The sequence below is a fragment of the Chitinimonas sp. genome (assembly GCF_036568685.1).
GTDB lineage: Bacteria > Pseudomonadota > Gammaproteobacteria > Burkholderiales > Chitinimonadaceae > Chitinimonas.
In genome coordinates this window covers 1-56295 of the sequence record NZ_DATCSC010000034.1, presented here as the reverse complement: position 1 = coordinate 56295, position 56295 = coordinate 1, and the positions used below count along the sequence as shown (strand labels likewise).

Here is a 56295-nt window from a genome sequence, read left to right as displayed (position 1 = left end):
TCATCTCCAGCGTGAATGGCCGTGGCTATACCTTCCACAACACCAACCCGCTGGTGAAGAACGTGGCCTGGGAGATTGGCGTCTCCAAGACCGGCTATATCTCCGAGGCCGGCAAGTGCCTGGTGATGCAGGCCACGATCAACGAAACCCCGGTGGTAATCGTATTGCTGGATTCGGCCGGCAAGCTGACCCGGATCGGTGACGCCCAACGCATCAAGAAGTGGCTGGAGACCAGCCCCGGTGCCATGTTGCACGCTGGCTGAACCCTACCCCGCCACAAGCAAGGCCCACCCTATGGTGGGCCTTTGTTTTTGCGCCTATCGAACCATCTCGAGACGACAGACGGCAGTTGCTTCAAAAAATGAGAATCCCTATCATTCCGATTAGGTTTTCAATGAATCGACTGCCATGTACGTCTGCATCTGCAACGCCGTTACCGACAAGCAAATTCGCCGCGCCGTGCACAACGGCTGTGACAGCATGCGTGATCTGCGCATGGAGCTTGGTGTGGCTGGCTGCTGCGGCAAATGCGCACCCGATGCCCGCGCCCTGCTGCTGGACAGCAAGCGCGAACAGGCCGGCAACGGCCACGGAGTCTCGATTACGCTGGTACCCGTCTGACCGATTTTTCGGCTTTCTGCTTGCCGCTCCTTCGCTATCTGGCTACGCTGGATAGCTGAACGAGCGGCTGTGCCGCTTTCCGGGAGCGCCTATGCTGCGCCAGCTCCCCGCCTGCATACACAATGCAAGGAGGCCAAAAAATGAAAGGCGACAAGAAGGTCATCAGCTATCTCAACGCGGCGCTCAAAAACGAGCTCACCGCGATCAACCAGTACTTCCTGCATGCCCGCATGTTCAAGAACTGGGGCTTCAAGGAACTGGACGAGCACGAGTACCACGAGTCCATCGACGAGATGAAGCACGCCGACATGCTGATCGAGCGCATCCTCTTCCTGGAAGGCCTGCCCAATCTGCAGGAGCTGGGCAAGATCTATATCGGCGAGGACGTGAAAGAAGCGCTGGAGTGCGACCTCAAACTGGAGATGGAGGCCTGCCCCGTACTCAAGGAAGCGATCGGCTACTGCGAGAAGGTGCACGACTACGTCAGCCGCGACCTGTTCAAGCACATCCTCGAGAACGAGGAAGAACACATAGACTGGCTGGAAACCAACCTCGGCCTGATCGAGAGCGTGGGCTACCAGAACTACCTGCAGTCGCAGATGGGATCTTGAGCGTTACCACTCAATAAAAAAGCCGCAGCGGTGCTGCGGCTTTTTGTTAATTTTCCCAGATTGGCTTAGCAACTAAGTAAGTCCACTTCTCTGGAATATTCCCATGTTTATCTTATCGGCTATTTCTTTCGGGAAAGTCTCAACAACATACACCATCCCTGCATTTGGATCTTCAACTTTCTCAACAAGCGTAAATGCCCTCAGGCTAGGGGTTCCAACCTTACCATCCCCATGCGAAGACACTACCTCCAAATGAGAAATAGCTCCTTCAGAGACGTTATGAACACCTGAAATTTTCTCCATTTCCAGATCGCACCTCTCGCCATCAGTCTCAATGGAAATTTTCGAAACACTCAATCGTCCATGCCTCACACCTTCAGGAAGACCACGATTCTCCAACTCCGTCTCCCATCCCCAGTAAGTTATATTATGAGGCCTCAACTGATTAACGCCCAGCAGATGCCCTCTGACTGCCAGCAATATCTCAAAAACATTGTCAGCAGTTGGATCATGTTGAAGTACCTTACCAAGGCCAATAGCAATCTCATCAGGCAACCACAGCGCAGCCTCAAACGAAAGCTTGTTTATTCTTCTTCTTTGTTCCATTGGAATTGGCTTTTCTGGTTGAACCGCCATCCATTCGGCAAGTAAATCGGCAACCAGCTGCGCACGTTCCCTTTTTCGCAGTTCGCCCTCATAATCAGCCTTCAGCTTATCGTACTGATATTTTATAGAACCCTCATAGTCAGCCTTCAACTTGTCATACTGATGCTTAACAGCAGCTTCATAATCAACTTTAAATTTATCGTATTGAAGCTTAATGGACGAATCAATTCGCCCACCAACCCATCTCACCGCAAGCCACGTCACTAGACCAGCCGCACCACCAGAAAGACTAAATTCCTTCCAGTTACTGAGAAGCCACTCAAGCATATTCCCCTCCCGCTAGAGGCACAGTCACAATACAAGCCAATTCCAGCCTGATGGCTAGCAAACTAGCGTCTCGGTAGACATTTATGCAAACGCAATCACGTGATCGATCTCCAGCCGTATGCCGATGGCCTCGCCAATGGCGTGGTCATGGTGGCTGGGCACCAGGCTCAGCACGGTGGCACCGGAAGGCAGCGCCAAGGTGTAGAGGAACTGCGCACCGCGGAAGGCCTTCTTGACTACGCGGGCCTTGAGGCTACTGGCATCGTCGTGCAGCACATCGTCCGGACGCAAGAGCACATCCACTCGCTGGCCCGCCGCAAAAGCGTGGCCGGCATGCAGGGCACGGCGGCCCAGTTCGAAGTCCAGCAGATCACCCGCCAGCACCTCACCGGGCAGGAAGGTGCCCTCGCCTACGAAGTCGGCGACAAAGCGGTCGTTGGGCTCATGGTAGAGCGCATAGGCACTGTCCCACTGCTTGAGCCTGCCCTGCGCCATCACGCCGATACGGTCGGCCAGCGCGAAGGCTTCGTGCTGGTCGTGGGTGACCAGCAGCGCGGTCGTGCCGCGTGCCTTGAGGATGTCGCGTACCTCGCCGGAGAGCCGCTCGCGCAGCTCCACGTCGAGGTTGGAGAAGGGTTCGTCCAGCAGCAAGAGGCGTGGCGCCGGTGCCAGGGCGCGGGCCAGGGCCACGCGTTGCTGCTGGCCGCCGGAGAGCGCATGGGTGTAGTCGTCCGCATGACCGGCGAGGCCCACCACCTCCAGCAGCTCCATGGTGCGCGCATGTGCCTCGCTGCGGCTGAGCGAGCCCAGGCCAAAGGCGACATTGCCGGCCACGGTCAGGTGCGGGAACAAGGCGTAATCCTGGAACACCATGCCGATGCCGCGCTGCTGCGGAGGCCATTGTTCATCTGCCGTGGCGATCACGTCGCCGTTGAGGCGGATGCGACCGGCGCGTATAGGTTCGAAACCGGCAATGGCGCGCAGCGCCGTGGTCTTACCACAGCCAGAAGGCCCCAGGAGGCAGCCGATCTCGCCTTCGGCGAGGGTAAAGGAGAGCTGCTCCAGCACCGGCTTGTCACCGTAGGCCACGCCTACCTGGTCCAGCGTCAGCAAGGTTTCCGTCACGATTGTTTCTCCGTCTCGCGCGCCAGCAATATCACCGGGATCAAGCCGGCCAGCACGATGGCGACCGAAGGCAGGGCAGCGATCTCCCACTGCCCTTCGCTGGTCATCTCGAATACCCGTACCGACAGCGTGTCCCAGCCAAAAGGGCGGGTCATCAGCGTGATCGGCATCTCTTTCATTACATCCACAAATACCATCAGCGCCGCCGTCAGCAGCCCACCACGCAAGAGCGGCAGGTGGATGCGACGCAGCACGGCACGCCGGCCCAGCCCCATGGAGGCAGCCGCCTCCTCCTGGCTCTGGGTGATGCGCTCCATGGCCGCTTGCGTGGGCTCATAGGCCACGGCCAGGAAGCGGGCAGCAAAGGCCAGCAGCATGACCACCAAGGTGCCTTGCAAGATTTGAGTGGGCTGGCCCAGGCCCAGCGCCTTGATGCTGTTGATCAGGCCGTTCTCCAGCCAGGAGATGGGCAGGAAGATGCCCACCGCCAGCACCGTGCCGGGCACGGCGTAACCCAAGGTAGCGAGGCGCGCCGCGAGGCGGCTGGAAAGATCGTGCCGACGGCGCACCGCATAGGCCAGCACCAGCGCGAGCACCACCACACCCACGGCAGAGCCGGCCGCCAGCAAGAGTGAACGGCCGACAAAGCCGAAGTAGCGCAGGTCCAGCTGCTCGGCCGCGACCGAGGCCGCCCAGCGCAGCAGCTGCACCATGGGCACCAGGAAGGCGATGCCCAGCACCAGCAGACAGTAAGCCACCGCCGCCCAACCACGCCAGCCGGGCAAGCGCTCGGGCCTTGCCGCGCCAGCGCGGCCGGCACTGGTATAGCGCCGATCGCCGCGCACCTTTTGCTCCAGCAACACCAGCACCAGCACCGCAAACACCAGCAAGGAGGCCAGCTGCGAAGCGGCGTTGAGGTTGAAGAGGGCGAACCAGGCCTTGTAGATGGCCGTGGTAAAGGTGTCGTAGTTGAAGGTGGCGACTGTTCCAAAGTCAGCCAGGCACTCCATCAGCGCCAGCGTCAGCCCGCCGATGATCCAGGGCCGGGCCATGGGCAGTGCCACCCGCCAGAAGCCCTGCCGGCGGCTCAGGCCCAGCGAGGCGGCCACCTCCAGCGCACGCCGGCCCTGGGTGAGGAAGGCGTTACGTGCCAGCAGGTAGACGTAGGGATAGAGCGCCAGGGTGAGCGTGAGGATGACACCCCAACGCGAGCGGATGCTTGGCATCCAGCGCGTGTCTTCCATGTACTCGCGCAACAGCCCCTGCAGGGGGCCGGCGTAGTCGTATAGACCGATCTGCACAAAGGCCAGCACATAGCCCGGCATGGCCAGTGGCAGCGCCAGCGCCCAGGCCAGGTGCTTGCGCCAGGGGAAGTCGTAGACCGCAGTGAGCCAGGCCAGCGAGACACCCAACAGCAGGCTGCCTACGCCCACTCCCAGCACCAGCCAGAAGGTATTGGCCAGAAGCTGCGGCAGGACAAATTCGCCCAGATGCGACCACACCTCGCCCTGCGGCTTGAGCAGACTGGCGACCACGACGGCCAGCGGCAGCAGAGTGATCAGGGAGATCAGCCAGGCCAGCAGCCGCTCATCCAGCCAACGCCGTTTGACTTTGGCGGCCAAGGGAAGCGATCGGGAAGCGGTCTCGATGGGAAGGTCCATGATGTTGGAAAGCCGACGGTTGCGCGTGCAGCCGTCGGCTCGATAGTTGCTCAGGATAGCCTAGCGGGCGAATTCCAACCCGACAGCTTGTGCGACAGGCTTACCGGTATCCGGCGCGGTCCATCAGTTTGACCGCAGTAGCCTGCAGTTCACCGGCCTTGGCCACGTTGACATAGTCATGCTTGAAGTCCCCCCAGGCCGCCACGCGTGCGTCTGGCTTGACCTTGGGGTTGACCGGGAATTCCATGTTCTGGTCGGCGTAGAGGTTTTGCGCCTTCTCGCTCGACAACCATTCCATCAGACGCAAGGCACCCTTCTCGTTCTTGGCATAGCGGGTGACGCCCACACCGGAGATATTCACGTGCGTGCCGCTGCTTTGCTGGTTGGCCCAGAAGATGCCAATAGGCAGCTTGGGGTCGCGCTGCATGACGCGGCCGTAGTAGTAGGTGTTGGCGATGCCCACATCGCACAGCCCGGCGCCGATGGCCTTGAGCATGCTCTCGTCGTCGGAGAAGGGGTCGGCCGCCAGGTTGTTGACCCAGCCACGGACGATGCTTTCAGTCTTCTGCTCACCCAGGCGCACGATCATGGTACCGACCAGGGACTGGTTGTAGACCTTCTTGGCGGTGCGCAGGCAAAGACGGTTCTTCCACTTGGGACTGGCCAGGTCTTCGTAGCTCGAAAGGTCCGAAGGCTTCACCTTCTTGGTGTTGTAGAAGATGGTGCGGGCGCGGATGGACATGCCGTACCAGTAACCACCCGGGTCACGCAGGTGGGCGGGGACGTTGGCGTCCAGCACTGCCGATTTCACCGGCTTGAGCAGGCCTTGTTGTTCCGCCTGCCAGAGGTTGCCGGCATCCACTGTCAGCAGCATGTCGGCCGGGGTGTTGGCGCCTTCGGCCTTGAGCCGCTCCATCAGCGGGCCTTCCTGGCCGGTCACAAAGCGCACCTGCACACCGGTTTCCTTGGTGAAGGCATCGAACAGCGGCTTGATGAGCGCTTCGATACGGGCGGAATAGACTGTCACTTCTTCGGCAAAGGCAGGCGCAGCGGCTGTGAGAGCGGCGGCGATCAGCAGAGGGCGGAACTTCATGCAGGGGACTCCAGCTGGGTGCGACAAAGACAGGAGTTGAATTGTCGCATGAATGAGAATGCGTATCAAAACCTCGACGTGGACTACGCAACAAGACCAAACGTTCCCGCGCCGATTTTTCCCCGGAATGCACTACAATCCATCCCCGTTTTACTGCCGTTGGAATTCCCACCATGTGGTTCAAGAATCTGCAGCTCTATCGGATCACCGATCTGAGCAAACTCAATCCCGAACAACTGGATGCCGAGCTCAAGAAGCGCGCCTTCGTGCCGGTGGGCAGTACCGACAAGCTGGCTGCCGGCTGGATCGCTCCGGCCCGCCACGCGCCTGACGTGTTTGCCTACCCGCAGGCCAACGCCATGCTGATCGCCCTCAAGACCGAGGAGAAGCTGCTGCCCTCTTCCGTGGTCAAGGATGCTGCCGAGGAGCGCATCGAGGACATCGAGGCCAAGGAGCTGCGCAAGGTCGGCAAGAAGGAAGCCAAGGAGATCCGCGAGCGTATCGCCGAGGAACTGCTGCCACGCGCCTTCAGCCGTTCGCGCGTGCTGCGTGCGCTGATCGACTTCCAGGACGGCTGGATCTGGGTGGATACCGCAACGCCGGCCAAGGCCGAACTCCTGATCCAGCTGCTGCGCGAGAGCCTGGGCACGCTGCCGACCAAGCTGCCGCAGACCCAGCTCGACCCGGTTACCGCCATGAGCACCTGGCTGGACCACGATGCCCCCAGCAACTTCACGCTCGACGCCGACTGCGTGCTGAAGGCCCCGGGCGAAGGTGGTGCGCAGGTTACCTGTCGCCGGCACGACCTCAACTCGGACGAGGTGAAGCAACACCTCAAGACCGGCAAGCTGGTGACCCAGCTGGCGCTGAGCTGGGATGAGCGTATTGCCTTCGTGCTGACCGAGAAGCTGCAGATCAAGCGGCTGACCTTCCTGGACCTGCTCGAAGACAAGCTCAAGGAAGCGGATGCCGAAGACGCCGCCGCCATGTTCGACACCTCCTTGACCCTGATGGCCGAGGAAGGCCGTGGCCTGGTCGCAGCTGTGATCGAAGCGTTGGGCGACGAGCTGATGGAAATGTCGTCGGGCCCTGTGGCCGCCCCCGCACCGGCTCCGCAGCCAGCTGTCGCTGCCGCACCCGCCACGTCTGAAGGCAAGGTAGACGTACCCTGGTAAGGAACTGAAACGCACACCGGCCAGCCACGTGCAAGCGTGGTTCGGCCCCGGTGTTGCGCCATCCCCGACCGCCTAGGGCTGGGGATCGAATATAAAGCGCAAGCGCGCCAGCGCTCGCTACACTCGCGCGGTTCCTGCTCTGGAGACCGCACCGTGCCCTTCCCCATCCTGCGCCCCACCCTGCTGGCCTTGGCGATGTTCAGCCTTGGCCAAGCTGCCGACCGCATTACCGACGCCCCCTTCGCCACCCGCTCGGAAGTGATCGCCCCGCACGCGATCGCCGCCACCAGCCAACCGCTGGCGACGCAGATTGCGCTCGATGTGATGAAACAAGGCGGCAACGCCATCGACGCGGCCATTGCGGCCGACGCAGCGCTGGGTCTGATGGAGCCGACCGGCGCCGGTGTAGGTGGCGATCTCTTCGCCATAGTCTGGGACGCCAAGAGCAAGAAGCTCTATGGCCTGAACGCAAGCGGCCGCTCGCCGCGCTCGCTCAGCTACGACAAGCTCAAGGCAGAGCTCGACAAGCAGGGCCTGAAGGAGCTGCCGCCGCTGGGCCCGCTGCCGGTCAGCGTACCGGGTGCGGTGGATGGCTGGTTCGAGCTGCATAAGAAGTTCGGCAAGCTCGCCATGCCGGCCATCCTCTCGCCCGCCATCCGCTACGCGCGCGAGGGCTTTCCGGTCAGCGACGTGATCAGCTACTACTGGAAACGCAACGTCCAGTCCTTGATCAAGTACCCCGGCATACGCGAACAGTTCACCAAGGATGGCGTCGGTCCATCCAAGGGCCAGCTGTGGACCAACCCGAATCTGGCCAATACCTACGAGAAGATCGCCAAGGGTGGCCGCGATGCATTCTACAAGGGCGATATCGCGCGGCAGATCGGCGCCTACTTCGCCCGCAACGGCGGCTACCTGAGCTACGAGGACCTGGCCAGCCACAAGAGCGAATGGGTAGAGCCGGTCTCCACCAACTATCGCGGTTACGATGTATGGGAGCTGCCGCCCAACAGCCAGGGCATCGCCGCCCTGCAGGCGCTCAACATACTGGAAGGCTACGACCTCAAGGCGGCCGGCTTTGGCAGCGTGCAGCATGTGCACTGGTTTGTAGAGGCCACAAAGCTGGCCTTTGCCGATCGCGCCAAGTACTACGCCGACCCGGACTTTGTGAAGGTGCCGGTGCAGCAGCTGATCAGCAAGCCCTACGCCGCCGAGCGCCGCAAACTGATCGGCGAGGAGCGGGCGCTGCAGAAGGTGGAGGCTGGCAATGTGGCGCTCAAGACCAGCGACACCATCTACCTGACCACGGCCGATGCCGAGGGCAATATGGTCTCGCTGATCCAGAGCAACTACCGCGGCATGGGCAGCGGCATGGCGCCGGAAGGCCTGGGCTTCATCTTCCAGGACCGTGGCCAGCTATTTGCCATGGAACCTGGCCACAACAACGTCTACGCCCCGGGCAAGCGCCCCTTCCAGACCATCATCCCCGGCTTTATCAGCAAGAACGGCCAACCCTGGGTGAGCTTTGGCGTGATGGGCGGCGATATGCAGCCGCAGGGCCACACCCAGATCGTGATGAACCTGGTGGACTTTGGCATGAACCTGCAGGAGGCCGGCGACGCACCACGCATCTATTGGGACACGCCGCAGCAACCCACCGGCGGCACCATGACCGACGGCGGCATGGTGAGCCTGGAGACGGGCTATCCCTACGCCACCATCCAGCAGTTGCTGCAGAAGCGCCACAAGATCACCTACGACCTGGGTGGCTACGGTGGCTACCAGGCCATCATGCGACTGCCCAATGGCGCCTGGGCCGGAGCGAGCGAGTCGCGCAAGGATGGCCAGGCAGCGGGTTACTGAGCACCGTGACGGTACTGCTGGCCGGGCTGCTGTTCGTAGCCGCATTGCTGGACCTGCTGTTGCGCCACAGCCCCTGGCAGAGCCTGGCCGGCCTCTATGCCGGCCAGAGCCTCTTGGCGCTGGCCGCCTACGGCTGGGACAAGCTGGCGGCCGTGCGGCAGCGCGCACGCCTGCCTGAGCGCAGCCTCTTGCTGATCGGTCTATTGGGCGGCTGGCCAGGCGCCTTGCTGGCGCAGCGCCTGTTCCGCCACAAGACCGCCAAGGCCAGCTTTCTGTGGCGCTTCTGGCTGAGCGTGGTCATCAACCTGGCCGCCTTGCTGCTGGCGCTGTATGACGGCCGGCTGCTCAGCTAGATTGCCAACGCGGTATGGCCAAAACTGGCCACCTCGCAACGGTTCTCGGACCGGAAGGCGCGTACACTTGGCTGCCGGTGCCGCGACCAGCTACCGTATCGGTAGCGACATCACATCCCTCCCTCCATGCCTTCTACCTCTTCCCGCTACGGTGTTCCACCCAGCGTCGGCATGATCCGCCAGTGGATCAATACCCTGCCCGAAAAAACCGGGCGCAGCCTTGATCAATGGTTGAGCTTGATCCGCGCAGAAGGCCCGAACGACGAGGCAGCGCGGCGCGAATGGCTCAAGACCGACCACAAGCTGGGCAGCCGTGCCGCCATCTGGCTGGCGGAACGGGCCGAGGGGCGCGGTACCGAAGAAGACTCGCCCGAGGCCTATTTGCACCATGCCGAGCTGTACGTCGCCAACATGTTCGCCGGTGACAAGGCGGGGCTGCTCCCTGTCTATGAGGCGCTACTGGATGTCGGCCTGGGCCTCGGGGCGGATGTCATGGCCTGCCCGGCCAAGACCATCGTGCCCTTCTATCGCAACCATGTCTTTGCCCAACTCAAGCCCAGCACCCGTACGCGGCTGGACTTGGGCCTGGCGCTGGGCAATATGGCCGTACCGGCGCGGCTGATCGACACCGGCGGCTACGCCAAGAAGGACAGGATCACCTACCGCATCCCCATCACGTCCGTCGCCGAGATCGACGACGAGGTTCGCCATTGGCTCAAACTGGCTTATACGCTGGACGAGAAATAGCCCAACAGGGAACACCGCCATGCGGCTGCCTGCTCTACCGAAGTACGCGCCTCTGCTCGCCCTGCTGCTGGGCTTGACCGCCTGCGGTGGTGGTGACGGCGCAACGGGGGGTGGCAACCCCACACCACCCGGTAACGGCGATGTGGCGCTGAATGATCCGGTCAGCTATTCCGGCGCGGCAGGCGCCTCGCTCGCCTCGGCGCAGGAACGCGCAGCGACTACCCACCACACCCTGCAGCTTGGCGGACAAACGCTGACCTATACCGCCACTGCCGGCCACCTCACTGCCAGCCAGCCGCAGAGCGGTGCGGCTGAGGCATCCTTCTTCTACGTGGCCTATACGCTGGATGGCCAGGCGGCATCACAGCGGCCGGTGACTTTCTTCTACAACGGTGGTCCGGGTTCGGCCAGCCTCTGGCTGCACCTGGGGTCTTATGGGCCGCACCGGCTGGTGACCGGCTTTCCCGCCACGACGCAAAACGCCCCCTTCCCGCTGGTCGACAATGCGGAGAGCCTCTTGGACGTGAGCGATCTGGTCTTTGTCGACGCGATCGGCACGGGCTACTCGGAGGCCATCGCCCCCTATACCAACCAACAGTTCTGGGGGGTGGATGCCGACGCTGCGGCCTTCCGCGACTTCATCCTGCGCTATCTGGCTGTGAACCAGCGCACTACCTCGCCCAAATACCTGTTTGGCGAATCCTACGGCACGCTGCGCAGCGGTGTGCTGGCAGACCTGCTGGAGTCGGCCGGGGTGCGGCTCGGTGGGGTGATCCTGCAATCCTCCATCCTCAACTACAACAGCAACTGCGCCGTGTTCGACCCCGGCCAGGTGAACTGCGCCGGCTTTTTGCCCAGCTATGGCCTCACCGGCGCCTACTACAAGCTGACCCAGCCAGCCCAGGGCGACCCGGTGAGCTATGCCGCCACGCTGCGCAGCTTCAGCAGCGTGAGTTACGGGCCTGCCGCAGACGCCTGGATCACCGCGCGTACCCCGCCCAGCGCCGGCTTGGTGAGCCAGTTGGTGAACTACACCGGTTTGGCGGCGAGTTTGTGGCAGGCCAATGTGGACCTCGACCCGACCACCTTCCAGTACGGTCTGTTGCCCGCCAGCCTGATCGGCCGCTACGATGCCCGCGTCAGTGCAATCAAGGGGACGGCCCTGGCCAGCGAAGGCGACCCGTCCTCGACCTTTATCACGCCCTCATTCAGCAGCACCCTACGCAGCTATCTGCCCGGCACGCTCAAGTACAGCAACAGCTCGACCTACACCGTTGCCAGCAATGCCATCAACAGCTGGATCTGGCAGCACGACGGCCAGGCGCTGCCGGACGTGCTGCCAGACCTCGCCGCCGCGCTGCTCCAGAACCCACGGCTGCGCCTGCTCTCGCTCAATGGCTACCACGATCTGGCCACGCCCTTCTACCAGACCGAGCTGGACCTGGCGCGGCTGGGAGCCGCCGCCAATGTGCAGATCCGCCATTACGCCAGCGGGCATATGAGCTACCTGGACGACACCGCCCGGCAGCAAGGCAAGGCCGATCTGGCCAACTTCTACCGCACGGCCCCGAGCCCCTGAAACCGGGAGGGATGATAATGGCCAAACTTTTGACAACCCTCTGCCTGCTGCTGGCCGGCGTGGTCTGCGCCGCCGCACCGGACATTGCGGATACCCGCGCCGGGCTCGCGCAACTGGGTGACCCTTATCTGCCCCCCGCCGCCCGCCAGCGCAGCACCCTACCGCCGGCAGAAGGCTCGGTGCTGCGTACTCTGGCGGTGGAAAAATTGCGCCGCCGCTTTGATGCTGCCGATGTAGGGCACACCGGCACACTGACCCAGGCACAGGCGCGCCAAGCCGGGCTGGGCTTTGTGGCCGACCACTTTGAGCAGATTGATCAGCGCCGCCAGGGCAGGATCAATTTTGACGATCTGCGCCTCTATATGCGTGAACGCGGCGCCAACCTCTGAACCCGAAAGATCGCATGATCAACTTGCTGCGCTACCTGCTGATCTGCCTCTGCCCCCTCTGGCTCATGGCCGCCAGCCGCTTCGAGCTGGTGAAGCTGGCTGACGGTGTCTATGCCACGGTGCGGACCGAACCGCCGGGTTTCGGGGTCGAATCCAACAGCGTCTTCATCATCAACGAGCAGGACGTGGTGGTGGTCGACGCGCAGTCCAATCTGGCTGCCACCCGCGAGGTCGTGAGGGCACTGCGCAGCCTGACCGACAAGCCGGTGCGCTATGTGGTCAACACCCACTGGCATGACGATCATATCGTCGGCAACCAGGTCTACCGCGAGGCCTACCCCGGCGTAAGCTTTATCGGCCACACCAAGGCACGCGACTATCTGCAGGATGCCGGCCTGAGAGCCCGGGAACGCTTCCATCGCGACGACGTGCCGCAATTCGCCGCCATGCTGCGCAAGGCGCTGGCAGATGGCAAATCGCTGGCTGGCAAGCCGCTGACTGACGAGGAAAGGCAGAGCTACCAGAGCGACCTTGTCCTGGCCGAAGGTTACGCGACCGTACCGCCGGACTTTCGCCCGCCCCTGCCCGACCTGACCGTGGACAACAGCCTGACACTCTGGCGCGGCGAGCGCAGTATCGAAATCCGCTATCTGGGGCGCGGCCATACCTCGGGCGACCTGGTGGTCTATCTGCCAAGCGAGGGCATTGTCTGCGCTGGCGACCTCATCGTCTGGCCCATCCCCTTGATCGGCGGCGACCAGTCGCACGTGGCCGACTGGTCGGCCACCCTGGGGCGCCTGGCGGCACTCAAGCCCAGCCTGATTGTGCCTGGGCACGGGCCCTTGCTGCGTGACGACCGCTATCTGCTGCAGATGCAGAACCTGATGCGGGTCGTGACCGAGCGTACCCACAGCGCCATGGCCGGCGGCACCACGCTGGAGCAGGTACAAAAGACGGTCAAGCTGGACGATCTGCGGCGCAGCTTTGCCGGTGACAGCCCGGTGCGCAATCTGCTGTTCTCCAGCTATGTGGCCGGCCCGGCCGTGACCAGTGCCTATCACGACCTGCAAGGCGGCTGAGCGCGATAGCATGCACTTAGCGGGTAGAATGCGGCTTTTGCCCTCCCTGCCGGCGCCTATGCACGCCCGGTGCCATTGCCATGAATCTCAGTGTCATCCTGCTGCTCTTCGTCACCTTGGTATGGGGGACGACCTTCCCGCTGCTCAAGTCCGCCTCCAGCAGCCTTTCCGGGATCGAGATCTCGGCGGCACGCTTTCTGATCGCCTCGGTCTGCATGCTGCCGTTCGCCATCAAGGCACCGGCGCGGGCCTGGCGCGACGGTGCGGTGCTGGGCGCGCTGGCACTGACCTCCTATGTGGCGCAGGCCTATGGCCTGGAGCATATCTCCTCCAACCGCAGCGCCTTCCTCACCAGTCTCAACGTTCTGATGGTGCCTTTTCTGGGTCTCTGCTTCGGTGGCCGGCTGAGCTGGCCGGTACTGCTGGCCTCCACCATGGCCTGCGTGGGCATAGGGTTGATGTCCTGGGAAGGGGGCGGCAATTGGCAAGGCGACGGCGCTACCCTGATCTGCGCCCTCGCCTATGCGCTCTACACCATCTTGCTCTCGCAGCGTAGCGGTCGGCACGAGGCTCGGCACCTGGCGGCCACGCAGATCATCTTTATGGCCGTATTCGCCTCGCTGTGGGTCGGGCTCACCGGCATCAATGAACCCCGCTTTGCCACTCTGCCCTCGCGCCTGCAGGAACATGCTCCCAACCTGATCTACCTGGGCCTGATCGCCACCGCCGGCATGCTGATGCTGCAGGCGCAGGCGCAGCGCAATGTCAGCGCCGACAAGGCCGCCGTGATCTATGCCATGGAGCCCGTCTTCGCTGCCCTGTTTGGCTGGCTGTTGCTGAGCGAATCCCTGACCGTGCAGGCCGGCATCGGCGGCGGCATGGTGGTGGTGGCGGTAATCCTCAGTGAGCTCAAGCCGGCGCCAAAGCCTGGATCCAGTCCGAAGGCCGCCTAATCTAAAGCTACAACCCTGGCGCCCGGAAGACCCGGGCGCTAGTCATCTTCGAAAACTGCACCAGCGGCTTCCCTGATTTATTCCCGACCCGCCCGCCGGCGGGGAACCTCGCTACGCTCGTCGGCACATTACCCAAAGACGTGCACACCGGAACGATGTGGGCAGGACTCGTAATCACATCGAGAACAAAAAGGCCGGCAATTGCCGGCCTTTTGCGTTACTCCGCAGCAGGGTGATCAGCCCTTGCGCAGCGGCGAGAAGTCCAGCGGCACGGCGGTCTTCTCGGCGATCTCGGCCTCGGTCACACCCGGGGCCAGCTCGTGCACCGAGACGCCCTTGGGGCCGACGTGCATGACGCCCAGGTCGGTGATGATCATATTGACCACACCCACGCCGGTCAGCGGCAGGTTGCACTTGGGCAGGATCTTGGCTTCTTCGGTGCCGTCCTTCTTCTTGGCCACGTGCTCCATCAGCACGATCACCCGGCCTACACCGGCTACCAGGTCCATGGCGCCACCCATGCCCTTGACCATCTTGCCCGGGATCATCCAGTTGGCCAGGTCGCCATGTTCGCTGACCTGCATGGCCCCCAGGATGGCGAGGTTGATCTTGCCGCCACGGATCATGCCGAAGCTGTCGCTGGAGCTGAAGATTGCCGAGCCGGGCAGAGTGGTAATGGTCTGCTTGCCGGCGTTGATCACATCGGCGTCGACTTCGGCTTCCGAGGGGAAGGGGCCGATGCCCAGGAGGCCGTTCTCGGATTGCAACCAGACTTCCATGCCGGTGGGCACATGGTTGGCCACCATGGTGGGCAGACCGATACCGAGGTTCACATAAAACCCGTCCTGCAGTTCCTTCGCAGCGCGGGCGGCCATTTCATCGCGGTTCCATGCCATTTGGCCTCTCCTTAACCGTTCGGGTTTTCGCGGGTGGTACGCTTTTCGATACGCTTTTCCGGCTTGGCATTGAGCACGATGCGGTGCACGAAGATGCCAGGCGTGTGGATGGCGTCCGGATCGAAGGTACCGGTCTCGACGATCTCCTCGACTTCGACCACGGTGATCTTGCCGGCCATGGCGACATTGGGGTTGAAGTTGCGGGCGGTGCGGCGGTAGATCAGGTTGCCGGCCTTGTCGGCCTTCCAGGCCTTGACCAGCGAGATGTCGGCGGTCAGCGCATGCTCCAGCACATACATCTTGCCGTTGATCTCACGCGTTTCCTTGCCCTCGGCCACCAGGGTGCCGTAGCCAGTTGCGGTATAGAAGGCGGGAATGCCGCTACCACCAGCGCGCAGCTTTTCCGCCAGGGTGCCCTGGGGCGTGAACTCGAGCTCGAGTTCGCCGGCCAGGTACTGGCGTTCAAATTCCTTGTTCTCACCCACGTAGGACGAGACCATCTTGCGGATCTGCCGGGTCTCCAGCAGTTGGCCAAGGCCGAAGCCATCGACGCCGGCATTGTTGGAAATGGCGGTCAGGTTGCGTGCGCCACTGTCACGCAGGGCGGCGATCAGGGCCTCGGGGATGCCGCACAGGCCGAAGCCGCCGACGGCGATGGTCTGGCCATCCTGCACCAGTCCGGCAAGCGCTGCTTCTGCGCTGGGGTAGATTTTGTTCATGGATGTTTCCTACTGCGGTTAGTAGATCGGTGGACGGATACGGTGCGCAGCGGCTCGCCGCCGTCCCGGTCCGGCAAGGGGTGGCTGCAGGACAGGCAGCACTCTACAGGGAACTTCCAGAAACCTCACTTCGTCGCCATGTGGCGCCGCACCTGGAAGCCCTCATACAAACTGGGGCGCCACATTCAAACCAGGCGCCCTTCAACATAGCTACTGAGCAACCCAGCCGCCATCCACATTCCAGGCCGCGCCGCGGATCTGGGATGCTGCAGGGCTACAGAGAAAGACCGCCAGTTGGCCCAATTGTTCGGGCGTGACGAAGTCGCGCGAGGGCTGCTTTTCCGACAGCAGGTCGACCTGCGCCTGTGCCAGGCTCAGGCCACCGGCCTGGGCGCGGGCCTCGATCTGCTTTTCAACCAGCGGGGTACGCACCCAACCGGGGCAGATGGCATTGCAGGTGACGCCGGTTTGCGCCAGCTCCAGCGCCACCACCTTGGTCAGGCCCACAAGACCATGCTTGGCCGCCACATAGGCAGACTTCTGTACCGAACCGACCAGGCCATGAACCGAGGCGATATTGATGATGCGGCCCCAGTTACGCGCCCGCATGTCGGGCACGGCCAGGCGGATGGTATGAAAAGAGGCGCTGAGGTTGATCGCGATCACCGCATCCCAGCGCTCCGGCGGGAAGTCCTCGACGCTCGCCACGTGCTGGATACCGGCGTTGTTGACCAATACGTCCACACCACCAGCCTCACGTGCCGCGTAGGCCATCAGGTCGGCGATCTCACCAGGCTTGCTCATGTCGGCCGGGTGGTAGTGGGCGGCCACACCCAGTTCGGCGATCTGACGTCGGGCCGGTTCCGCGTCACCAAAGCCGTTGAGCACGATATTGGCTCCCTGCTTGGCTAGCTCCAGCGCCATGCCAAGACCTATGCCGCTGGTGGAGCCGGTGACCAGCGCCGTTTTGCCTTTGAGCGATTGCATCGAAATACTCCATCCGCCGCCTGGGCAGCGAAAGCAGGATGTTTGCAGCCGGTGCCAGGCACCAGGGATGCGCCGCCTACATCCGGGATCATAGTCAATGGGGATCAACTCGCCGGCCGGAGCCGACTGTATGAAATATCGCTTGTCTCCATTACGTCTTATCGGCGGTCCTGGCTGATAGCCTGCGGGCTGCCGTACCGCTGTCTGCACCTTGCGGGTGCTGCACCGGCGCTGAGCTACAGCAGCATCCGTGCCACGCCTACACAAAATTGAGCTTTTACTTTAAAAACAATCATTTGCCGGCAACGAACCCACACCAAGCCGGCCTGAGCTGACAACTCTGGCAGACCATCTGTCCAGCCCGGCAGACAGAGCACGCACCCTGCTGGTACTGCGGCCGTCCAAACTGCCGGAAAACCTGGGACAACTGCCCGGCTTGGCGAGCACCAGCCCACCTGCCAAGCACTGGGCAAGCGCAGCGGCGCCGGCTTGGTTATGCTTGGCGCTTTCGACCTATGCATACCCAGACGCCATGGCCAAAGCCGACAAGCCGTCCTCCCTCCTGCCGCCCGTGGCGGCCAAGCAGCCCAAGGCGCTGAGCCGCCACGGCGAAACCCGCATCGATGACTACTTCTGGCTGCGTGACAAGGACGACCCAGCCACGTTGGCCTATCTGCAGGCTGAAAATGCCTATGCCGAGGCGTTCACCCAGCCGACCAAGGCCTTTGAGGACAAGCTCTTTGAGGAAATGAAGGCGCGGATCAAGGAAGACGACAGCTCAGTTCCCTACCGGCTGGGCGGCTACTACTACTATTCGCGCTTTGAGAAGGGCTCGCAGTACCCCTTGCTATGCCGCAAGGCCATCGCCGCCGACGGCCGCTGGCAGGAGAGCGCCGAACAGTTACTGCTGGACATCAACCAACTCGCCAAGGGCAAGCCCTTTATGGCGGTAGGTGAGTTCGAGGTGAGCCCGGATGGCCAACTGCTGGCTTACTCCACCGATTCCACCGGCTTTCGGCAATACCGTTTGCAGATCAAGAACCTGCAGACCGGTAAGCTCTTGCCCTTCAAACGCGAGCGCGTCACCTCGGCCGCCTGGGCCATGGATGGCCGGACCCTGTTCTACACCACCGAAGACAAGCAGACCAAGCGCTCCAACCAGCTCTGGCGGCACCGGTTGGGACAGGTGGAGGACAGGCTGATCCACGAAGAGCGGGACGAGCGCTTCGGCATGGACGTGTTCCTGACCCGTAGCGAAGGCTATCTGGTGCAGCAGATCAGCAGCCATGTCACCTCCGAGATCCGCTACCTCAAGGCCGACCGACCCAATGGCCGCTGGAAGGTGCTGGCCCGCCGCAAGGCCGAGGTACAGTACAACCTCGACCACCACGGTGAGGACTTCTACATCCGCATCAATGACACCGGCCGCAACTATCGGCTGGTGAAGGCGCCGGTGGCCGACCCGGCCCGCGCCAACTGGCAGGAGCTACTGCCCGAGCGCGCCGATGTGATGTTGGAGGGCCTGGACCTGTTCAAGCACTTCCTGGTGGTACACGAGCGGGTCAAGGGCCTCAACCAGTTGGTGATCACCGACCTGCGCAGCCAGCAAAGCCATGCCGTGGCCTTTGATGAGCCGGCCTATAGCCTGGGTACCGAGGCCAACGCCGAATGGGACAGTACGGTCTATCGCTACAGCTATGAATCGATGACCACGCCGGACACGGTCTACGACTACGACATGGTGGCGCGCAGCCAGGTGCTGATGAAGCGCCGGCCGGTGCTGGGTGACTTCGACCCGTCCCGCTACCAGACCGAGCGTATCTGGATCACCGCCCGTGACGGTGTGTCGGTACCGATCTCGCTGGTCTACCGCAAGGGCAGCCGGCTCAAGGACGGTGCGCCGCTGTGGCTGGAGGGTTATGGCGCCTATGGCATCCCCAATGACGTGTACTTCTCCGGTAACCGCCTGAGCCTCCTGGACCGCGGCATGATCTACGCCGTGGCGCATATCCGCGGCGGGGGCGATCTGGGTGAGAAATGGCATGACGCAGGCAAGATGGCGGAGAAGATCCACACCTTCCACGACTTCATCGACTGCGCCGAAGGGCTGATCAAGCAGGGTTATACCCGTAGCGACAGGCTGGTGATCGAGGGCGGCAGCGCAGGTGGCCTATTGATGGGTGCGGTAAGCAATATGCGCCCGGATCTCTTCCGCCTGGTGGTTTCGGAAGTACCTTTCCTTGATGTGCTCACCACCATGCTGGACGCCAGCCTGCCGCTGACGGTGGGCGAATACGAGGAATGGGGCAACCCCAACAAGAAGGCGGAGTACGGCTGGATGCGCGCCTATTCGCCCTACGACAACCTCGCAGCCCAGCCCTACCCCACCATTCTGGTGAAGACCTCGCTCAACGACAGCCAGGTCATGTACTGGGAGCCGGCCAAGTATGTGGCCAAGCTACGTACGCTCAAGACCGACACCAACCCGCTCCTCCTGGTGACCAATATGGGCGCCGGCCATGGCGGCGCCAGTGGCCGCTTTGACCGGATCAAGGAGATCGCCTTCGACTACGCCTTTGTGCTGGGCCAACTGGGCCTGGCTGACAAGGCATAAACAAAAGGCCGGCATCTGCCGGCCTTTTTCATTTCATGACACTCACGCGGGGATGGCAGTCAGGCCACCCACCGGCAGGGTCTTGCGGTACGCGTTGATGCGCAGCCAGTACATGATCCACAGCACGAAGCCGACCAGTGCAGCCAGCATGCCGATCAAGGGGATGACCGACGCGACCGAGCAAACTGCGATCCCGATCGCCATGGGCAAGGCACCGTCGTTCTGCTGACCCGCTGCCTGGTAGTCCTTCTGGATGGCGCTCGACAGCATGCAGATGTAGACCAGGTGCCAAATACCACCCAGGATGGGAATGAAGGACAACCAGATCAAGGCGCCTTCAAACGGCTTATTGGCCGGGCTGAGCTTGTTCATGGTCCCCTGTAGGGCGATGCAGTAAAAAATCGCGGCAATCAGGAAGGGAATGATCAGCAGGACAAAGAAAATGCCCATTCCTGCCAGTACTCCCATTGCGTGTGCGTCCGACATGTTTGCTTCCTCTGGTTTTGTTGGCGTATGGCGCGGCAACAGCCGCGTGCAGGCACTATAAGCCAGCTGCGGCGCGGTGGCTGCCGCCGCACGTGCATACCGGTATCAAATCGTCATTAATGCCAATACCGGCACTACAATCGCCGGCCTATGGCCGATACCCCGCTCTACCGTCACCGCCCCTTCCTCATGCTCTGGCTGGGCAGCGTCGCTTCCAGCTTTGGCCTGGCGATCGCCCTGCTGGCCGAGACCTGGTATGCGGTCAACGTGCTCCAGCTCAAAGCCGAGCTCGGCTACATCATGCTGGCCGGCACCTTGCCGCGCATCGCACTGATGGCGCTGGGAGGGGTACTGGCAGACCGGCTGCCGCGTGGCCGCATCATGGCGGCGAGCTTTGTCTGCCGCGCGGTGCTGATGGGTGCGGTTGCCTGGGCGATCCAGGCCGGGCAGATGAACCTGCCGCTGTTGATCGGCATGGCCGCCCTCTATGGCGCGCTGGACGCCCTCTTCTGGCCAGCGCGTGATGCCATCCTGCCGGCGCTGCTCGGTGGCAGCCTGCTGACCCGCGCCAATGCCTGGCTGCTGGCCACCAACCAGCTGGGGCTGGTGTTCGGCCCGGTGCTGGGCGGCATCCTGCTGGCGGCCCTACCCTTCCAGGCCGTGTTCGGACTCACGGCCGTGGTCATGCTGCTTGGTGCCATCGCCTGTGCAGTCATTGCCGAGCCCCGCCACGAATTAGGCCGGCATGCTCCCCTGTGGGTCTCGCTCAAGCAAGGTTTCGCCAGCGTGCGCGACACACCGGTGCTGCGCACGCTGCTACTGGTCTATGCGGTCGCCAATCTGCTGTTCATGGGCCCAATGGGCTTCGCCCCACCGCTCCTGGCTGCCAGCCTGCCTGGTGCCAGCGCTGGCCTCTTGGCCCAATTGCAGAGCGCCTTTGCCGGCGGCATGCTGGCCGGAGGCGTATTGCTGGCCCTACGGCCGCCCCAGCACAAGCGTTTGGCACTCATCTGCTGGGTGATCGCCATCGAGGGAGGCCTCTTGGCCATACTGCCGCAACTGGGTGCGGTGGCCGCCACCGTGGTGCAGTTCGCCATCGGCTTCTGCATAGCCTGCAACAACGTGCCCATGCTGGCGCTGCTGCAGCAATACACCCCGGCCGACCGCATAGGCCGGGTCATGAGCCTCAATAGCACCGCTTCGCTGGGCCTCACGCCTCTTTCCTACGCCCTCTCCTCGGGGCTGCTATCGGCCGGCCTATCGCTGGGCAACCTCACCGCCGTGGGTGGGCTGGGCCTGACGCTATGCTGTCTGGCCCTGCTGGCTGCTTCCCCCACCGTCCGCCAAGCCGACCACCCGGCCCGGACCTGAAGCCCTACTTCGGCACCAACTCCTGCATGGTCTTGTCGCCAACGATCTCCCGCATGTCGGAGCGCTTGATCATCATCTGCACCTGCCGCTCCTCGCTGCCTACGACCTTGGCGGCGATGGCGTCGAACTTATCGTTCAGGCCATCAAAGGCGGCCCAGCTCTTGTATTCCACCATCAGGAGCAGGTCCCAATCCTCACGGTTGGACGCCTCGCCGACCAGGATCTTGTGCGACAGCACCAAGCCCTGCTTCTGGGCCTCCTCCATGGTCCTTTTACGGACTGGCAATACCTCGCGCAGATAGGCATCGAACATGCCGGGCTTGACCTTGATAAAGGTCAAGCCCCAGACCGAACCTTCCTTGTAGGGCTTGGGCTCATCGGCCTGGGCCGGCCAAGCGAGGAGGAAGATAAGACTGAGCAGCAGGCTTACACGCAGCAGCATGACGGTTCTCCCGAACAAAGGTGCCCGAGGCGGGCACTCACATGACTAGCACGCTAGGACAGCCAGGACGGAGCGCCAGCCGCGGCGACATTTTTCTGACAGGAGGCAAAAAAAAAGCGCCTCCCGAGGGAGGCGCAAGTGCGTGCCACTATGCAGGCTGGCTGGCGCCGATGACGCCATGGTCCCTACGACACGACGCAAACTACCGCGGAACGCGCGGGTATCTTGAAGCTACCGGTATTGCCACAGGCGGTGGCTGCAGCTGCCCTCACCCGGCTATCGGCCGCAGCAGCAGCTGATTGCACCGGGTGCAAGACATAGGCCTTGCCCGCCTCGGCCGGCAGGCTGAGGGTCTGGTCCACCTTGTCCACGTTCACGAAGTACAGCAGCTCGCTGTAGCCGGCCCCGGCATAGCCATGGCCATCAAGATGGGCGGCGATCAGGCTGGGTAGCTGGCTGGAGCCGGTGTTGTAGAAGGTCAGTCTCTGCTTTACGTCGTCGGCCGTGCGCAAGCGGAAAAGGCTGCTGCTCTTGCGTATGGCCAACAGGTCACGGAATGCATCGCGCGCGTAGGCGATCTCGCTACTGCCGGGCTTGATGGCTGCATTGACCAATAGCGGCTTGATCACGCCGTAGTTATCACCGTTGTCCGCCTTGTTGGGCGCGCCTACACCGAAGTTGTTGTCGGTGTAGCTCCAGTCCAGCCGATTGAACCAGTCACCCGAGTTGTAGCTGTTGCGATCCATGGACTTGGAACGCAGGGTGTCGATACCGGCATGGAAGTAGGCCACGCCCTGGCTGAAGCTGTTGAGCGCCGCACCCAGCATCTGTACCCGCGCCCTATCGCTCTTGCTGATCGCCAACGGCAACTTGTAGGCGTCAATATCGAACAGGGTCTGGTTGTCGTGGTTCTCGACGTAGTTGACCACCTCCTGCGGGTCGGACACATAGCCGGCAGGCTGGCCGCCATAGTCGATCTCGGAGAGCTTGCGTACCGTGTCCTGGTAGGTATTGAGCGGATAGTCGCGTAGCGAGCCGGCCAGTCCGACCTTGACCATATCGCCGGCGGCCAGCAGGTCGTTGCGCGTCTTATTGGCGCCCGAGCCGTTGTCATCGTAGAACAGGCCGCTGATATAGCCCTGGTTACGCACCAGGTCATTGCCACCGTCGAAGGGTCCGCCGCCACGGATCGCATCGCGCGCCCTGTCGCTGAAGGTGGCAATGCCCGAGCCATTGAGCGAGAGCTGCGAAGCCTGCACAAAGCGCGCCCCGTTGGCGACCTCACCAAAGTTCCAGCCTTCGCCCACCAACTGTACCTCGCGGTTGGCGGCGGCATTGACCGCGGCCTTGAGCGTCTCCATCACCCTGCGGGGCTGGTGCGCCATCAGGTCGAAGCGGAAGGAATCGATCTTGTACTGGGTGGCCCAGGTCTTGACCGAGTCGATCATCAGCTTGCCCATCATCAGGTTCTCGGTCGCGGTATTGGCACAGCAGGTCGAGCTCTCCACTCCGCCGGTCGCATTGAGCCGCTGGTAGTAGCCCGGTACGATGCGGTCCAGCACAGACTTGGCATCCTGCCCCGCCGCGCTGGTGTGGTTGTAGACCACGTCCATGCCGACCCGCAGCCCCGCCTTGTGCAAGGCCATGACCATCTGCCGGAACTCCAGCACCCGCTTGGCACCATCGGCTGCATCCGAAGCGTAGCTGCCCTCCGGCGCGGTGTAGTGGTAAGGGTCGTACCCCCAGTTGAAGCAGTCCTCGTCCTTCACGGCAGCCACGGCGGCCTGCTGGTCTTCCGCATCGGCTGCGGCGCTTGGCACGGCCGGGTTCTTGCAGCCCGCTTCCGGCACGGTGGCGATATCGAATACCGGCAGCAGGTGCACATCGGTCAGGCCGGCGGAGGCCAGCGCCTTGAGGTGCTTCATGCCATTGCTGCCCTCCTCGGTAAAGGCCAGGTATTTGCCACGGTTGGCGCTGCTGACCGTGCTGTCGTTGACCGAGAAGTCACGGACATGCAGCTCGTAGATGGTCATGTCTTCCTGCGCCGGCAACGATATGCCGCTGCTGGCATCCCAACCGGCTGGCTTGAGGTTGGCGGCGTCGAGGCTAGCGAGGTAGCTGCGCGCCGAGTTGGTGGTCAGGCTGATCGAGTACGGGTCGGTCACTCGGTTGCGCACCACGCCGGTACCGCGGACAAATACGTCCACGAGGTAGGTGTAGTACTTGCCGCTGAGGTCACCGGGCTTGCTCAGGCGCCACACGCCAGTTACTGCGTCGCGCGTCATGGCTTCAATGCTCGTGGCTTTGCCGCTGCCACTGTCGTAGATGCAGGCCTGCACATTTTGCGCAGTAGGGGCCCAGAGTTTGAGGTTGCTGTTGCCGCCAGCCACCGTAGCGCCCAGATCAGTGACTGACTGGGCAGTGGCGAACTGCTCATCCAAGGCACCAGCCAATTGCGCAGTGGTGGCGTTCTGGGTCTTGCCGTCGCCGTTCTCCTGCACCAGCACCAGCTGGTTGGTATGCAGGTCGGCAAGGCGCGCAAGGTCAGCATCCTTGACCTTGAGCACCACGCCGGGGGCAACAAAGGCAAAGCGCGTCGCCGCATCGGCCGGCACGGCGGCGCCCGTCTCCAGCGCAAGTGCGCCGTCGGCTCCGCTTACGGCCGTGTCCTTGGCTACCTTGATCTGGCCATTGAGACTGTAATAGAGCTTGAACACCCCGCCGGTATCGACCTTGGGCCACTGCAACAGCTGCTTGCTGAGCCAGTAGGCCTGCGCGTCGACACTGGACGCCGAGCGTGTATCGGGCGCGGCGGCATAGACCGTGGCGTCCTGCTGCAGCAGCCAGATCTCGGCCACTTGGTTGGCAACCTTGAGAGCGGCGTAGTTGACCTTGATATTGTCGCTGCGGCCGTCCTTGTCATCATTGCTGGGCTGCCCAGCACCACCCAGGCCATGGATGATGAATTCCAGGCCCTTGCGGCTGGCATCCTGCTTGGGGTTGAGCACGGGGATATCGAATACCACCTCGGCGCTGCCCTGGCTGTAGTTCGCCAGTTGGGCAAAGGGCACCGGCTTGTTCCAGTTCTCGATCACTGTGCCGGCCGGCAGGCGGCTGGCATCGAGCCCGCTGCCGTTCCACAGGTGCAGGCCCCAGCCGCCGTATTGGGCATCGAAGCGCTTGTAGTGCACCCGCAATGTCGCAAGGTCCGGCGCCGCGCCCGCCAGCGGGTTGCTGGTGTAGTTGACCTTGTCGCCAGCGATCTTCCAGATCTCCTTGCCATCGGCCACCTTCCAATACTGCTGCTCATCGGTCCCGGTCTTGCCGCTCCAGCCGGAGGGTTCGCGGTTGCTGTCGCCATTGTGGAGGATGAAATTGAAGGCCTCGGCCGTGACCGGCACGTCCCAGTAGGCGCCGTAGTTGTCGCTACCGGTCGGGCTCTTGCCGGGCCAACCACCCAGCGCCTCGCCGGGGGCGTTGTAGACGTAGGTCTGCCAGCCGCTGTAGTTGCCGTCCGGCCGGTTGTAGTGAATGCGTACGCTGCCTGCGATCGGGGTGCTGCCGCCACTGCCTGCAGCCGGCACGGCGAAGAGCACCTTCTGGAAATCGGTGCTGTCGCAAGAGGCAATATCGCTATTGGCTGGCGGGGTAGTCCCACCATTGCCGGGGTTGCCGTCACCGCCGCCACAGGCGGCGAGCAGCAGGCTGGCAGCCAGGCCGGCGCAGAAAACGCGCAGCCGGGCCCAGCACACTGGGTCGCGTGGGAATTGCATGGGTCATCACTCCGTTTATGTCGCCCTCAAGGGGCAGGTTTATTGTGCGATGCAGCGAGCCATTCCGTAGTAAGGCATTGAAGTTACGGAATTTTGTACTGCACCAGTCTCTTTGTGACGGAGTGGCGCACGGCGGTCAAGTCAACCAGCAATACCGGTCTGGTCATCCCTGATAAATCACCGCTGACCAGCGATTGAACCAGCAATACCCAATGAAAACGCCACCGGCAAAGCGGTGGCGTAGTGTGTAATTGGCTTATCCGCAGTTACTTATTTCATGCGGGGTCGCAGCATTTACAGTGGCTGCAGATCAAGCTTCTCGAACAGGCGGCGGTCTCCATCCGCTTCCGGGTTGCCGGTGGTCAAAAGCTTGTCACCATAGAAGATGGAATTGGCACCGGCCAGGAAACAGAGCGCCTGGACCGATTCGGGCATCTGCTGCCGGCCAGCCGAGAGGCGCACAAAGCTCTTGGGCACCACGATGCGGGCCACGGCAATGGTGCGCACGAACTCGCTCCAGTCTATGCCTTCCTGGTCGGCCAGGGGCGTGCCCTCGACCTTGACGAGGTTGTTGATGGGCACCGACTCCGGCTGCGGATCGAGGTTGGCCAGCTGGGTCAGCAGGCCAGCGCGCTCCTCGCGACTTTCACCCATGCCCACGATGCCGCCGCAGCAGACACTCATGCCCGATTCGCGCACCTGGCGCAGGGTGTCGAGACGGTCGTCATAGCCGCGGGTACCGATGATGTCGCCGTACTTCTCGGGCGCGGTATCGAGGTTGTGGTTGTAGTAGTCGAGGCCGGCATCCTTGAGCTCCCCGGCCATGCCTTCCTTGAGCATCCCTAGCGTGGCGCAGGTCTCAAGGCCTAGCGCCTTGACGCCTGCGATCATCTGCTTCACTTCATCCAGGTCACGCTGCTTGGGGCCACGCCAGGCGGCACCCATGCAAAAGCGCGATGCGCCGGCGTTCTTGGCGGCCTGGGCGGCGGCGAGTACCTCATCCAGCGGCAGCAAGTCCTGACTGGTCACGCCGGTATCGTAGCGGACCGATTGCGGGCAGTAGCCGCAGTCTTCCGGGCAGCCGCCGGTCTTGATCGACAGGAGGGTGGAAAGCTGCACCTTGTTCGGGTCGAAGTGTTCGCGGTGCACAGTCTGGGCGCGGAACAGCAGGTCGTTGAACGGCAGCGCGAACAGGGCCGCCACCTCCTCCACAGTCCAATTGCGGATTTCGGCATGCGGTACCGGTTTCTTGTGGAAGGCCAAGGCTTGCGGGGCAACAGCTTGATTCATGGCTTGGGGAAGCAGTCTTGTTGGTCTAGGCCGCGATTCTTGGGGTCTACGGCGACCTTGTCAAATCCGGCGATCCAGAATTTTGACTGCTGCGCAAAATTTATACAGCAAGCAAGCGCTTGGGTGCTGCCTTCCTACTATCGGGCTCATCGATGCGACATGAATTGCCAGTTGCGGCAGCCATTTTTCTGTTGATTGGCCGTAGCCGACACTTGCCGCAGCGGCCTAATGCAATTAGCTCGTACCAGGTCAAATCAATTATCACTATTTTCAAATGCGCGAATTATTACGAACCATGCAAATTCATAGAGAAGTACCACCCACCTATCATGACTGCTTCTGCACCACCTGGTATTTAACGACAACATAGACAGCGGGGCCCATTTAACGCCAACCCTATACTCAAGCTCTACCCGGCCTGCCTCACAAGCAGCCTAAAACGCATCACCTGGCTCACTATCTTGTCCCGTCAAACTGCTATAGCGCGATGCTACCTTTAGCCGGTCAATTGGCTGTTTACATGTCAATTTACACGCAAATATAACCCCCGAGTCCAATGTCGATATTGCTTACAGATCAGGATTCCATCCTCTACGTTTATTCATGCTCAATCAGCACCAATAAGCTTTTTCAGACAATGGCATAAAACCTGCTGAATAGTGCGCCGCGGAAATTTCGCGCATATAAACACTCCAGGAGGTTAATACCATGCAGACGATGAAAGCCCTCAGGGCTGGCTTGTTTACACTATTGGGCGGCTATGCCTTGGCCGCCACGGTCGGTGCACCGGTCGTGATCAGCGAAGGCGGCATACCCGATGCCATGAACTCGACCCGCCCGGTCGATCAGCTCAGCGGGCAGTATGACGAAGTCTTTACTGCCACCAGTGCCAGTAACTTTGTCACCGAGGCGATCTTCAAGGCCGGTAGCTGGTTCCGCAACGGCAGCCCAACACCGACTCAGCTCAATGCCCCCACCCAGCTTGGTAACAACACGTTTACCAATGGCTATGGCCTGTATGTCAAGTTCTCCTCGGTCGGCACCTACAAGGCCGACCCCAAGGGCTTTACCTTTACCGGTGGCAATGGCTACCTTGAGCTGTGGCTCGATACCAAGCAGGATACCGACTACCGGGTAAAAACCAGCGGCATAGGCAGCATCGGCAATCTGGACCTCGCTTCCGGTGCCGGGAGTATTACTGACGACATTCTGCTTGGTAGCGCCAGTTCGGTTCTGGCGGGCGAAGGCGCGGGCGTAGCCGGCCTGGCAAACGGCAACTTCGAGCTGATCTTCAACAACTGGTCGTTGACCAAGGCGGGGACCGGATACTTCGTTTCTCCCAACCCCTTCTATCTGCTCCTCGACCTGAATGGCAATTTCCAGAACTTCCAGCCGGTCAGTGGCTCCAGCATCCAACTGATGAACAACTCGGCCAATGCTTTCTTCGTGCCTGAGCCGGGTCTTTTGCTGCTGAGCGGTATCGGCCTCTTCGGTGTGGCGATCACGCGCCGCCGCCGGGCCTATACGCCGGCTTGAGCCGATAGCTAGCCTGCGCATGGCGTGCCCGGCCTGCTCAACCGATCAGGCCGGGTACGACCTCGCGCATGGCATCCACAAAGCGGCGCAGGCGCGCCGGATAGAAGCTGGCATAGGGGTAGACCAGATACATGGGCAGGGGTTTGGCGTACCAGCCCGGTACCAGGTGTACGAGCCTCCCCTGCTCAATCTCGTCGGTAAACAGCCAGGATGAACCTACGCAGACCCCCAGCCCCAGTACCGCGGCGGTACGGATGGCATACAGGCTGTCGGTACTGAGCCGAGGCTGGAAGCGCAAGTGGCAGGTATCACCGCTCTGGCGGTGGGTGAGCACGATATCGTTACGGTAGAAGGTTCGCATGGCCAACCAGGGCAACTCGGCCAGCCGCTCCGGCGCCTCGACCGTCAGACCCGCGCCGATCAGCGCGGGCGCGGCCACCACGGTGCGCGGTACCTCGGCCAGCTTGATCGCTACGAGGTTGGGGTCGCGCACCTCTCCCACATGGATGGCGCAATCAATGCCCTCGGCAATGAAGTCCGGCTGGCGATCATGCAGCAACCACTCCACCGCCACTTTGTCGTGCTCGTTGAGAAAGTCCGCCAGCGGGCCGACCAGCATCTGCTGACCAAAGGCATGCGGCACAACGACGCGCAACAAACCCTCAGGCTCTTCCCTTACTCCCTTGAGGCCGGACTCGAAAGCCGCCCAGTTGGCCAACAATTCCTTGGCGCCGGCAAAGCAGCGTACGCCATCCTCGGTCAGCCGCATGCTGTGGGTGGAGCGCTGCAGCAGGCGCACGCCCAGGGAGCGCTCTAACAATTGCAGCCGGCGGCTTACCGTGGGCTGGGTCGTACCCAGCTGCGCTGCGGCCGCAGAGAGACTGCCCGCTTCCACGATGCGGACAAAGGTCTGCATCAGCTCGATCCGGTCCATACCGGCCGACAGGGGCCCAGGAAGGGAGGTGATTTCATCGTTCATACGCAATACGTATAGCAATTCTTCGCGCCAGTCGTCTACCGAATAATGGTCACAGCGACGACACTGGCGCCACTTCCGCTCACCCAATGACCTGCAATGTCCACCCTCGCCCAAGCCAGTCCGCTGCCGCACAGCGTCGCAGCTTCCCATCCGCTCACCTCTCGCCTGGTACTGCTGCTTGCCAGTGGTACCGGCTTTTCAGTCGCCTCGCTCTACTACAGCCAGCCCATGCTGGGCATCATGGCCGCCGGCCTAGGCGTGCCCGATACCGAGATCGGGCTCGTACCTACCTTGACCCAGCTTGGCTACGCCCTGGGCATCCTGCTGTTCATTCCGCTGGGTGACCGTTTCGACCGCAAACGCATCATCCTCATGAAGGCCGCCGTGCTGACCCTGGCCCTGCTGGTCGCCGCCATGGCCCCAGGCTTGGGCTTGCTGCTGGGCGCCAGCCTGGTGATTGGCCTCTCCGCCACCCTGGCGCAGGACATCGTACCCGCCGCGGCCAGCCTGGCGCCTGATGCGAGCCGCGGCAAGATCGTCGGTACGGTCATGACCGGGCTCTTGTTGGGCATCCTCCTGTCACGAGTGGCCAGCGGCTTTGTGGCCGAGCACTTCGGTTGGCGAGCCATGTTTGTGGTCGCCAGCGCCAGCATCGCCACCTTCGGCTTGATCGCCGCACGTGGCCTGCCCAACTTTGTACCGACCACCAACCTCTCCTACCATGCGCTGCTGGGCTCGCTCTCCGCACTCTGGCGCAAGCATGCCGCCCTGCGCCGTGCTGCACTGGCGCAAGGTTTACTGTCGGTGGGATTCAGCGCCTTCTGGTCCACCCTGGCAGTCATGCTGCATGGCGCGCCCTTCCACTTTGGCAGTGCCGCCGCCGGCGCCTTCGGCCTGGCGGGTGCCGCCGGTGCATTAGGTGCCCCCATTGCCGGCCGCATTGCCGACAAGCATGGCCCCGAACTGGTCACTCGCTTGGGCGCGGTTCTGACCGCCGTGTCCTTCGCCGCCATGTTGGCCTCACCGTTGTTGTCGCCCAGCGCGCAGCTATGGTTGATCGGCCTGAGCGCCATCGGTTTCGACCTGGGTGTACAGGTCAGCCTGGTGGCCCACCAGACCATCATCTTCGGCATCGAACCTGCTGCCCGCAGCCGGCTCAACACGGTGCTGTTCGTGGCGATGTTTACCGGCATGGCCAGTGGGGCCGCGCTGGGTAGCCAGGCGCTCGCGCACTGGGGCTGGGTAGCAGTCGCCGCGCTGGCCACCACCGCTTCGCTGGCTGCACTGGTGGTACGGTTATGGCCGGGGCCACGCCCGGAATAGGCCAAGGCGTGTAATCGTTTTGTAATTGTTGGGTCATGGTTCGGTTAGCGGCGGGTGCTTATTCTGCCCGCCATGGCCCGGGAGCAAGCCGCTCCCGGGGCCGCTAACCAAAGGAACCCTGACCATGCTGAAACGTACCCGTACCCTCTCCCTGATCGCCGCCGGCATTGCCGCCACCCTGTCGCTGGGCGCCTTTGCCGCCCCGACGCCTCATACCCCGGCCTACTATGGCCGGTCGGTTGCCAGCCAAGGCATCGACCAGAAGGTCGAGGTCCAGCCCCAGACCCGCTGGGTCAACGTCACCAACGGCGACACCGTGACCTTCAGCAACGGTGGCCAGACCTTCAGCTGGCACTTCGACACCCTGCATCATGATGACAACTTCGATCTGGCCGAGATCGCCCCGCAGGGCTTCCAGGCTGGCAAGGTCCGCGTCTATGTGGCCCCGAATGCTGCCGAACTGGGTTGAGTCCCTGGCCTTCCGGGCTTGGCTGCAGTTCGCCCAGCCCGGTCGCCTGGCTGTCTTGCCAGTCGATGGGTCCGCGGTCATGCTTGCACTGAGCGTGACCGCAGCAGCAGCCGTGGCACGCCGTCTACAAGTTGATTCAAAGGCCCCTGGGAGTTGAGCAGTGCGCATCCTGATCGTGGAAGACGAGCCCAAGACCGGCGACTATCTCTACAAGGGATTGAAGGAATCCGGGTATGTACCCGACCTGGCACGCAATGGCCATGACGGCCTGCACCTGGCTTCCGAGCAGCACTACGACCTGATCATCCTGGATGTGATGATGCCGGGTCTGGACGGCTGGCAGGTACTGACCGAGCTGCGCCGCAAGCTCTCCACGCCCGTGCTCTTTCTGACCGCGCGTGACGACCTTGCCGACCGCATCAAGGGCCTGGACCTCGGCGCCGACGACTACCTCGTCAAGCCCTTCTCCTTTGCCGAATTGCTGGCGCGCATCCGCACCCTGCTACGGCGCGGCCCGCCGCGCGAGAAGGAACTGCTGCAACTGGCCGACCTGCAGATCGATGTACTCAAGCACAAGGTGACCCGCGCCGGCGTGCGCATCCAGCTCACCAGCAAGGAGTTCGCCCTGCTGCACCTGCTGGTCGCCCACGAGGGTGAGGCGCTATCCCGCGCGCAGATCGCCTCCCAGGTCTGGGACATGAATTTCGACAGCGATACCAATGTGGTGGACGTGGCCATCCGCCGCTTGCGCGCCAAGGTGGACGAGCCCTTCGAGTCCCGCTTGATCCACAGCGTACGCGGCATAGGCTACCGTTGCGAGGTCGAGTCGTGAGGTCTGTCTCACCAGCCGGCAGCGGCCGCTACTCGCTGACGAAACGACTGGCGCTGCTGTTCGCCGTGCTGTCGTTCGCCGTGATCGCCGTCATCGGTACCACGCTGTACCAGATGTTGGCCGGCCAGCTGGCGCGGCGGGATGACATTGCGCTGATCGCCCGCATCGACCAGCTGCGTACCCTGCTCAAGGATGGCGATGCCATGGCGCTGATCCGCGAGAAGCCGCAGATCTTCGCCAATATGATGAACAACCGTGAAGCCAGCCTGCTGCTGCGCTATCCCGGCCAGGCACCGCTGATCGAAGTCAACCCGGCCCACCACCCCTATGCCGATCTGCAACCGGTGCCGGTAGACCAGGCCATCAACCTGAACCATGTGCGGCATTACCAGGACAACGGCGTACCGGTCAGTGCCGTCTCGGCACTGGCCCACACCAGTGACTCAAGCCAGGTGCTGGAGATCATCTCGGCGCGTCATATGTACGAGCGCACCGCCATGCTGCAGCTCTACCAGCAGCGCATCTGGGCGGTAGCACTGCTGGGGGCCCTGCTGTTGGCCGGGCTGGGCTACCTGTTGGTACGCCGTGGCCTGGTGCCGCTGCACCAGCTTGCCCGCCAAGCCGATGCGATCAATGTGACCAACCTCGGTGAACGCCTGGATAGCCAGCATGCCCCCAGCGAGCTGATGCCGCTGGTCCTGGCCCTCAACAATATGCTGGGCCGGCTGGCCGAAGGCTTTGCCCAGCTCAAGCAGGTCTCGGCCGACCTCGCGCACGACCTGCGCACTCCCATCAACAATCTGCTGGGCCAGACCCAGGTGACGCTGGCGCGCAAACGCAGTGTGGAAGAGTACGAGCTGTTGCTCGCCTCCAATGTGGAGGAGTTCGAGCGGCTGATGCGCATGGCCGACAATATGCTGTTCCTGGCCCGTACCGAACACGCCCAGACCATGCTGGAGCTGCAGGAGGTACAGCTGGCAACCGAGCTGCAGCGCCTTGCCGACTACTTTGAAGGCCCGGCAGAAGAGCGCGGCCTGCGCATCGAAGTCAGCGCCAAGGGCCAGGTGCTGGCCGATCCCATCCTGCTGCGGCGAGCGCTTGGCAACCTGCTGGCCAATGCAGTCCGCCATGCCGACGCAGACAGCACCATAGCCCTGCAGACCGGCCAGGACGACACCGGCACCTGGCTGGCGGTAGAGAACACCGGTTCCACCATCCCGGCGGAACACCTGGAGCGCTTGTTCGATCGCTTCTATCGTGTTGACGCAGCCCGCAGCGATTCGACCCAGTCGAGCGGATTGGGGCTCTCCATCGTGCGCAGCATCATGCAGTTGCACCACGGCCGCTATGCGGTCAGCAGCCAGGATGGGCGGACCCGCTTCACCCTCCTCTTTCCTCGCACCGTACCGGCAGCTAACAGCGCCGACTGACGCTGGCAACCCCCGATCAGGGTTGTCGCAACAACCCCTATCTGGTCCGTTCTGCCAACCCCGATCCGGGCGGCCATGGCAGCCCCGATCTGGGTTGCACCGATAAACCCTATCTGGGCTGTTAAAGCAGCCCTATCTTCAGTAGAACGATAACGTCCGGTCTCGCTCCAAGGTGGTCGGACCGGTCGCATCCGCAAAAGCGACTGCCATACTTCCATAACAGCAGGAGCCCAAGCATGCAGATCGATCTCTCAGACAAGACCGCGCTCGTCACCGGTTCTACCGCCGGCATCGGCTTTGCCACCGCCCGAGGCCTCGCCAAGGCCGGCGCGCGCGTCGTCCTTAACGGTCGTAACACGGACAAGGTCAGCACGGCCATCGAGCAGCTGCGCGCCGAAGTACCCGGCAGCACCATCCTGGGCTATGTCGGCGACCTGGCCACCGCCGCAGGCTGCGATGCCCTGCTTGCCCAATATCCGTCAGTCGACATCCTGGTCAACAATATGGGCATCTTTGCCCTGCAGGATTTTTTCGAGACGCCTGACAGCGAATGGCAGCGCTTCTTCGACACCAACGTGATGTCCGGTGTCCGCCTCTCGCGCGCCTATGCCCAGGGCATGGCCAAGCAGGGCTGGGGGCGCATCGTCTTTCTCTCTTCAGAGTCTGGCGTCAACATCCCGGTCGACATGATCCACTACGGCTTCAGCAAGACCGCGCAATTGGCAGTCTCGCGCGGCTTGGCCAAGCGGCTGGCCGGCACCGGCGTGACGGTCAATGCTGTGTTGCCAGGCCCCACCCTTTCCGACGGTGTGGCAGAGCTATTGCAGGAGGAGATCAAGCGGACGGGCAAGTCGCTGGCCGAGGTCGGGGCCGATTTCGTCAAGGCCCACCGCCCCACCTCCATCATCCAGCGCGCAGCCAGCGTGGACGAAGTAGCCAATATGATCGTCTACGTCTGCTCCAAGCAGGCTTCGGCAACCACCGGTGCCGCCTTGCGGGTGGATGGCGGGGTAGTGGATACCATCGTCTGAGCGCTGGTCTCAGGCGGAGCGGCTGGCCTGCGCCTCGGCCAGCATGGCCGGGGTGTCGATGTCGAGTACGCAGCCGGCGTCGTCACAAGACAGTTGCAGCGCCTGGGACCAATCCAGCACGGCCGCTGCGCCACGCTCGCCGCCAAGCGTGGCGAGCGCCGCAAAGGCGGTGCACGGAATGCCGCGCGGGTGGCCAGGTCGCCCCTGATAGACCGGCATGACCAACCGCGCCGCGGTGGTCAACCTATCGGCAACGGCAGCCAGCGTGTCGGGCCGTACAAAGGGCATATCCGCCAATCCCATCACCACGCCCACCAGGTCCTGCGCCTGGGCCCAGCGTATGCCACAGGCGACTGAGCTGCCCAAGCCTTGCCGGGCGGACGGGTTCACCAAGGCATGAACGCCAAAGCGGGCACACTGGGCAAGGCCGAAATCGTCATCCGGCCCTACCACCACCGCCAGCTTCGGAAAGACCATGGCGTAGCACTGCAAGACGGTAGCCAGCAGGCTTTCTCCTTCGTGGGTCAACGCCTGGCGCTTGTCGCTGCCAAAGCGCGTAGCACTGCCGGCTGCAAGCAAAATGGCTGCGATCATGGTTTGGACTCGTTGTGTGGCTGCGGCACCGGCAACGGCCGGTAGCAGGCAGCATACCGTTGCCGCGGTTGCACAAGGTAGTATCGGCGCAGAGCAAACTACTCAAGCCATGGCATGCTCAAGCAGCGCAAACCCGCCAAACTGTTCACTCGTCTCGCCGGCGCCCTGTTGCCACAAAGCTGCGTGCTGTGCCTGGCCGACAGCGGCGAGGCCAGCGTATGCCAAGGCTGCGCAGCGGAATTGCCTTGGGCCACCGCACCACGTTGCCCTGTCTGCGCCATCCCCACGCCGCAGGGCCTGCATTGCGGCGCCTGCCTCAAGCAGGCACCGGCCTTCGACCATACCGTGGCGGCCTGGTGGTACCAATGGCCGCTGGACCGCTTGATTCCTGCCTACAAATACGCAGGCCAGCTCGGTCTGACATCCAGCCTGGCCGATGGCCTGCTGGCGCAGGCCCGGCAAGCCGATCGGCCACAAGCCTTGTTGGCCATGCCGCTGCACCCGGACCGGCTGCGCGAACGTGGCTTCAACCAGTCGTACGAACTTGCCAAGCAGTTGGCCAGCGCACTGGACCTGCCCTTGCTGCAGAACAACGTTGTCCGCACCCGCCTTACCCCGCCACAAGCCAGCCTGCCGCTAGAGGAGCGACACAAGGCCATACGCGGTGTCTTCCAGGCGGCAGGCGACGTAACCGGCCAGCATATTGCGCTGGTCGACGACGTGATGACCAGCGGCGCCAGCCTGCACGAGCTGGCCAAGACCCTCAAAGCGGCCGGTGCAAGCCGCGTGGATTGCTGGATACTGGCCCGTACTATCTAGAAGAGGAGCAAGACCCGATGACACGCCCCGATTGCATACGCCACTACCAGGATATCCAGGAAGCCGACGATAGCCACTACCCTGGCAGCGCCGAACTGATGTCCATAGGCTCACCGTTTGGCCGGACCTTCGGCTTCAAGCGCCTGGGCATACACCATGAGCTGCTGCCCCCCGGCAGGCGCACCTCCTGGCCGCACGCAGAAAGCACCGAGGAGGAATTCGTCTACGTGATCGAGGGTACGCCCGATGTCTGGCTGGATGGTACGCTGTACCGGCTGCAACCGGGTGACGGCGTGGGCTTCAAACCCGGCGATGGGCTGGCCCATAGCTTCATCAACAATACCGATACCCCAGTGCGCCTGCTGGTGGTAGGCGACACCAACCGCGCGGACAATCGGATCCACTACCCCCTGCACCCCAAGCGCAATGCCGAGATCGGCGCGCTGCACTGGACGGATGTACCCGAACGGTCACTGGCCGGGCACGATGGCTTGCCGGATGCACAACGGGAAGCGTGAGGCCCGCTGCTGCCCTAAAATAGCGTTTTGCCTTACGGCGGCCGCGAGCGGCCGCCCCCTGCCGAGTTGCCCGCACCATGTTCGCCGTTATCCTGTTCCAGCCAGAAATTCCCCCCAATACCGGCAATGTGATCCGCCTTTGCGCCAATGCCGGTTGCGAGCTGCATCTGGTCAAGCCGCTGGGCTTCCCGCTCGACGACGCCAAGATGCGTCGCGCTGGCCTTGATTACCACGAGTACGCCAAGATGCAGGTACACGAAGACTGGGCAGCCTGCGCAGCCCATTTCGCCGGCCGGCGTATCTTTGCCATGACCACTCGGGGCTCAACGCGCTACGACCGGATTGCCTACCAGCCGGGCGATGCCTTCCTGTTCGGGCGTGAATCGGCCGGCTTGCCGCCCGAGCTGCGCGACAGCTTTGCGCCGGATCGCCGCATCAAGCTGCCCATGCGGCCGGACAACCGCAGCCTCAACCTCTCCAATGCGGTTGCGGTCACGGTGTTCGAAGCGTGGCGGCAGCACGACTTTGAAGGCGGCCTGATTTAGGAACGACAAAGGCCGCATGAAGCGGCCTTTGCTATCTGCTCGGGTATGTCTTACTGCGGCTCCGCCACGATCACCTGGTTCTTGCCGGACTTCTTGGCCTCGTACATGGCCTGGTCGGCACGCTCGGTCGCCGCTTCCTGGTGCTCACCCTGGATATAACGGGTCACACCAGCCGAGAAGGTGATCAACACCCGTTCGTTGTTGTGCAGGAAGAAGCGCCGTGTCAGCTCCCGCTGTACCCGCCGCATGATATTGGCTGATTCGCTCAGCACCGTCTCCGGCATCAGCACCACGAACTCCTCGCCGCCGTAGCGGGCCACCACATCGGTGGGCCTGAGCACATCCTTGACCACGGTCACAAGGTGCACTAGCGCGTCGTCGCCCGCCTGGTGGCCCCGCTGGTCGTTGAGCTTCTTGAAGTTGTCGATATCGAGCAGCGCCAGGCATAGCGGCTTGCCGCTACGGGCCACGCGGGCGATCTCGGTGGAGAAGGCCTCCTCAAAACCGCGCCGGTTGAGCGCGCCGGTCAGTTGGTCCTCGCGCACCTTTTCGCTGACTTCGCGCAGCTCGGCCTCCAACTGCTTGACCTTGCTGTCGGCTTCCTCGGCCGCGGAGCGGGCCACGACCAACTCCTCGCGCGAACGGGCCATGTCGAGCTGCATGGTGCGGGTGTCCTGCATCAGCTCGTCCAGGAGATGCTTGAGGTCGACGATGTTTTGCGAACCTTCGATGCGCTGGGCGTAGGCGGTGATCTTGTCATGGTAGCCGGTGGTGGTGTCGGTCATGCTGCCCAGCCGGTCGATAAACAGCGAGATCATGCCCTTGAGCGTCTGCTGGGTCTCTTCCAGGCTATGGTGCAGCATGCCCTGCTTGTAGACCACCTCCTTGAAGCCGACTTCGGCGTCATAGAGCCGGCTCATGCTGAGCGGCTTGGAGAGGATGTCGCGCACCACCGCAAGCTGGCCTTGCACCCAGCTGTCCTCGCCCGACAGGGCCACGAGGTTGTCGCTCAACAGCATCAGGAGATTGACGAGGCCATTGACGATGCGGCCCTCGCGCTCGCTCTTGAGCTCGAGCTGGATCCAGAATTTCTTGAGCCGCTGCGCCAGGAAGTTGAGCCCCTGCTCGCTGGACACGCTGTCGGCGGCGAGGGCCAGGCTGGTGGCTTCCTCGGCAAGGTCGGGATGGTCCGGCAAGCGTTCGGCCAGGCCGATGCGCAACGTGGCAGCCAGCAACTCGCGCCACTGCTGCCAGTCCCCCACGCTGCCACCCTGGGTCGGGACCGCGGCGGCCACCTGGGCGGCCTGCGGTGCCGCCTCGGCGGCGGCATCGGCGGCATCCACGGTCTCGATCACGTCGATGTCGCCACTTACCCCCGAACCTTCGGCCCAGCTGCGCACCAGGGCAGCCAGCTTTTCGTTCAGGAGCGAGGGATAGTTGCCGAAGTTGAGCAGGACCTTGGCCAGCGACTCCTGCTTGCGTGTATGGCTGAAGTGCGGGCTGCGCAGATCCCACTGGGTGATCAGTTCGCGGATCAGCTCGGACCATGCGCGCGTCAGCGACGCCTGGCCGTTCTGGGACTCCACCGCCTGCAAGAGGATAGGCGGGATATTGCCCCATTCAGCCTTGTTGGCCGCCTTCTCCAGCAGCACAATGTCGCGCTGCAGCTCGGGTGTCTGCTTGGGAAAATGCTTGAGTACGCCAACCATCTCAGCCACGAGCGGGTGCGGCCCATTGCCGTTGCCGTTCCCTCGCGCACGGGGCTTGCCACCCGAGATCTCGCAGTAGATCTCCTCGTAGTGCTCGGGCGTCGGCACGATGCGCCGCAAAGCCAGTTGCCTGAGGGTCTCGCGGGCGATATCGGTCGGATTGGTCAGCGGGTTGCTCATGTAAGTGCTGGGTAAAGCTGTTGACAAACTGTCCGTACAAGCAGGGATCACCCCCCAAAGGGCGTCAAGACGGCCTGCAGCCTATGCCTGCGGAATTATGGAGCATGTACGGCACATCCGATAGACAACACAAAACAAAAAGGGGTCCTGGCGAACCAGGACCCCTCTTGTCAGGCAGACGCAGTGGCTTAGGCGCCGACGACGACAACCTTCACGTTCACGACCACGTCGTGGTGCAGCGCCAGGGCAACTTCGTACTCGCCGATGGCCTTGAACGGACCTTCCGGCAGACGAACTTCCATCTTGGCCACGGGCACGCCAGCAGCGGTAACGGCTTCGGCGATGTCGTGGTTGGTGACGGAGCCGAACAGACGGCCGTCAACGCCAGCCTTCTGGGCGACGGTAACGGTGAAGTCGGCCAGCTTCTCGGCGCGGGCCTGGGCAGCAACCAGGATCTCGGCCTGTTGCTTTTCCAGATCGGCGCGGCGGGCTTCGAAGGCCTTCAGGTTGGCTTCGGTAGCGCGCTTGGCCTTGCCTTGCGGGATCAGGAAGTTACGGGCGTAGCCATCCTTGACCTTGACGATATCGCCCAGGGTGCCGAGGTTAGCGACTTTTTCCAGCAGAATGATTTGCATGTTGGCAGCTCCGGCTTAGTGCTTGTCGGTGTAAGGCATCAGCGCCAGGAAACGAGCGCGCTTGATGGCGTCGGACAGCTGACGCTGGTAACGGGCCTTGGTACCGGTGATACGAGCCGGGATGATCTTGCCGTTCTCGTTGATGAAATCCTTCAGCAAGTTGACGTCTTTGTAATCAACTTCCTTGATGCCTTCGGCGGTGAAGCGGCAAAACTTGCGACGCTTGAACAGATGACGGGACATGATGACCTCTTGAATTCAGAAAACTGTGGGAGCCGTGCTCAGACGCGCTTCCAGTCGGTAATGTGCAAAACCAGGTTGTGCTTGTAGCGTTGGCTTCGTCCGGCCAAGAAACCCTTGATCAGGATCTCTGTGCCCTCCGCCAAGCTCGCCAGCGCCTTTGCCTTATCACCCAGGCAGATACAGGGCATTTCGCACTGCACCTTGCGGTCGGACCCGGCTTCCGTCTGGGTCGATTCATGCATCAGCCTGAATTCGACTGCCGGAATGCCGGCCGGGGTGTAACGCAGGGGCTGGAGCTCAAGTACCTGGCCGTTTGCCACGACCTGGTTGCGCGCGCTCAAGCCACGAGCCTAATCAGGCTGCAGCCGCTTCCTTGGCTTCAGGAGCCGTGGACAGCGACTTGGACTTCTCTTCCTTCATCATCGGCGACGGCTCGGTGATGGCGCGCTCGGTCTTCAGGGTGAGGTGGCGCAGCACGGCGTCGTTGAACTTGAAGGCGTGCTCGAGTTCGTCCAGGGTGCCTTGACCGATCTCGATGTTCATCAGCACGTAGTGTGCCTTGTGCATCTTCTGGATCGGGTAAGCCATCTGGCGACGGCCCCAGTCTTCGAGGCGATGGATCTTGCCGCCGTCGTTGGTAATCATCGTCTTGTAGCGCTCGATCATGGCGGGCACTTGCTCGCTTTGATCGGGATGCACGATGAACACGATTTCGTAGTGTCGCATGTGATCTCCTTGCGGATTAATCAGCCTGCCGTCATGCGGTAACGGTCAGGCAAGGGTGGAAAGCCGGGCATTCTAGCCTTGAACGGCAAGACATGGCAAGGAAATCAGGCATTTACCCCGGCAAGCTGCAATGGCGCCTGAAATTCCCTGTGGCTGGGGCTGGGCCAGCCCGTGCGGCCCTGCCCCGCCGCCGCGCTAATGCAGCTTGATCTTAGGTCTGTGGACCTTGTCCAACCATTCCGACAAGGTGATCAGGATGGTGCGCATCCAGCCCGACAGCGCCAGTTGGTGCTGCTTATGCAGGCCCCAGTACATGAGCTTGGCCAGTTGCCCTTCCACAAACAGGCTGCCCCGGGCCAGACTGCCCATCAAGGAGCCGACCGAGGAGTAGTTGGCCAGCGAGACCAGGGAGCCGTGGTCCTGGAAGCTGAAGGGCTGCAGTGACTTGCCGGCGATGGCCCGCTCGATATTACGGCGCAACAGGTCGGCTTGCTGGTGGGCCGCCTGGGCCCGCGCCGGCACCCAACCGCCGTGGCCATTGGGGCAGGCGGCGCAGTCGCCAAAGGCAAAGATGCGCTCATCGCGCGTGGTTTGCAGCGTGGGCTCGACCACCAACTGATTGATACGGTTGCTCTCCAGGCCATCGAGGTCCTGCAGCAGGTCCGCCGCCTTGATGCCGGCCGCCCAGACCGTGAGCGTGCTGGGCACGAAGGCGCCGCTGGCCATGCGCACGCCCTGCTCGCTCACCTCCACCACCCGCTCATTGCTGTGGATCTCGACCGACAGCTTGCGCAGCTCGGACGCGGCCGCCACCGAGAGGCGTTCAGGCAAGGCCGCCAGGATGCGCTGGCTGGCTTCCACCAGCACAATCTTGAGGTCACGTTCCGGGTCTACATGATCCAGCCCAAAACTCATCAGCACCTGGGCGGTGGCATGCAGCTCGGCCGCCAGCTCCACCCCGGTCGCACCGGCACCGATGATGGCCACGGTCATGCGGCCACGGCCGGCCTCCTGCGGCAGGTTGTGGGCACGCAGACAGGCGTCGATCAGGCGTTCATGGAAATGCCGCGCAGCGGCGGGGCTGTCGAGGCAGATGGCATGTTCGGCCACGCCCGGCGTGCCAAAGTCATTGGTATGGCTGCCGATGGACAGTACGAGGTAGTCGTAGGCGAGGCGCTGGGCGGGGATGATTTCGCGGCCGGCAGCATCAAGCAGCGGCGCGATCAATACCTCGCGCTGGGCTCTATCGAGGCCGGTCAGGCGGCCCTGGCGGAAGTGGAAATGGTGCCAGCGGGCCTGGGCGAGGTATTCGATCTCCTCGGCGTGGCTGTCGTAGCTACCGGCGGCCAATTGGTGCAGGAGCGGCTTCCAGATATGGGTCCGCTGGCTATCCACCAACACGACCTCAGCCTTTTTACGCCTGCCCAGCCGGTCACCCAATCGGGTTGCCAGTTCCAGGCCGCCGGCCCCGCCGCCGACGATGACGATGCGGGGAACACGTTTGTCGTCGTTCATGCACCACCTCGTTGATTATATTCATCGCCATTCTAGCGGATTGTGCAGTGCAGCACATCGCCTCGGCAGCTATGTACCATCCTCCGCCATAGCAGCTGCCACCGCTTCGTGCAGCCGCGGCAGTACCTCGCTGGCGAACCAGGGGTGTTGGCGCAGCCAGAGCGTGCTGCGCCAGCTTGGGTGAGGCAGGGGGAAAAAACGCGGCAGATAACGCTCGAAGCCACGCACGGTCTCGGTCATGGTGGGCGGTGCATCCATCAGGTAGTGACGCTGGGCGTACTGCCCTACCAGCAACACCAGCCGCACATCCGGCAGCTGCAGCAGCAGGCGCTGATGCCAGAGCGGGGCGCACTCCTTGCGTGGCGGCTTGTCGCCGCCACGTGGCTGCACACCGGGGTAGCAAAAGCCCATGGGCATGATGGCAACCCGGCGCTCGTCGTAGAAGACGGCGTCCTCCATCTGCAGCCACTGCCGCAGATGTCGGCCACTGGCATCGTTCCAGGGGATGCCGGTCTCGTGCACCTTGGTGCCAGGCGCCTGGCCTATGATCAGGAGGCGGGCCGACGCCGCCATGCGCACGACCGGTCGTGGACCGAGCGGCAGATGGGCCGCACAGACCGTACAGGCCCGCGCGGCGGCCAATACGTCGGCCAGGCCTTCCTCGCGCGGACCGGGCATGCCGGCCTTACTCCACCGTCAGCCGCATGCCGTCGTAACCGACCTCGATGCCAGCCGGCATACGGGCAGAGAGCGCGTGGTATTCGAGCTCATGGGTCATATGGATCAGCACGGTCCGCTTGGCACCAATGCGTTTGGCGGCGGCCAGCGACTGCTCGACCCCAAAGTGGGTGTGATGCGGCTGCTCGCGCAGGCAGTCGAGCAGCAAAAGATCCAGCCCGTCCAGCAAGGCGTAGCTGGACTCGGGGATCTCGGACACATCGGTCAGATAGGCAACCTTGCCGATGCGGTAGCCGTAGACCGGCCAACGGCCATGTAGCAGCGGAATGGGGGTGATCTCAATCCCTCGATGGCAGAAGGCGGCATGTACCGGTGTGGTCTGCAAGGACGGCAGCTCCCACCAGGGACCGGGCGGCAAGGTCGTGTAGTGGAAACGCGCATGGATGTCGGCCATGGTGTAGTCGCTACCGAACACCGGCAGTGGCGCCTTGTTCACGTAGCAGAAGGCGCGCAGGTCATCGATGCCGTTCATATGATCGGCATGCTGGTGCGTGTAGAGCACCGCATCGACCTTGACCAGCTTCTCACGTAGCGCCTGGGTGCGCAGGTCGGGGCCGGTATCGATCAGAAAACTCAAACCCTGGGTGGTGACCACGCTGGAGGCGCGGGTACGCCGGTTGCGCGGGTCGTCCGAGCTGCAGGTCGGGCAAGTACAGCCTATGGCTGGCGTACCGGCGCTGGAACCACAACCCAGGATCAGGAGTTCGGTGCTCACGCGAGCTTTCCTTCCAGCTTGAACAGGCGGGCGAAGTTGGCCGTGGTGGCGGCCGCGACTTCGGCCACAGAGATGCCGCGCAAATCGGCGATATGCTCGGCCACGTGCCGCACCAGTGCCGGGTGGTTCTGCTTGCCGCGGAAAGGCACCGGCGCCAGATAGGGCGAATCGGTCTCGATCAACATGCGTTCCAGCGGGATGGTACGGGCCACCTCCTTCAGCTCTTCGGCCTTCTTGAAGGTAACGATGCCGGAGAAGGAGATATAAAAATTCTGCGCAATGGCGGCGTCGGCCACGGCTTGCGATTCGGTAAAGCAGTGCATCACACCGCTGGCCTCGCTGGCCTTTTCCTCGGCCATGATGCGCAAGGTATCTTCCGAGGCGCTACGGGTATGGATGATCAGCGGTTTACCGGTCGCCCGTGCGGCACGAATATGCACCCGAAAGCGCTCGCGCTGCCACTCCAGATCGCCCTGCAGACGATAATAGTCGAGGCCGGTCTCGCCGATGGCGATCACTTTGGGATGCTGCGCCAGCTCAACCAGTTGCTCGACGGTCGGCTCGATCTCGTCCTCATAGTCCGGATGCACTCCGACCGAGGCATAGACATGCGGATAGCGCTCGGCCATGGCGATGACGTTGGGCCAGTGCGGCAGGTTGACCGACACGCACAAAGCATGGCTGACCTGGTTATCGCGCATGGCAGACATCAGCTCGTCAGCACGTTCGGCAAGCTCGGGAAAGTCGATATGGCAGTGGGAATCGATAAACATCTTGTTCGGGGCGCTACGGAAGAATGGAGGTGCAGGCCTGCCTGTACCCCGCTAAGTTTATCGCGTTCGCATCTGGCCGCACTACCTGGCGGGAACGATGCGCAGTGTGTGCTCAGCCGGCCCAGGCAGGAAGGGGGTCGGATCTCCGCGCACCCAGGCCTCATGACCAGCCAGGAAATAGGCGCTGAGCGGGTGACCGCTCTGCCCGCCCGGCATATTGAAGATGCCCAGCGCCTCCTTGCCGGGCGCTACCACCATGCGCTCGGACTGACCAAAGTTCGGCGCGGCCACGCGCGGCATGTCCTCATCACCGGGCAGTTCATCCGCCGGAGCCGATAACCAGGACTTGAGCGCCGGCATGAAGCGGGCGAAGGGATGGCTGATAGCGGCCGTGTTGCGGGCGCCCCAACGCGCCTCCGCCAACTGCCTGCCACCCTGGGTCAGCTCACCGATTACCCGATCGATGGCTGCCAGCTGCAATGCCTGCCAGCTGCGGCCCTCGCTCAGCCAACCCTTGGGGCGCTCGTCTACCAGTCGCGCTGCCACCGCACTCCAGCGTGGATTGGCGAGGGCGTAGTCGGCTCCCTCGAATTCAGCCGCCATCTGCTCATCCGCTGCGGCAAAGAGCTCATCGTAGAGCGCATGCATAAAACCACGGGTCAAACGGTAACCAACCGAATCCACACTGGCGCGTCCGCTCCAGCCCTCGATCAAGAGACGGCGGAACTCGGCCCGCTGCGGCCGGGTGGCGACGGCACTATCGGTCAACACCTTGAGGGCGCGCTCGCGCCAGGGCTCCAGAAAGAGTGCGCGGTCATCCAGGCCCACGCCATAAACCCCTTGCTCGGTAGTCTTGCCCAAGGCGCTCAGATCGTCGCGGACCTGCTGGGCGCGGGCGCCGATGTCGGCACCACCATCGCCTATCTTGCGGTAGTCGGCACCGGCCAACTGGCGGTTGTTGGCAGTCCAGAGCTGGCCCGCAGCCGGATCGTTGACGCGCGGATAGTCGGCCGGTGCACGCAGACCCTGCCAGCCAAGCTGGCTTGCTTCGGCCGGGTAGGGAAAGCTGGCCGCGAACTCGGCATCCCGCGCCGGCAACGGGCCCGCTATGGTCCAACCTATATGACCGGCACTATCGCCGGCAGTCATATTCTGTGCCGGCATGCCGGCACGGTTGGCCACCGCCTGCGCCTGCGCCAGATCAGTGGCCGCTTCCATGCCACGCAGGGCCAGGTTGACCGCGCCGGGTTCGTGCGCCACCCAGTGCACCGCGTAGTAACGGCCACCCAGTTCACGGATCGGCCCCAAGGAGCTTTCCAGCACGGTCAGCGTCTCGCTCGCCTGGCCCTTGACCAGCAAGGATTCGACGCGTGGGCGCACCGTCTCCCAGCCCCCCGGCAGCTTGAAGCGCAAGGGGTTGGCCGGGTCGCGCTGCAGCTCCACCAGATCCAGATAGTCGCCGTAGCTGTTGGTAAAGCCCCAGGCCACATGGCCGTTGCTGCCGGCCACTACCAGCGGCGCGCCAGGCAGGGTCACACCGGCCACCTGGCGCTGACCGCCCTGCCCGTCCGGGTACTGCAGCACAGCGCGGTACCAGATGTGCGGCAGGCGGATGCCCAGATGCATGTCGTTGGCAACAATGGCAACACCATGTTCACTGCGGCTGCCGGCCACCGCCCAGTTGTTGCTACCCACACTGCTACGGAAAGGCTGCGAGGCTGCGCTGGGCTTGCTGGGCCGGGCAAACCAGTCCGGCGCGCTGGCAGGCGCCAACGGCAGGTTGAGCGTCAGCACATCAAGCGGTGCGTCGTGCAGGGTGCTTTCCGGCAGCAGGAAGGCCAGCTGTTCGGGCGTGCTATGCGCCTTGAGCCAGCCGCGGGCCAGTTCACGTCGCTCCAGATTGCCCTGCAACTCGAAATACATGGCCCACACCACCAGCGGGGTATCGGCAGGTTGCCAGGCGCGCGGCTGGAGACGCAGCAGGCCATACTCGAACGGGCGGGACCGCAACGCAGCCAGACCATCGTTCACGCCGGCCGTATAGCGGTCCAGCAGTTGCCTGTCCTGGGCTGAAAGCGCAGCCAACGCAGCCTCGGCACGAGCCCTGAAGCGGTGGAAACGGTGCGATCTATCGATATCCAGTGCGGCCGGGCCGATCAGTTCGGCCAGCTCACCGGCCGCCACTCGGCGCATCAGGTCCATCTGAAAAAAACGGTCCTGGGCGTGCAGGTAACCCGTGGCGTAGGCCAGGTCATCACGATCCTGCCCTGCTACGGTGGGGACGCCGAGCGCATCACGATTGACGATCACCTCGGCATGCAGGCCCTGCCCAGCCACGTCACCATCCAGTGTTGCAAGGCTGCCACGCAGAAACAGCCATAGGCCCAGCACCGCCATGAGGCAGAGGCCCAAAAGACCCAGCATGAAACGCAGCGCCCAGCGCCGCACTCTGTTGTCCGTCATGTTGCACCCTGTTTTTTTGAGCCTGGCCACCTGGCTTGCGCATCAACGCTGCCACGAGCGGCGCATAAACAAGCTCTTATATGTCCGCTCCAAGAAAAGGCCCGGTCGGTGCCGGGCCTCTGTCAGGTGCGCTGTTGCAAAGGGTATCACATGGTGTGGGTAGTGCGATTGGACTGCAGGGCACCGCCCAACAGCCCCTCTATCTTTGCCCGAGCCTGCTGGCCCGCCTCATTCTCGGAAAACTGCACACCCACCCCCTGAGTACGGTTGCCGTGCGCGCCAGCCGGGGTGATCCAGGCCACCTTGCCGGATACGGCGATCCGCGCCGGGTCTTCCATCAGCTGCAGTAGCATGAAGACTTCGTCGCCGATGTTGTAGGCCTTGGCGGTAGGAATAAAGATGCCGCCGCCCTTCACAAAAGGCATGTAGGCAGCAAACAGACCGGCCTTTTCCTTGATGCTCAGAGACAGCACACCGCCGGTACGGGGGGCTGCTGGTGCGGCGGGTTTCGGCGCTTCGGACATATCGGGTTGTTATCCTTTGTTCACGGCTCTGACGGCCTGCTGGTAACCGAACAATAGCTGCTCGTAGACGAGCCGTGCATTGAGCGGGTGGCTGGAGAACTTCTTCGCCTCCAGCACGGTATCGTGGTAGCGCATCAGCCGGATCGGGTCCAGACCTTGCGCCAAGGGCGTCAGGCGGCCGGTTTCGTCCGGATAATAGCGGACAGACTGTGCCAGCCCCAAGCGCGCCAGATCATGCAGCCAGCGCGCCAACCAGTCGGTGACGCGGGCAACCTCTACCTTTTGCTTATCCAGGCGCTCGGCCAGGGCCAAGGGGTCGAGCTTACGGGGCTCGGCCAACTCGCTCAAAAAGGAGCGCCGAGCAGCCAGCACGTTGGCATCGGCTCGCTCCATGGCCGCCAGCGGGGCTCCGCCGGCTTCGGCCAAATGGGATTCTGCATCATCCAAACCTTGCGCAGCCAGCCAGGCCAGCGCCTCGTTGCGGGCGGGCACGGGCAGTACAAGGCGACGACAGCGGCTACGTATGGTGGGCAAGAGGCGCCGCCATTGATGGCTGACCAGAATGAACATGGCACCGGCAGGCGGCTCTTCCAAGGTCTTGAGCAAGGCGTTGGCAGAGGCCAAATTGAGCGCCTCGGCCGGCTGGATCAGGGTGACGCGGCGACCGGCGCGGTGCGCGCTCAGGTGTACAAAGTCGTTCAATTCCCGCACTTGGTCGACCGAGATCCAGGCCGAGGCCTTTTTCTTGGCCTTGCCGTCTTCCTCACCCTCTTCCTCGGTGGCCGGTGCCAGCTCGCGAAAGTCGGGGTGATTGCCGGCCTCGAACCAGCGGCAGGCGTCGCAAAGCTCGCAGGGCTTGCTGCCCTGGGCGGTCTCGCACAGCAGCGACTTGGCCAGGTGGCGGCCAAAGGCGAGCTTGCCGATGCCGGGCTCGCCGGTCAGCAGCAAGGCGTGCGGCAAACGCTCACCCTGTGCCAGCAGCCCTTGCCATTCGGCCTGTTGCCAAGGGTAGAGCATCAGGCCACTCCCAGCTCGGCCAATACCGCGGCCAGGTCTGCCTGCACCTGCGCCACCGACTGGCTGGCATCCAATACCCGCAGCCGACCACCCGAGGCCTGTGCCCGTGCGTGGTAGGCGGCACGGACCCGCTCAAAGAAGGCATCCTGCTCGCGCTCGAAGCGGTCCAGCTCACGGGCACCGGCAAGGCGGGCGCGGCTGACTTCCAGCGGCACGTCGAACAGCAGCGTCAGATCGGGTTGCAGCAAGCCACCTTCGCGGCCCTGCACCCATTGCTCCAACGCGGCGAATTTGGTCAGGTCCAGACCACGGCCACCGACCTGGTAAGCGTAGGTTGCATCGGTAAAGCGGTCGCAGATCACCCAACGTCCCTGCGCCAGTGCCGGCTCGATCACCTGCGCCAGGTGCTCGCGGCGTACAGCGAACATCAGCAGCGCCTCAGTCTCCAGGTGCATGGCTTCGTGCAGCAAGAGCTCGCGCAGCTTCTCCCCCAGCGGCGTACCACCGGGCTCCCGGGTTACCAGATGATCTATGCCGCGCGCAGCCAACTGGCCCGTCAGCCAGGCAAGGTGCGTGCTTTTGCCGGCGCCATCCAGGCCTTCAAGCGAGATAAAGCGTCCGGGGGGCGTAAGCGACATGAAAACAGCTTCCAGGCCCTACGGGCCGATGAGTTGGGGGCGGATTATGCCAAATGAATAGATCATCGTGCCAGCCTGGCGACCACACGATCTATGGGACCGCAGGTTAGCGAGCGGCCGGCCTTAACGTCAACGGCCACCTAGCTGGTAACGGCGCACAGCCTGATTGTGCTCGGTCAGGCTTGCAGAGAAATACGAGGAACCATCGCCTTTGGCCACGAAATACAAGGCCTTGGACTGGGCCGGATTGGTAGCCGCCAACAAGGAGGCCATGCCCGGCATGGCGATAGGCGTAGGCGGCAGGCCGGCTCGGGTGTAGCTGTTGTAAGGCGTGTCAGTCTCAAGGTGGACGCGCTTGAGATTGCCGTCGAAGCTCTCGCCCAGACCATAGATCACCGTGGGGTCAGTCTGCAGACGCATGCCGATGGCCAGCCGGTTATGGAAGACCGAAGAGATCATGGGCCTATCTTTGGCGGCACCGGTCTCTTTTTCGATGATGGAGGCCAGGGTCAGAAGCTCGTAGGGGTTCTTGAGCTGCAGATTGGCCGCCCTTGCCTCCCAGGCGGTAGTCAGCTGCTTTTGCATGGCCTCGTAGGCGCGCTTGAGCACCTGCAGATCCGAGCTTTGCTTGGCAAAGTGATAGGTATCGGGGAAGAACAGGCCTTCGGGACTGGACACTTGCGCGCCGATAGCGGCCAGCAGCGCGGCATCGTCCATTGCTGCAGTGTCGTGCCGCAGATCGCCATTGCGTGCCAAGGCAGCCTTGACCTGGCGCCAGTTCCAGCCTTCCACCAGGGTGATGGTGGCACTGGTCACGTCGCCATCGCTGAGCTTGGCCAAGAGCTGCAAAGGGGTGACGGGCTGGCTGATCTCATAGCTGCCGGCCTTGATCCGGCTGGCAGCGCCCGTGGCCCGCGCAAGTTGTACCAGCAGCCAGGGCTCGGTCACCAAGCCTTCGGCAGCCAGCTGGTTGGCCGCCATACGCATGGTGGTGCCACGCTCCAACACAAAGTCGCGCGGGGCGTTTTCCAGCGGCAAGGGGCTGCTGGCATAGTGCCAGATGTAGGCCGCGGCAGCGCCGGCAGCCAGGAGCGCCAACAGGAACAGCATGGCGAACAGGCGGCCAAGCACGGAGGTCTTCTTCTTTTGGGCTCGCTTACGCGCCACGCACATCTCCCTGATTCTGGTGGTACTGCACTATCTAAATTAAGCGGGCTACGCGCTCGCTTGCGTCTTCATCCGGGCAAAGAAGCGCTCGACCACGCTCTGCTCACGGGTACGCAGCATGGGCGGCAAGGCCTTCCAGATCTGTTTGCCGTAGGGCTTATCTACCAGCCGCGGATCGCAGATCATCAGCACGCCCTGGTCGTGCTCGTCGCGGATCAGCCGGCCGGCGCCCTGCTTGAGTGTGATGGCGGCGCGCGGCAGCTGGTATTCAATAAAGGCATTGCGGCCAGACTTGTTGATCTTGTCGATACGCGCCGCCAGTACCGGGTCGTCCGGCGAGGCAAACGGCAGCTTGTCGATCACCACCAGCCTGAGCTGTTCGCCCTTCACATCGATCCCCTCCCAGAAGGTCTGGCTGGCCACCAGGATGGCATTGGGCTGGGTACGAAAGCGCTCGAGCAGTTCGGTGCGGGTGCCCTCCCCTTGCAATAGCAGCGGGTACTTCAAACCCAGAGCGGGTAGCCGGGCATTGAGCAGATCATGGGCTTCGCGCATGGCGCGCAGGCTGGTGAACAGCAGGAAGGCATGCCCTTCCGAGAGCTTGAGCAAGGGCAGCGCAGCGTCGACCACCGCAGCGGTGTAGTCGCGGCTGTTCGGGTCCGGCAGGCCCTGCGGCACATAGAGCAGCGCCTGCTGCTTATAGTTGAACGGCGACTCCCAGGCTGCCTGTTCGGCATCCCACAGGCCCAGCTCGTGGGCGTAGTGTTTGAAGTTGCCATTCATGGCCAGGGTGGCGCTGGTGAAGATCCAGGCACGCTCTTCGTTCATCTGGCGATTGAACAGGCGGGCGATATCAAGCGGGGTGATATTGAGCTGAAAGCCATGCGGACCAACCTCCAGCCAATACACCGCCTCGGCCGCATTGGCGAGCTTCTTGGCCGCCTCGCTACCTGGCGGCGGTGGCGTAACCGGAGAGTCCTCCGTACCGCCGCTGCTGGCGCGCCAGTTGCGCAGCACGCCCAATTGCTCGGCAGCCCGGCGACGGCAGTTCTCCAAGCCTTCGGAGCGCTCGGCCTGATCGATCAACAGATCCACCAGGGCAACGAGCTTCTCCTCCAGATCCTTGAGCGCAGCGTGGAATTCGAGGTTCTCGGCCAATTGGTACTGCGGCGCGCGCAGGTTTTCCTGGCCGAACACCAACCGCAGGTCGCGCGTCGACTTATCAAGCGCCAGGGCGGCAGCCGGCAGGTGGACGAAGTCCTTGGCCGCTGCCAGCGCCTCGGCCCGGCTGTCGCGCGCCAGCTCCAGGAGCGAGCCCGAAGCCACCGTCTCGCCAAAGAACAGGCTGGCCACTTCGGGTAACTGGTGCGCTTCGTCGAAGATCACGGTGTTGCAGCGGGGCAGCAGCTCACCGGCACCTTCGTCCTTGAGCCAGACGTCGGCAAAAAAGAGATGGTGGTTGACCACCACCACATCGGCGTCGAGCGCGTTGCGCCGCGCCTGCATGACAAAGCAGTCCTGATAGTTCGGGCAATCCGAGCCCAGGCAATTGTCGCGGGTCGAGACCGCATGCTGCCAGGCTGGGGACGACTCGGGTACGGCATTGCAGCCGGACTTGTCGCCATCCTTGCTGGCCGCGGCAAAGCGGGCGATGGCCTGCAGGTGGACCACATCCTCCTTGCGGGCAAAGCGGCCATCGGCCAGCGCGCGCTGCAAATGGTAGGTACAGACGTAGTTGGCGCGGCCCTTGAGCAGGGCAATGGTGACCGGTACCTTGAGCGCGGACCGCACCTTGGGCAGGTCGCGGTGAAAGAGCTGGTCCTGCAGCGTCTTGGTACCGGTGGAGACGATGACCTTGCCGCCCGAGAGCAGCGCGGGGACAAGGTAGGCGTAGGTCTTGCCGGTACCGGTACCGGCCTCGGCGATCAGGGGCTTCTTGGCGCGGATGGCCTGCTCGACAGCCTGCGCCATCTCCACCTGCTGCGGGCGGGGCCGATAGCCGGGTATGGCCTGGCTGAACAGGCCATTTTCAGAGAATACGTCGTCGAGCGTGGTCACGGGCGCGTGGAATTCAGGAGAAAAAGCGCGGCGATTCTAGCACGATGGCCGCCACCCCTTCGGATTCGCAAAGGGCCTGATGCTCTATCGAGCGCAGCGAGGTTCCCCGCCAGCGGGCGGGGCGGAGGGGTGGGAATTCAATCAGGGAAGGGCCCCGCTTCAGGCCTCACAAATACATAGCGCACGGGTATCCCGGGCGCCTGCGCTGACCTGCCAGCCCTATGCAAACTGAAGACCTCTTCGGCCCGGCCAATAAAAAACGCCGCGGGGGGCTCGCGGCGTTGTCTAGCGGGCTTACAGGGCCCAGGTGGATGACCGAGGGGATCAGGCCCGGACGTCGACCGAATTTCCCAGATGGGCCGGATTGCTTGGCGGCGTGGGCAGCGCCTCAAGCAGGGTCGCGGCATTCTGGGCCTGGATGTCCATGGCCTTCCGCAGCGTAAGAATAGCGGCGCTCGCCTGGGTCTTGGCCGCAGCCTGATCCGAGATTGCGCTTGCCATGCTGGAGATATCCATGGAATGCCTTTCGCCCTAAGGGCATAAAACCGACTGCATTACAAAAGCGACCATTACAGGTGGCCACGCTCCTGCTATCGGCTACTTCTTGCGCTTCTTTAGGGTCGACGCAGATTTTTTCTTGCCACCACTGGATTTGCCGGCAGCCACCTTTTTGCCCGACTTGCCGCCGCCCTTGGCGACCTTGCCAGACTTGCCCGTCTTGGCAGACTTGCTGCCTTTACGGCTGCTCGACGCACTTGCGTGCCTGGGTTTGCTGATAGGTAGCGCGGCAGCCGGGGTGTCGCCCGGCAGTGGGGCATCGGACTGCAGCGGTGCGGCCGGGGCAGCAGGTGGGGTATCGGCCATCGCTGGTGCCATGAGGGCGAGCGAGAGCAGACAGGCGAGCGAAAAGCGGGGCAGCTTGGACATCATGCGTCATGTACTCCAGTAGACGTTCGAGCGCGGAAGCGGCTAAAGGCGCGTAGTGTAGCGCCGGGCCGGACCGGGCGCAGGTTTGTTTCAAAAGCGAAACACGGCAGGCCGGTGCTCTGACTTATACTTGTGGGCTTTCCCGCCATTGCGCGTGCCAGGCACGCCCCATGAACAGGCCGACCACCGTGAATCCCCTGCTAGACCGACTGCAGCCGTATCCATTCCAGCGCCTCAAGGGCCTTTTGGCTGATGCCAAACCGGATGCCGGCCTGCGGCATATCGATCTATCCATCGGGGAACCCAAGCACCCTACCCCACAACTCATTAAGGATGCCTTAACCGCCAACTTCGGCGGTCTGGCCCAATACCCAGCCACCTTGGGCTCGGCAGAGCTGCGCGGTGCCATTGCCGACTGGCTGGCCAGCCGCTACGGCATTGCCCGGCCCGATCCCAACCGCGAGGTGCTGCCGGTCAACGGCAGCCGTGAGGCGCTGTTCAGCTTTGTGCAGGCGGTAGTGGACGCCAGCGGCAAAGAGCCACCGGTGGTGATATCGCCCAACCCCTTCTACCAAATCTATGAAGGGGCAACCCTCTTGGCGGGCGCGACGCCCTACTACCTGAACTGTCTGGCCGAACGACGCTTCCAGCCCGACTGGGACAGCGTGCCGGAAACCATCTGGCAGCGCACCCAGATCGTTTTTGTCTGCTCACCAGGCAACCCCACCGGCGCGGTCGTGTCGCTGGAGGATTGGCGCCGGCTGTTTGCGCTCTCCGATCGATACGGTTTCGTGATTGCCAGTGACGAGTGCTATTCGGAAATCTGGTTCGAACAGCCCCCGCTGGGTGGCCTTGAGGCCGCCAACAAGCTCGGGCGGGACTATAGCCGGCTGGTGGTGTTCTCCAGCCTCTCCAAGCGTTCCAACGCCCCTGGCCTGCGCTCCGGCTTTGTCGCTGGCGACGCCGACATCCTGGCGGGCTTCCTGCTTTATCGCACCTATCACGGCTCGGCGATGTCGGCCACGGTGCAGGCCGCCAGCACCGCCGCCTGGCGGGACGAGGCGCATGTGGAGACCAACCGGGCAGAATACCGGGCCAAGTTCGAAGCCGTGGTACCGCTTTTGGCCGCTCCCTTGTCAGCCGAATGGCCCGATGCCGCGTTTTATCTCTGGGCCCGCGTGCCGGAACGCTTTGGCAACGACGACGCGGCTTTTGTACGTACCGTCTTCGAGCAATGCCACGTGACTGTGCTGCCAGGCAGCTATCTGGCGCGTGAGGCACACGGCGTGAACGCCGGCGCAGGCCGCATCCGCATCGCCCTTGTCGCACCACTGGCCGATTGCGTAGAGGGCGCGCGCAGACTCGCTGAATTTGCGTCTCGATAAAGGCCCCGCCGTGTACTCCGCCACGTTTATCTTCGACACCCGTCAGTTCGACGAGGCCTTCCACGCCCTCGATCGGCAGATCGCCGAAGCGGCGCGGCAGAGCACCGGCTACCTGGGCGAGGAAGCCTGGGAGGACCCCAAGACCGGCCGCATCGCCAATGTGTACTACTGGGCCAGCGAAAATGGCCTGAAGGAATTGATGGCTGACCCGCGCCATATTGAAGCCAAGCGCCGTTATGGCGAATGGCTGTCCGGCTACCAGGTGATCATTTCCCAGGTACTGCGCAGCTATGGTGACGGCCGCATTGCCCACCCGGCAGCCCTGCCGCAAGCCTGATACAGATTTTTACTCAATCATTTAGCAGATATTTCGACCTCGTCACCATTCAGAAGGAAGTCCAGACATGAGCCAACACCCCCTGCAATCCATTATCGAGATCGCCTTCGAGAACCGCGCCGAGATCAGCCCCAACAATATCTCGCCTGAGCTGCGCGCTGCCGTTGACCAGGTCATCATGGAATTGGACCGCGGCACCCTGCGCGTCGCCGAGAAGCGCGATGGACAGTGGGTCGTCAATGAGTGGGCCAAGAAGGCCGTGCTGCTGTCTTTCCGCGCCAATGACAACAAACTGATGAATGGTGGCGAAACCCACTTCTTCGACAAGGTCGACAGCAAGTTCGCCGGCTACACCGAGGCCGACTTCCGCGCCGGCGGCTTCCGCGTGGTACCGCCCGCCATGGCCCGCCGTGGCAGCTTTATCGGCAAGAACGTAGTGCTGATGCCCTCCTACGTGAACATCGGCGCCTACGTGGACGAAGGCACCATGGTCGACACCTGGGCCACCGTGGGCTCCTGCGCCCAGATCGGCAAGAACGTGCACCTGAGCGGCGGCGTGGGCATCGGCGGCGTACTGGAACCCCTGCAGGCCAGCCCCACCATCATCGAGGACAACTGCTTTATCGGCGCCCGCTCCGAGATCGTAGAAGGCGTGATCGTAGAAGAAGGCTCTGTGATCTCCATGGGCGTGTACATCGGCCAGAGTACCAAGATCTATGACCGCGAAACCGGTGAAGTGACCTACGGCCGCGTACCGGCCGGCTCGGTCGTGGTCAGCGGCAACCTGCCCAGCGCCGACGGCAAGTACAGCCTCTACTGCGCCGTGATTGTCAAGAAAGTGGATGCCAAGACCCGCGCCAAGACCAGCATCAACGACCTGCTCCGCGGCGTTTAAGCACGCCTCGGGAAAACCCTGACTAGACGCCACTCCCTTTCTGAGGGGGTGGCGTTTTTGTTGTTCAACACCAACACAAGAATGTTTCAGGGACATCTTTTTTTACATATTTTTGTGGATTTGTTGCCGCTTGATTAGCATCGCCCGCCTCCTGATTGGTGCACGCACCAATCTGGTGCGGGTGGTGATCCCACCCGAGCTTGGAAACTCGGCTACCCCGCCGGGTTTGCCATGAAATGACTACTCGGGAGTATTCAATGCAAGTCAAGCGTATCGCTTACGCCATCAGCCTGATCGGCTTCGCCGCCGTCGGCTTCGCTCACGCCGCAGACGAAGCGGTTGAAAAGATTTCGATCACCGGCAGTAACATCAAGCGCATCAATGCCGAAGGCCCGCTGCCTGTCGCCGTGATCAAGAAGGAAGAAATCCAGCAGAAGGGCATCACCTCGACCAACGAGCTGCTGCGTTCGCTGTCCTACATGTCGAGCTACAACGCCGACCTGACCTCGAACAGCCCCAATACCTCGGGCACCGCCACCGCTGGCTTCCGCGGCCTCGCCGGTGACCAGACCGTGGTTCTGCTGAACGGCCGCCGCCTGGCCAACTATGGCTTTGATGGCCAGTTCACCGACCTGAACACCATCCCCATCGGTGCGATCGAGCGCGTTGAAGTGCTGAAGGACGGCGCCTCCGCGATCTACGGTGCCGACGCCATCGGTGGCGTGATCAACTTCATTACCCGCCGCGACTACGCCGGCGGCGAAATCTCTGGCGGCTACGGCATTACCGACCGTGGCGATGGCGCCGAGCGCAG

Annotated in this window: 56 protein-coding genes (1 of these 56 only partly in view); 26 read left to right on the top strand and 30 right to left on the bottom strand. The window is 62.9% G+C overall.

Annotated elements, in window-relative coordinates:
• From VIM95_RS05665 to bfr, 3 genes are all read left to right on the top strand, one after another.
• On the top strand, positions 1–263 hold the 3' end of the coding sequence (locus VIM95_RS05665) for a D-alanyl-D-alanine carboxypeptidase family protein (RefSeq protein WP_331983916.1). The gene continues 775 nt to the left of window position 1, outside the view; only the last 263 of its 1038 coding nucleotides appear in the window; the start codon falls outside the window, past its left edge; the stop codon is at positions 261–263.
• Positions 264–408: 145 nt separating this feature from the next.
• Positions 409–621, top strand: a complete 213-nt coding sequence (locus VIM95_RS05660) for a bacterioferritin-associated ferredoxin (RefSeq protein ID WP_331983914.1) — start codon at positions 409–411, stop codon at positions 619–621.
• Between the two features lie 140 nt (positions 622–761).
• A complete protein-coding gene (bfr, locus tag VIM95_RS05655) occupies positions 762–1232 on the top strand; it encodes a bacterioferritin (RefSeq protein ID WP_331983912.1) in 471 nt (156 codons plus the stop codon).
• Positions 1233–1304: 72 nt separating this feature from the next.
• On the opposite strand, the gene VIM95_RS05650 is transcribed toward bfr, so the two are convergent.
• From VIM95_RS05650 to VIM95_RS05635, 4 genes are all read right to left on the bottom strand, one after another.
• Entirely contained in the window at positions 1305–2165 is an 861-nt protein-coding gene (locus VIM95_RS05650) for a hypothetical protein (RefSeq protein WP_331983910.1), read from the bottom strand.
• A gap of 81 nt (positions 2166–2246) precedes the next feature.
• On the bottom strand, positions 2247–3290 hold the full coding sequence (locus tag VIM95_RS05645; RefSeq protein WP_331983908.1) for an ABC transporter ATP-binding protein: 1044 nt from the start codon (positions 3288–3290) through the stop codon (positions 2247–2249).
• A complete protein-coding gene (locus VIM95_RS05640; RefSeq protein WP_331983906.1) occupies positions 3287–4912 on the bottom strand; it encodes an iron ABC transporter permease in 1626 nt (541 codons plus the stop codon). The genes VIM95_RS05645 and VIM95_RS05640 overlap by 4 nt, the downstream gene beginning before the upstream one ends.
• Positions 4913–5051: 139 nt before the next feature.
• Complete coding sequence (locus VIM95_RS05635; protein WP_331983904.1) at positions 5052–6044, bottom strand: Fe(3+) ABC transporter substrate-binding protein; 993 nt, start codon at positions 6042–6044, stop codon at positions 5052–5054.
• A gap of 173 nt (positions 6045–6217) precedes the next feature.
• Here VIM95_RS05635 and VIM95_RS05630 point away from each other — a divergent pair, with 173 nt between their 5' ends.
• The 8 genes from VIM95_RS05630 (at position 6218) to VIM95_RS05595 (ending at position 14182) form a co-directional block, all read left to right on the top strand.
• Positions 6218–7219, top strand: coding sequence for a recombination-associated protein RdgC (locus VIM95_RS05630; protein ID WP_331983902.1), 1002 nt, complete (start codon positions 6218–6220; stop codon positions 7217–7219).
• 153 nt (positions 7220–7372) lie between these two features.
• On the top strand, positions 7373–9082 hold the full coding sequence (ggt, locus tag VIM95_RS05625) for a gamma-glutamyltransferase (protein WP_331983900.1): 1710 nt from the start codon (positions 7373–7375) through the stop codon (positions 9080–9082).
• Positions 9083–9087: 5 nt separating this feature from the next.
• A complete protein-coding gene (locus VIM95_RS05620; RefSeq protein ID WP_331983898.1) occupies positions 9088–9435 on the top strand; it encodes a DUF1294 domain-containing protein in 348 nt (115 codons plus the stop codon).
• Between the two features lie 126 nt (positions 9436–9561).
• Complete coding sequence (locus VIM95_RS05615) at positions 9562–10182, top strand: DUF5655 domain-containing protein (protein WP_331983896.1); 621 nt, start codon at positions 9562–9564, stop codon at positions 10180–10182.
• Between the two features lie 19 nt (positions 10183–10201).
• Positions 10202–11761 carry a S10 family peptidase gene (locus tag VIM95_RS05610; protein ID WP_331983894.1) on the top strand — a complete coding sequence of 520 codons (1560 nt, stop codon included), beginning with the start codon at positions 10202–10204 and terminating at the stop codon, positions 11759–11761.
• 17 nt (positions 11762–11778) lie between these two features.
• The gene (locus VIM95_RS05605) at positions 11779–12150 is read left to right on the top strand and encodes an EF-hand domain-containing protein (RefSeq protein ID WP_331983892.1); all 372 of its coding nucleotides are present in this window, start codon (positions 11779–11781) and stop codon (positions 12148–12150) included.
• A gap of 14 nt (positions 12151–12164) precedes the next feature.
• Positions 12165–13229: an MBL fold metallo-hydrolase gene (locus VIM95_RS05600; protein ID WP_331983890.1), complete on the top strand. Its 1065-nt coding sequence runs from the start codon at positions 12165–12167 to the stop codon at positions 13227–13229.
• An 80-nt stretch (positions 13230–13309) separates the two neighbouring features.
• Positions 13310–14182, top strand: coding sequence for a DMT family transporter (locus VIM95_RS05595; RefSeq protein ID WP_331983888.1), 873 nt, complete (start codon positions 13310–13312; stop codon positions 14180–14182).
• Positions 14183–14418: 236 nt separating this feature from the next.
• Here the strand turns inward: VIM95_RS05595 and VIM95_RS05590 are convergent, their stop codons facing one another.
• The 3 genes from VIM95_RS05590 to VIM95_RS05580 all read right to left on the bottom strand — a co-directional run bounded on the left by VIM95_RS05590 (position 14419) and on the right by VIM95_RS05580 (position 16784).
• Positions 14419–15078 (bottom strand): 3-oxoacid CoA-transferase subunit B, encoded by a 660-nt coding sequence (locus tag VIM95_RS05590; protein WP_331983886.1) that lies wholly within the window; start codon positions 15076–15078, stop codon positions 14419–14421.
• 11 nt (positions 15079–15089) lie between these two features.
• Positions 15090–15797 carry a CoA transferase subunit A gene (locus tag VIM95_RS05585; protein ID WP_331983884.1) on the bottom strand — a complete coding sequence of 236 codons (708 nt, stop codon included), beginning with the start codon at positions 15795–15797 and terminating at the stop codon, positions 15090–15092.
• A gap of 210 nt (positions 15798–16007) precedes the next feature.
• Positions 16008–16784 carry a 3-hydroxybutyrate dehydrogenase gene (locus tag VIM95_RS05580; protein WP_331983882.1) on the bottom strand — a complete coding sequence of 259 codons (777 nt, stop codon included), beginning with the start codon at positions 16782–16784 and terminating at the stop codon, positions 16008–16010.
• Between the two features lie 532 nt (positions 16785–17316).
• Between VIM95_RS05580 and VIM95_RS05575 the strand changes: the two genes are divergently transcribed.
• A complete protein-coding gene (locus VIM95_RS05575; RefSeq protein WP_331983880.1) occupies positions 17317–19398 on the top strand; it encodes a S9 family peptidase in 2082 nt (693 codons plus the stop codon).
• A gap of 42 nt (positions 19399–19440) precedes the next feature.
• On the opposite strand, the gene VIM95_RS05570 is transcribed toward VIM95_RS05575, so the two are convergent.
• Complete coding sequence (locus tag VIM95_RS05570; protein WP_331983877.1) at positions 19441–19884, bottom strand: hypothetical protein; 444 nt, start codon at positions 19882–19884, stop codon at positions 19441–19443.
• A 150-nt stretch (positions 19885–20034) separates the two neighbouring features.
• Here VIM95_RS05570 and VIM95_RS05565 point away from each other — a divergent pair, with 150 nt between their 5' ends.
• Positions 20035–21255 carry an MFS transporter gene (locus tag VIM95_RS05565; RefSeq protein ID WP_331983874.1) on the top strand — a complete coding sequence of 407 codons (1221 nt, stop codon included), beginning with the start codon at positions 20035–20037 and terminating at the stop codon, positions 21253–21255.
• Between the two features lie 4 nt (positions 21256–21259).
• On the opposite strand, the gene VIM95_RS05560 is transcribed toward VIM95_RS05565, so the two are convergent.
• From VIM95_RS05560 to bioB, 3 genes are all read right to left on the bottom strand, one after another.
• The gene (locus tag VIM95_RS05560) at positions 21260–21697 is read right to left on the bottom strand and encodes a hypothetical protein (RefSeq protein ID WP_331983872.1); all 438 of its coding nucleotides are present in this window, start codon (positions 21695–21697) and stop codon (positions 21260–21262) included.
• Positions 21698–21882: 185 nt separating this feature from the next.
• Positions 21883–25470 (bottom strand): alpha-1,6-glucosidase domain-containing protein, encoded by a 3588-nt coding sequence (locus VIM95_RS05555; protein WP_331983870.1) that lies wholly within the window; start codon positions 25468–25470, stop codon positions 21883–21885.
• A gap of 294 nt (positions 25471–25764) precedes the next feature.
• Positions 25765–26760, bottom strand: coding sequence for a biotin synthase BioB (bioB, locus tag VIM95_RS05550; protein WP_331983868.1), 996 nt, complete (start codon positions 26758–26760; stop codon positions 25765–25767).
• A gap of 708 nt (positions 26761–27468) precedes the next feature.
• On the opposite strand from bioB, the gene pepA reads away from it, so the two are divergent.
• Positions 27469–28296 carry a flocculation-associated PEP-CTERM protein PepA gene (gene pepA, locus VIM95_RS05545; protein ID WP_331983866.1) on the top strand — a complete coding sequence of 276 codons (828 nt, stop codon included), beginning with the start codon at positions 27469–27471 and terminating at the stop codon, positions 28294–28296.
• Positions 28297–28333: 37 nt separating this feature from the next.
• On the opposite strand, the gene VIM95_RS05540 is transcribed toward pepA, so the two are convergent.
• Positions 28334–29275 carry a LysR family transcriptional regulator gene (locus VIM95_RS05540; protein ID WP_331983864.1) on the bottom strand — a complete coding sequence of 314 codons (942 nt, stop codon included), beginning with the start codon at positions 29273–29275 and terminating at the stop codon, positions 28334–28336.
• A 96-nt stretch (positions 29276–29371) separates the two neighbouring features.
• On the opposite strand from VIM95_RS05540, the gene VIM95_RS05535 reads away from it, so the two are divergent.
• The 5 genes from VIM95_RS05535 (at position 29372) to VIM95_RS05515 (ending at position 34360) form a co-directional block, all read left to right on the top strand.
• Entirely contained in the window at positions 29372–30598 is a 1227-nt protein-coding gene (locus tag VIM95_RS05535; protein WP_331983862.1) for an MFS transporter, read from the top strand.
• A 124-nt stretch (positions 30599–30722) separates the two neighbouring features.
• A complete protein-coding gene (locus VIM95_RS05530) occupies positions 30723–31067 on the top strand; it encodes a CzcE family metal-binding protein (protein WP_331983860.1) in 345 nt (114 codons plus the stop codon).
• 160 nt (positions 31068–31227) lie between these two features.
• A complete protein-coding gene (locus VIM95_RS05525) occupies positions 31228–31899 on the top strand; it encodes a heavy metal response regulator transcription factor (protein ID WP_331983858.1) in 672 nt (223 codons plus the stop codon).
• Positions 31896–33329 carry a heavy metal sensor histidine kinase gene (locus tag VIM95_RS05520; protein ID WP_331983856.1) on the top strand — a complete coding sequence of 478 codons (1434 nt, stop codon included), beginning with the start codon at positions 31896–31898 and terminating at the stop codon, positions 33327–33329. The genes VIM95_RS05525 and VIM95_RS05520 overlap by 4 nt, the downstream gene beginning before the upstream one ends.
• Before the next feature lie 236 nt (positions 33330–33565).
• Positions 33566–34360, top strand: coding sequence for an SDR family NAD(P)-dependent oxidoreductase (locus tag VIM95_RS05515; protein WP_331983854.1), 795 nt, complete (start codon positions 33566–33568; stop codon positions 34358–34360).
• Positions 34361–34369: 9 nt separating this feature from the next.
• On the opposite strand, the gene VIM95_RS05510 is transcribed toward VIM95_RS05515, so the two are convergent.
• Positions 34370–34954 carry a nucleotidyltransferase family protein gene (locus VIM95_RS05510; protein WP_331983852.1) on the bottom strand — a complete coding sequence of 195 codons (585 nt, stop codon included), beginning with the start codon at positions 34952–34954 and terminating at the stop codon, positions 34370–34372.
• Positions 34955–35068: 114 nt separating this feature from the next.
• Between VIM95_RS05510 and VIM95_RS05505 the strand changes: the two genes are divergently transcribed.
• The 3 genes from VIM95_RS05505 to VIM95_RS05495 all read left to right on the top strand — a co-directional run bounded on the left by VIM95_RS05505 (position 35069) and on the right by VIM95_RS05495 (position 36836).
• Positions 35069–35773 carry a ComF family protein gene (locus VIM95_RS05505; RefSeq protein WP_331983850.1) on the top strand — a complete coding sequence of 235 codons (705 nt, stop codon included), beginning with the start codon at positions 35069–35071 and terminating at the stop codon, positions 35771–35773.
• Between the two features lie 17 nt (positions 35774–35790).
• Positions 35791–36291 (top strand): cupin domain-containing protein, encoded by a 501-nt coding sequence (locus tag VIM95_RS05500; protein ID WP_331983848.1) that lies wholly within the window; start codon positions 35791–35793, stop codon positions 36289–36291.
• A gap of 77 nt (positions 36292–36368) precedes the next feature.
• The gene (locus VIM95_RS05495) at positions 36369–36836 is read left to right on the top strand and encodes a tRNA (cytidine(34)-2'-O)-methyltransferase (RefSeq protein WP_331983846.1); all 468 of its coding nucleotides are present in this window, start codon (positions 36369–36371) and stop codon (positions 36834–36836) included.
• A 50-nt stretch (positions 36837–36886) separates the two neighbouring features.
• Here the strand turns inward: VIM95_RS05495 and VIM95_RS05490 are convergent, their stop codons facing one another.
• The 17 genes from VIM95_RS05490 to VIM95_RS05410 form a co-directional block, all read right to left on the bottom strand.
• Positions 36887–38725, bottom strand: a complete 1839-nt coding sequence (locus VIM95_RS05490; RefSeq protein ID WP_331983844.1) for a diguanylate cyclase — start codon at positions 38723–38725, stop codon at positions 36887–36889.
• A gap of 188 nt (positions 38726–38913) precedes the next feature.
• Entirely contained in the window at positions 38914–39360 is a 447-nt protein-coding gene (gene rplI / locus VIM95_RS05485) for a 50S ribosomal protein L9 (protein WP_331983842.1), read from the bottom strand.
• Positions 39361–39375: 15 nt separating this feature from the next.
• On the bottom strand, positions 39376–39603 hold the full coding sequence (gene rpsR, locus VIM95_RS05480) for a 30S ribosomal protein S18 (protein WP_284196645.1): 228 nt from the start codon (positions 39601–39603) through the stop codon (positions 39376–39378).
• A 38-nt stretch (positions 39604–39641) separates the two neighbouring features.
• The gene (priB, locus tag VIM95_RS05475) at positions 39642–39944 is read right to left on the bottom strand and encodes a primosomal replication protein N (RefSeq protein WP_331983837.1); all 303 of its coding nucleotides are present in this window, start codon (positions 39942–39944) and stop codon (positions 39642–39644) included.
• Between the two features lie 13 nt (positions 39945–39957).
• The gene (gene rpsF / locus VIM95_RS05470) at positions 39958–40329 is read right to left on the bottom strand and encodes a 30S ribosomal protein S6 (RefSeq protein WP_331983835.1); all 372 of its coding nucleotides are present in this window, start codon (positions 40327–40329) and stop codon (positions 39958–39960) included.
• 195 nt (positions 40330–40524) lie between these two features.
• Positions 40525–41844, bottom strand: coding sequence for an NAD(P)/FAD-dependent oxidoreductase (locus tag VIM95_RS05465; RefSeq protein ID WP_331983833.1), 1320 nt, complete (start codon positions 41842–41844; stop codon positions 40525–40527).
• A gap of 69 nt (positions 41845–41913) precedes the next feature.
• The gene (locus VIM95_RS05460) at positions 41914–42522 is read right to left on the bottom strand and encodes a uracil-DNA glycosylase family protein (protein WP_331983831.1); all 609 of its coding nucleotides are present in this window, start codon (positions 42520–42522) and stop codon (positions 41914–41916) included.
• Between the two features lie 7 nt (positions 42523–42529).
• Positions 42530–43297, bottom strand: coding sequence for an MBL fold metallo-hydrolase (locus VIM95_RS05455; protein ID WP_331983829.1), 768 nt, complete (start codon positions 43295–43297; stop codon positions 42530–42532).
• Positions 43294–44070 carry a TatD family hydrolase gene (locus tag VIM95_RS05450; RefSeq protein WP_331983827.1) on the bottom strand — a complete coding sequence of 259 codons (777 nt, stop codon included), beginning with the start codon at positions 44068–44070 and terminating at the stop codon, positions 43294–43296. The genes VIM95_RS05455 and VIM95_RS05450 overlap by 4 nt, the downstream gene beginning before the upstream one ends.
• An 81-nt stretch (positions 44071–44151) precedes the next feature.
• Positions 44152–46533: a penicillin acylase family protein gene (locus VIM95_RS05445; protein WP_331983825.1), complete on the bottom strand. Its 2382-nt coding sequence runs from the start codon at positions 46531–46533 to the stop codon at positions 44152–44154.
• 146 nt (positions 46534–46679) lie between these two features.
• Positions 46680–47057: a PilZ domain-containing protein gene (locus VIM95_RS05440; RefSeq protein ID WP_331983823.1), complete on the bottom strand. Its 378-nt coding sequence runs from the start codon at positions 47055–47057 to the stop codon at positions 46680–46682.
• A 9-nt stretch (positions 47058–47066) separates the two neighbouring features.
• On the bottom strand, positions 47067–48074 hold the full coding sequence (gene holB / locus VIM95_RS05435) for a DNA polymerase III subunit delta' (RefSeq protein WP_331983821.1): 1008 nt from the start codon (positions 48072–48074) through the stop codon (positions 47067–47069).
• Positions 48074–48712: a dTMP kinase gene (gene tmk, locus VIM95_RS05430; protein ID WP_331983819.1), complete on the bottom strand. Its 639-nt coding sequence runs from the start codon at positions 48710–48712 to the stop codon at positions 48074–48076. Before tmk ends, holB begins: the two co-directional genes overlap by 1 nt.
• 129 nt (positions 48713–48841) lie before the next feature.
• Complete coding sequence (gene mltG, locus VIM95_RS05425) at positions 48842–49879, bottom strand: endolytic transglycosylase MltG (RefSeq protein WP_331983817.1); 1038 nt, start codon at positions 49877–49879, stop codon at positions 48842–48844.
• A gap of 48 nt (positions 49880–49927) precedes the next feature.
• The gene (locus VIM95_RS05420; protein ID WP_331983815.1) at positions 49928–51937 is read right to left on the bottom strand and encodes an ATP-dependent DNA helicase; all 2010 of its coding nucleotides are present in this window, start codon (positions 51935–51937) and stop codon (positions 49928–49930) included.
• A 324-nt stretch (positions 51938–52261) separates the two neighbouring features.
• Positions 52262–52453 carry a YjfB family protein gene (locus VIM95_RS05415; RefSeq protein ID WP_331983813.1) on the bottom strand — a complete coding sequence of 64 codons (192 nt, stop codon included), beginning with the start codon at positions 52451–52453 and terminating at the stop codon, positions 52262–52264.
• 81 nt (positions 52454–52534) lie between these two features.
• The gene (locus VIM95_RS05410; RefSeq protein ID WP_331983811.1) at positions 52535–52867 is read right to left on the bottom strand and encodes a hypothetical protein; all 333 of its coding nucleotides are present in this window, start codon (positions 52865–52867) and stop codon (positions 52535–52537) included.
• 167 nt (positions 52868–53034) lie between these two features.
• On the opposite strand from VIM95_RS05410, the gene dapC reads away from it, so the two are divergent.
• The 4 genes from dapC to VIM95_RS05390 form a co-directional block, all read left to right on the top strand.
• Complete coding sequence (dapC, locus tag VIM95_RS05405) at positions 53035–54249, top strand: succinyldiaminopimelate transaminase (protein WP_414648481.1); 1215 nt, start codon at positions 53035–53037, stop codon at positions 54247–54249.
• Between the two features lie 10 nt (positions 54250–54259).
• Positions 54260–54586: an antibiotic biosynthesis monooxygenase gene (locus VIM95_RS05400; protein WP_331983809.1), complete on the top strand. Its 327-nt coding sequence runs from the start codon at positions 54260–54262 to the stop codon at positions 54584–54586.
• 67 nt (positions 54587–54653) lie between these two features.
• Positions 54654–55481, top strand: coding sequence for a 2,3,4,5-tetrahydropyridine-2,6-dicarboxylate N-succinyltransferase (gene dapD, locus VIM95_RS05395; protein WP_331983807.1), 828 nt, complete (start codon positions 54654–54656; stop codon positions 55479–55481).
• A gap of 257 nt (positions 55482–55738) precedes the next feature.
• A partial coding sequence (locus VIM95_RS05390) for a TonB-dependent receptor plug domain-containing protein (protein ID WP_331983805.1) occupies positions 55739–56295 on the top strand: 557 nt, incomplete at its 3' end.

What these genes read in the sequence shown, in the direction of transcription:
- VIM95_RS05660 (WP_331983914.1), top strand. Translation starts at nt 409, where the DNA reads ATGTACGTCTGCATCTGCAACGCCGTTACCGACAAGCAAATTCGCCGC.
- bfr (WP_331983912.1), top strand. Translation starts at nt 762, where the DNA reads ATGAAAGGCGACAAGAAGGTCATCAGCTATCTCAACGCGGCGCTCAAA.
- VIM95_RS05650 (WP_331983910.1), bottom strand. Translation starts at nt 2,165, where the DNA reads ATGCTTGAGTGGCTTCTCAGTAACTGGAAGGAATTTAGTCTTTCTGGT.
- VIM95_RS05635 (WP_331983904.1), bottom strand. Translation starts at nt 6,044, where the DNA reads ATGAAGTTCCGCCCTCTGCTGATCGCCGCCGCTCTCACAGCCGCTGCG.
- VIM95_RS05630 (WP_331983902.1), top strand. Translation starts at nt 6,218, where the DNA reads ATGTGGTTCAAGAATCTGCAGCTCTATCGGATCACCGATCTGAGCAAA.
- VIM95_RS05615 (WP_331983896.1), top strand. Translation starts at nt 9,562, where the DNA reads ATGCCTTCTACCTCTTCCCGCTACGGTGTTCCACCCAGCGTCGGCATG.
- VIM95_RS05610 (WP_331983894.1), top strand. Translation starts at nt 10,202, where the DNA reads ATGCGGCTGCCTGCTCTACCGAAGTACGCGCCTCTGCTCGCCCTGCTG.
- VIM95_RS05605 (WP_331983892.1), top strand. Translation starts at nt 11,779, where the DNA reads ATGGCCAAACTTTTGACAACCCTCTGCCTGCTGCTGGCCGGCGTGGTC.
- VIM95_RS05600 (WP_331983890.1), top strand. Translation starts at nt 12,165, where the DNA reads ATGATCAACTTGCTGCGCTACCTGCTGATCTGCCTCTGCCCCCTCTGG.
- VIM95_RS05595 (WP_331983888.1), top strand. Translation starts at nt 13,310, where the DNA reads ATGAATCTCAGTGTCATCCTGCTGCTCTTCGTCACCTTGGTATGGGGG.
- VIM95_RS05590 (WP_331983886.1), bottom strand. Translation starts at nt 15,078, where the DNA reads ATGGCATGGAACCGCGATGAAATGGCCGCCCGCGCTGCGAAGGAACTG.
- VIM95_RS05585 (WP_331983884.1), bottom strand. Translation starts at nt 15,797, where the DNA reads ATGAACAAAATCTACCCCAGCGCAGAAGCAGCGCTTGCCGGACTGGTG.
- VIM95_RS05580 (WP_331983882.1), bottom strand. Translation starts at nt 16,784, where the DNA reads ATGCAATCGCTCAAAGGCAAAACGGCGCTGGTCACCGGCTCCACCAGC.
- VIM95_RS05575 (WP_331983880.1), top strand. Translation starts at nt 17,317, where the DNA reads ATGGCCAAAGCCGACAAGCCGTCCTCCCTCCTGCCGCCCGTGGCGGCC.
- VIM95_RS05570 (WP_331983877.1), bottom strand. Translation starts at nt 19,884, where the DNA reads ATGTCGGACGCACACGCAATGGGAGTACTGGCAGGAATGGGCATTTTC.
- VIM95_RS05565 (WP_331983874.1), top strand. Translation starts at nt 20,035, where the DNA reads ATGGCCGATACCCCGCTCTACCGTCACCGCCCCTTCCTCATGCTCTGG.
- VIM95_RS05560 (WP_331983872.1), bottom strand. Translation starts at nt 21,697, where the DNA reads ATGCTGCTGCGTGTAAGCCTGCTGCTCAGTCTTATCTTCCTCCTCGCT.
- VIM95_RS05555 (WP_331983870.1), bottom strand. Translation starts at nt 25,470, where the DNA reads ATGCAATTCCCACGCGACCCAGTGTGCTGGGCCCGGCTGCGCGTTTTC.
- bioB (WP_331983868.1), bottom strand. Translation starts at nt 26,760, where the DNA reads ATGAATCAAGCTGTTGCCCCGCAAGCCTTGGCCTTCCACAAGAAACCG.
- pepA (WP_331983866.1), top strand. Translation starts at nt 27,469, where the DNA reads ATGCAGACGATGAAAGCCCTCAGGGCTGGCTTGTTTACACTATTGGGC.
- VIM95_RS05540 (WP_331983864.1), bottom strand. Translation starts at nt 29,275, where the DNA reads ATGAACGATGAAATCACCTCCCTTCCTGGGCCCCTGTCGGCCGGTATG.
- VIM95_RS05535 (WP_331983862.1), top strand. Translation starts at nt 29,372, where the DNA reads ATGTCCACCCTCGCCCAAGCCAGTCCGCTGCCGCACAGCGTCGCAGCT.
- VIM95_RS05530 (WP_331983860.1), top strand. Translation starts at nt 30,723, where the DNA reads ATGCTGAAACGTACCCGTACCCTCTCCCTGATCGCCGCCGGCATTGCC.
- VIM95_RS05515 (WP_331983854.1), top strand. Translation starts at nt 33,566, where the DNA reads ATGCAGATCGATCTCTCAGACAAGACCGCGCTCGTCACCGGTTCTACC.
- VIM95_RS05510 (WP_331983852.1), bottom strand. Translation starts at nt 34,954, where the DNA reads ATGATCGCAGCCATTTTGCTTGCAGCCGGCAGTGCTACGCGCTTTGGC.
- VIM95_RS05505 (WP_331983850.1), top strand. Translation starts at nt 35,069, where the DNA reads ATGCTCAAGCAGCGCAAACCCGCCAAACTGTTCACTCGTCTCGCCGGC.
- VIM95_RS05500 (WP_331983848.1), top strand. Translation starts at nt 35,791, where the DNA reads ATGACACGCCCCGATTGCATACGCCACTACCAGGATATCCAGGAAGCC.
- VIM95_RS05495 (WP_331983846.1), top strand. Translation starts at nt 36,369, where the DNA reads ATGTTCGCCGTTATCCTGTTCCAGCCAGAAATTCCCCCCAATACCGGC.
- VIM95_RS05490 (WP_331983844.1), bottom strand. Translation starts at nt 38,725, where the DNA reads ATGAGCAACCCGCTGACCAATCCGACCGATATCGCCCGCGAGACCCTC.
- rplI (WP_331983842.1), bottom strand. Translation starts at nt 39,360, where the DNA reads ATGCAAATCATTCTGCTGGAAAAAGTCGCTAACCTCGGCACCCTGGGC.
- rpsR (WP_284196645.1), bottom strand. Translation starts at nt 39,603, where the DNA reads ATGTCCCGTCATCTGTTCAAGCGTCGCAAGTTTTGCCGCTTCACCGCC.
- rpsF (WP_331983835.1), bottom strand. Translation starts at nt 40,329, where the DNA reads ATGCGACACTACGAAATCGTGTTCATCGTGCATCCCGATCAAAGCGAG.
- VIM95_RS05465 (WP_331983833.1), bottom strand. Translation starts at nt 41,844, where the DNA reads ATGAACGACGACAAACGTGTTCCCCGCATCGTCATCGTCGGCGGCGGG.
- VIM95_RS05460 (WP_331983831.1), bottom strand. Translation starts at nt 42,522, where the DNA reads ATGCCCGGTCCGCGCGAGGAAGGCCTGGCCGACGTATTGGCCGCCGCG.
- VIM95_RS05450 (WP_331983827.1), bottom strand. Translation starts at nt 44,070, where the DNA reads ATGTTTATCGATTCCCACTGCCATATCGACTTTCCCGAGCTTGCCGAA.
- VIM95_RS05445 (WP_331983825.1), bottom strand. Translation starts at nt 46,533, where the DNA reads ATGACGGACAACAGAGTGCGGCGCTGGGCGCTGCGTTTCATGCTGGGT.
- VIM95_RS05440 (WP_331983823.1), bottom strand. Translation starts at nt 47,057, where the DNA reads ATGTCCGAAGCGCCGAAACCCGCCGCACCAGCAGCCCCCCGTACCGGC.
- holB (WP_331983821.1), bottom strand. Translation starts at nt 48,074, where the DNA reads ATGCTCTACCCTTGGCAACAGGCCGAATGGCAAGGGCTGCTGGCACAG.
- tmk (WP_331983819.1), bottom strand. Translation starts at nt 48,712, where the DNA reads ATGTCGCTTACGCCCCCCGGACGCTTTATCTCGCTTGAAGGCCTGGAT.
- VIM95_RS05415 (WP_331983813.1), bottom strand. Translation starts at nt 52,453, where the DNA reads ATGGATATCTCCAGCATGGCAAGCGCAATCTCGGATCAGGCTGCGGCC.
- VIM95_RS05410 (WP_331983811.1), bottom strand. Translation starts at nt 52,867, where the DNA reads ATGATGTCCAAGCTGCCCCGCTTTTCGCTCGCCTGTCTGCTCTCGCTC.
- dapC (WP_414648481.1), top strand. Translation starts at nt 53,035, where the DNA reads ATGAACAGGCCGACCACCGTGAATCCCCTGCTAGACCGACTGCAGCCG.
- dapD (WP_331983807.1), top strand. Translation starts at nt 54,654, where the DNA reads ATGAGCCAACACCCCCTGCAATCCATTATCGAGATCGCCTTCGAGAAC.